Genomic DNA, 45,484 nt, shown 5'->3' on the forward strand with positions numbered 1-45,484 from the left:
ATTGTGCTCTAAATGCTTTTATTTTTGCATTGAATGACTCGGCGGAAGCATTGGTGCTACGATTTTCAAAATAGTTTAAAATAGTCCTGTAGTTTAAATGTGTAAAAAGGGAACAACATAATTTTTTGCCCTTTTGTTACATAGAGAATTATCCCAAAAGAAACTGCTAAACTAATTCAAAGCAAAAGGAGCACTCAGCTGAAATGAAGGGATTTTCACCTTAAAATTGCGGGTAGAAGTAAAATTGACCATATTGTAATGACCGTTCATTGCTCCAAAGGGGGATGTAAGTAAACAGCCGCTTTGGTAAGAATGGCTTTCTCCCGGTCTAAGGATTGGTTTTTCTCCAATAACTCCTTCGCCCTGAACGATTTCCGTTTTATTTAGAGCATCTTTAATCTTCCAAAAGCGCGAAGTTAACTGTACAGAATCGTTGCTTTGGTTTTCGATAGTAATTCGGTAACCAAAGGCGAAACGGATTTTGTACTCCTTAAAGAAAACACCTTCGAAGTCTGTCTCAACCGAAATTTTTATTCCACGTGTTACCTGTTGGGTCATGTTCTAATAGATGGCAAAAGATGCAAACAGCGCAATTCCTGCTGTTAATAAAGCTAAAATAAAGAATATTGTGCTGAGCATTACGAACTTTAGAACCGTTTTAACATGTCCCTGATTGTAAAATTCCCTTAAAGCTTTGTAGAGGTAGAGGACAAAAGCAAAACCGGCTATAGTACTTCCCCAGTCGCCTGTAATAAAATAATCGAAAATAAGCGCCAGGGAGTACAATACAAAGAAAGTAGTTTGCACATGAAAAGCAAAAATGAGATGCTCCATGTAGTTAAACGGCCTCCTTACATAAAGCAGCCATATAAAAAGGGCAAATATCGGCAGGTAAAAGAAAATAATAAATGGCAGCTTGTTCACAAAGTAGTTTACAAAGATTTGTGGGTTTTCCAGAAGTAAATTCCAGTCTACAGCTTTTTTATAAAGCCATTGGTTATATAGTGAATTGGCGTAACTAAGGTTTTCCAGTGCCCTTTCAGAGTTTGCGGTTTTTGTTTCTTTGTAGTATTCCGAGAAGACATCAAATTTTTTGACTACAGAAGTGCTAAAGCTCATAGTGTCCAGGGTTTCCTGAGAAATATAAACCTCTCTGTAAGAAGTTTCTCTTTGCAGGGCTGCGTCCAGGGAATCTGCGCTAAACTGTTCATTTCTTAAGCCGGGGATTCTTCGGAAATTCTCATTCAGCTCATTAAGGCTATCTTGCGGGACGCGGGATAGTTCTTCCTGTAGCATGGACCTGTCATTGCTAAAATCCATGTTCTCCAAAGAGTTGGAAAAACTCATTAGCAGGAAGAAAATAATAGAAGCGCTTAAATAAAACCGGAAAGGATTGGCGTACCGGGCCCTTTTGCCCTGGATATAGTCTTTGGAAATTTTTCCGGGCTGAAAAAGTAAAGCCTTCAGGGTACGCTGGAAGCGTGAATCGTAGGCAAAAATTCCAGAGAAAAATTCAGAAAAGAAATCGTCGAGGTTTAACTTCTTCGTGCTGTTTAATTGTCCGCAGTTTGGGCAATAAACATTACTAAGATCGAGGGGATGGCCGCAGTTAAGACATTCTTCACCGCGATACTTCCGCAGGGAACGATTGTTTTTCATGTGATCTTTTGGAAAAAAATTAGTTGCTGATATTTACAGAATTGGCAGTACCAACTCCTATAATCCTGTCATAACGTGCGCCGGGCATTCTGTAATAAACAATAACCTGGTATTCGTTTTCTGTTTCATCAAAATTTCCGCTGATAAATCCTTCATTTAACAGCCCGTCAGGTTCGAGCAATACGTATTTGTAATTGTAAAACCCCTGCTTGAACAGCCGTACCCCTTCATAAAAACCCGACTCTTCATTAAAGTTAAGCTTTGTGGTTTCATCTAATACGAAATTATTAAATTTTCCGTAGATGTGGATCTCGCCATCATCCAGAGGGGAGTAATTTTTTAGCTGAAAATGGACCCACACATATTCTGCTTCAATATCAGGATTTTGAGCCCTAAAGTCTCTAACCAGGAAGCCTCCGTTTATGTCGGGATTATATGTATAGGGCTCGCCGGCACGGGTAAAATCGGGAAATAAATGATGGTGGTACAGTTTCTGCACTTCCACAAAATTTATGTCTGCAGTGGTTGCCCTTAATTCCTTATTATCAAACTGAATATATTCATTGCCACCCCAGAAAGAAGTGGGTTGGCCGTACCTGTATATAAGCTCATTTCCTATAGTATATTGAGGGCGTATATTCTTGATGGCGGTCTTTAGGTTTTGATTCTGCAAAATGAGCACGTTTACGTTCTGCTCCGGATTTTTTAGCAGCAGCTCGGGAGAATTTATGCTGAAGTTTACAACCTGTTTCTGATCAATAAACTTGAGCTCCCGGGATCTTTTAACCGCGACTGCCACCTGGGCAATAGGCTGGTAGACAATAAATTTTCTGGAGAAAACCAATTCCCTTTCGGCATTATAAATCTTGATCATGTAATTACCGGTAACCTTGAAGTCTCCGGTATCGCTATTTGGGATTTGTAGTTCGTAATGGGAGAAAGGTTGAAGTGTGTTCAGGGAATTCTGATAGTTGAAAATCCTTATGTCGTCAAAACCTTCAATGTATTCAGATTTTGTTAGCTGCGACAGGCTCCAGTCGTAATTATAATGCTCGATGGTGTAGTAATAATCTGCCTCATCCCCAATAATATCGTCAAAACTAAGGTTAAGTTCTTCCCCTAATCTCAAAATGGGGTTACCTGTTTGAAGGCCATTGCTGCCGCTTAATTGTATACTGCGTATATAGTTTGGTGGAAGGATTTCCACTTCTGTCTGGCCGTACATGCAGCTGTTTAATCCTAGAGTAAATAAGAAAATAAAGAGGAATTTCATGCCTTAAATATAACTACAAATAAGCAACTGATGATAAAGAAATTTTGCCGACGCTTTTTTAACAGTTAGTCACGGTAAAATTCTTTTGTTTCTTGGGAAAAATGAGGTTAAAATTCATAAATTTGCCCCACTTTACAAACAGAAATTTTAACATACACCCCATCCTATGTCAAAAGACATTCGAATTAAAAGAGGTTTATCTCTTAATTTAAAAGGAGAGGCGGAAAAGGAACTTTTAGAAGCTCCACGGTCCAGTACCTACGCCATTAAGCCGCCGGATTTTCACACAGTTGTACCGAAAACAGTTGTAAAAGAAGGGGCTAAAGTTCTTGCCGGTGACGAAATTTTCTTCTCAAAATATACAGGCGAAGTACGTTTTACCAGTCCGGTTAGCGGTACCATAAAAGAAATTAAGCGTGGTGCGAAACGAAAGATAATGGAAATTATCATAGAAGCAGATCCTGAAGATTCTTATAGGGAATTTGGTAAAATGGATGCTTCTGCAACAGGTCCAGAGCAGGTTAGAGCGAGGATTCTTGAAAGTGGTTGCGGGGCATTTATTAATCAGAGACCGTACGATATAATTGCCGATCCTAAAGATTCGCCAAAAGCTATTTTTATCTCAGCTGTTTCTACTGCTCCTTTAGCTGCTGATAAGGGCTTTATAATAAAAGATAAAGTTGATGCATTTCAGGAAGGTGTTAATGCGCTCAGGAAGTTAACTGATGGTTTGGTGCATCTTTCTGTAGACGAGAGTTCTGCAGCTTATCTTAAGGATATTAAAGGAGTTGAGTTGCATCATGTAAAAGGTCCTCACCCTGCAGGCAATGTGGGTGTTCAGATCCATAAAATTGATCCTATAAATATAGGGGAGAGGGTATGGGTTGTTGCTCCTGAGGATGTTGCTATAATAGGAAATGTTTTTCTAACCGGAAGGTTTATTGCAGACCGTACTATTGCTGTGACGGGAAGTGAAGCGAAAAACAGAAAATATTTTAAGACAAAGATTGGTGCAAATGTTACTGATTTAATTGGAGAGGTTTCTGAGGATATCAGGATTATCTCGGGATCTGTTCTTACAGGTCAAAAATTGTCAAATCACCAATACGTCGGTTTCTTTGACAATGAGGTGACGCTAATTCCTGAAGGTAATAATTACAGGATGTTTGGGTGGTTGCCTTTTACCTATAATAACATCCATTCCAATTCCCGTACATCCCTTTCCTGGATGAGCAGTAAAAAATTTACGCCTACAACCAACCTGAATGGTGAAGAGCGTGCACTGGTTGTAACCGGTGAAATGGAAAAGGTGCTTCCAATGGATATTTATCCTATGCAATTAGTAAAAGCCTGTTTGGCAGGTGATATTGAAAAAATGGAGAGCCTTGGTATTTATGAGGTCGCTCCTGAAGATTTCGCCCTTGTGGAATATGTGAATACTTCCAAAATTGAAATTCAGGAAGTTATTCGTTTAGGTTTGGATTTAATGATTACTGAAGTAGGATAAAAAGGATTTCAATTATGGAATGGATTAGACAGAGATTAGATAGAATAAAAGAACCATTTGCAAAAGGTCGAAAATACGAGAAGTTCGCTCCTGCAATTAATGCATTGGATACTTTTCTTTTTACGCCCAATCATACAACTCAAAAAGGTGCCCATATAAGGGATGCTGTAGACTTAAAGAGAATAATGATTACGGTGGTGTTAGCGCTTATACCTGCTTTAATATTCGGAATGTGGAATACGGGATATCAGCATTATTATCAACTCGTGGAAGCAGGTGTGATTGCCGATTTTACCTTTTGGGAAGCTTTGGGCCATGGGGCCTTGAAGGTGCTTCCTATGGTAGCTGTATCCTATGGAGTAGGATTGGGAATTGAATTTGCTTTTGCAGTTTTTAGAGGTCACGAAGTTAACGAGGGTTACCTGGTAACAGGCCTTTTAATACCTATGATCATGCCGGTGGATATTCCACTTTGGATGGTTGGACTGTCTGTTGTTTTTGCAGTTTTAATCGGAAAAGAGGCTTTTGGTGGTACCGGGATGAATATTCTTAATCCCGCACTAACAGCCAGAGCGTTTGCTTTCTTTGCCTATCCCACCTATATGTCGGGTAACGAAGTTTGGGTAAGTGAGGCGTATGAAGTAGATGCTATCACTGGCGAAACTATCCTTGGAACTTTAGCAGCGGGAGAAGAAGTGGCTTATGATGCTATGAGTATGTTTACCGGCGTAATTCCTGGATCAATTTCCGAAACTTCTACTTTATGTATTCTTGCCGGAGCCTTACTTCTGGTGCTTACAAAGGTGGGAAGCTGGAGGATAATGCTAAGTGCTTTTATTGGAGCGGCAGTTATGGGGTTAATATTTAATGCTTTACCTGCAATGGGGCTGGAAGGGAACGAGCTTACTAATTTTCCCTGGTACCAACATTTAATAGTGGGTGGCCTTGCCTTTGGAATCGTTTTTATGGCGACAGATCCGGTTTCGGGTGCACAAACCCTTAAAGGAATGTGGATTTACGGGTTCCTTATAGGTTTGCTTTCCATTATGATAAGGATTTTTAACCCTGCTTATCCTGAAGGAGTAATGCTGGGGATTTTGTTGATGAATGTTTTTGCTCCTACGATAGATCATTATGTAATTCAGTCTAACGTGAAGCGACGAAAGAAAAGAATTGAAACTACTAATGGTCAAATTGAAACAGCAGTTTAGTTATGGAAGAAAAATCAGTAAATAAAACGAATAGTAACGGCTATACCTTTCTTTTTGCAATTATCATGGTATTGGTTGTGGCATCCATTCTTGCCTTTACTGCCACTTCGTTACAACCTACGCAGTATGAAAATGTGCGCCAGGAGAAAATGCAAAGTATCCTTAACACCATAGGTGTTGAGACAGACCGTGCAGGAGCCGAAAGTTTGTATAATCAATATATTACAGAAACTGTGGCGCTACGCGCAGACGGTTCTGTAGATGAGGGTTTAGATGCTTTTAACGTAGATCTTGCAAAGGAGATTAAGAGGGTTGATTCAGAACAGATTTTCCCGCTTTATATCGCGAATTATGAAGGTGAAAAATATTACATTGTTCCCTTGAGAGGGAATGGACTATGGAATGCTATTTTCGGGTATATTTCGCTACAGAACGATGTTAATACAATTAAAGGGGCAACTTTTGACCATCTTGGGGAAACGCCTGGACTAGGGGCGCAAATAACTAAAGCCTGGTTTAGGGAAAGCTTTGCAGGTAAGAAAATATTTAACGAAGCTGGAATGTTAGAAGGAGTATCTGTAGTAAAAGGAGGTGCTTCTACAGATCATGAGGTAGACGCTATTTCAGGAGCAACAATTACAGGAGATGGTGTTTCAGACATGATTTCTGAGAGATTAGAACATTATTTGCCGTATTTCGAAGAGCAGAGAGACATTAAAATTACAGAGTAATTATGGCTAAAGACAACAACCTTACTTCCGAAGAAAAGGAAGCAAAAAAGAAAGAAATGATCTTGTTCTTGTCAGATTCTGAGGAGAAAGAAAGTTTCTTGTCTAAACAGAACAGGAAATTATTAACAGATCCTTTGGACGATGATAACCCAATTACCGTACAGGTGCTTGGTATTTGTTCAGCACTGGCAATTACTGTGCAGCTGGAACCAGCGGTGGTAATGGCAATTGCGGTAATGGCGGTGATGGCATTTAGTAACATTATTATCTCTATGCTGCGTAACATGATCCCAAGCCGGATTAGGATTATCGTTCAGCTGGTAGTCGTGGCATCTTTAGTGGCACTTGTAGATCAGGTACTGCGGGCATATGCTTACGATGTGAGCAAGCAGCTTTCTGTATTTATTGGTCTTATTATTACTAACTGTATTGTAATGGGACGGCTTGAGGCTTTTGCTCTTGGGAACGGGGTTTATAAATCTTTTCTTGACGGTATTGGAAATGCGGCAGGATATGGTTTGATCCTTATTATTGTGGCTTTCTTTAGAGAGCTTTTAGGATCAGGAAAGCTTTTTGGATACGAAGTTCTTGGTCACCAGGGTACAAGTGCAGCAGATTCTACAGGACTTTATGCATTGGGTTACGAAAACAACGGTTTGATGTTGCTTTCTCCTATGGCTTTAATTGTTGTGGGGCTAATAATCTGGGTTCAGCGGGCACGTAATCGTAAACTTATAGAAGAGTAAAATCAAGCGCTAGAGCTTAAAGAAAGATATTATGGAATTTGTAAACTTATTTGTACGAAGTATTTTCATAGAAAATATGATTTTTGCCTACTTCCTGGGGATGTGTTCCTATTTAGCAGTGTCAAAAACGGTAAAAACAGCTGTTGGTTTAGGTGCGGCGGTAATATTTGTGTTAACTATTACAGTGCCAATTAACTACTTACTGGACAATTATCTGCTTCAGGCAGGAGCTTTAAGGTGGCTTGGGGACGATTTTATAGATGTAGATCTTAGTTTCCTTAGTTTTATCATGTTTATTGCGGTAATTGCATCTATGGTTCAGTTGGTGGAAATGATCGTTGAAAAATTTGCCCCGGCTTTATATGGTGCCTTAGGTATTTTCCTTCCGTTAATTGCAGTAAACTGTGCAATTCTGGGAGGAGCCCTTTTTATGCAGCAAAAGGAATTTACCATGATTACCGAGGCTTTAACTTACGGTTTTGGAAGTGGAATTGGTTGGTTTCTGGCTATTCTGGCTATCGCTGCCATTCGTGAAAAAATCACATACTCTAACGTACCTGCCCCGCTTAAAGGACTCGGAATTACTTTTATTATTACCGGGTTAATGGCTATAGGCTTTATGAGTTTTATGGGAATTAAATTATAATCACAAAACAAGGACTATGACAGTTGTAATAGCAAGTGTAGTTGTATTTTTAGTATTAATACTCTTATTGGTTTCCATTCTGCTGGGTGCTAAGGCCAAACTGATGCCTTCTGGGCCAGTTAGTATTAACGTAAATAATGAAAAGGATATAGAAGTAGGTTCAGGTGGAACGCTGCTTTCCACGCTGGGCGAAAATAAACTGTTCCTTCCTTCTGCCTGTGGTGGTGGTGGAACCTGTATCCAGTGTAAATGTATAGTAAAAGAAGGTGGTGGAGCTATTCTTCCTACAGAGGAGCCACACTTTACCAGGAAAGAGATTGCCGATGGATGGCGTCTTGGTTGCCAGGTAAAGGTTAAGGAGGATATGAAAATCACTATTCCTGAAGAAGTCTTCGGAATTAAAAAATGGGAAGCTACGGTTGTAAGGAATTATAACGTTGCTTCGTTTATCAAGGAATTTGTTGTGGAGATTCCAGAAGATATGGACTATAAAGCCGGAGGATACATCCAGATTGAAATTCCTAAATGTGAAGTGAAATTTGAGGATATGGACATTACTGCCCATCCCGAAGAACACGATACTCCAGATAAATTTAAAGCGGAATGGGACAAGTTTGGTCTGTGGCCGCTGGTTATGAAAAATTTAGAAACTGTGGAAAGAGCTTATTCTATGGCTTCCTATCCTGCAGAAGGACGTGAAATTATGCTGAATGTTCGTGTGGCCACGCCGCCATGGGACAGGGCAAAAAATGCATGGATGGATGTGAATCCTGGGATTGCATCTTCTTATATCTTTTCAAGGAAAAAAGGTGATAAAGTAACTATTTCAGGTCCTTATGGAGAATTCTTCATAAATGAGAGTGAGTCCGAAATGTTGTATGTAGGTGGTGGAGCTGGAATGGCACCAATGCGTTCTCATTTATATCACTTATTCAGAACACTTCAAACCGGAAGAAAAGTTACTTACTGGTACGGCGGGCGTTCAAAGAGAGAATTGTTCTATGTAGAGCACTTTAGAGCTCTGGAAAGGGATTTTCCAAACTTTAAGTTCTATCTGGCACTTTCTGAACCTATGGAAGAAGATAACTGGAAAGTAAAAGAAAGCCTGGACGATGAGGGAGATGGTTTTGTTGGATTTATACACCAGGTGGTAATAGACAATTATTTAAGTCATCATGAAGAGCCGGAAGAAATCGAGGTTTACTTCTGTGGACCGCCGCTAATGAACAAAGCGGTTCAGAAAATGGCTGAAGATTTTGGAGTTCCGCCAGAGAATATCAGATTTGATGACTTTGGAGGATAATAGATTTAATCCCGCTTCGGCGGGATTTTTTTATCTTTGATTATGGCAGAATTGGATAAACAACAGCTACATAACCTCGCGATGAACATCGTTGGTGATGATCTTGAAGCTAATGGCTACGAATTCCTTGGTGTTAACAGTAAGTTGAAGAGAAATCCCCAGTTTGTTGCTTTAAAGGATAAAAAACTTCATTTTGTTATTGTGCGGGCTATTACTTATCCGGAGAACCCAAAAACTTTTGATAGGGATTTTATGGAATCCATGAAAGAGCATGCCCTTAAATTTAATGCAAGAACTTTTTATGCAGGCGTGGGATTGGCAAATTCAGCAGATTATGAGAAACCTATTACCAGTGAAGAAGATTATGTGATTAATTATAACGGCTGGCAGGAGATTTAGAAGCATGAAGCGATATTTGTTTTTACTTGTAATCTCCATTTTAAGTTGGAGTTGTTCTGAAGACAGTCCTCAAAAGTATTCGGTTTCCGGAGCTGCACTGGGCACCACCTACCATATTTCTTATTTTTCCGAAGCTGAACTTGATGTTGAGACATCTCTCGATTCTATTTTCAGGGTTATCAATAATTCCATGAGTACATATCAGGAAGATTCAGATATTTCCAGGATCAATAGCGGAAATACCGGGATTGTGGTGGACAGTAATTTTGTAGAAGTTTTCAAGTCTTCAGAAGAAATATTTGAAGAAAGTGAAGGTTATTTCGACCCGACAGTCGGGCTGCTGGTGAACGCCTATGGATTTGGCCCGGCAGGTTATACAGAGAACCCTCAGGATCACGAAATAGATTCCCTAATGCAGTACGTTGGGTTTAATAAAATAAAGCTGACATCAGATCGAAGAATTAAAAAAGAACATCCCGAAGTTTATCTGGATTTTAATGCGATTGCCAAAGGCTACGCGATAGATGTTATTGCGCTGTATTTTGATAAAAATAAAGTAGATAATTATCTAATAGAACTGGGTGGGGAACTGGTAGGAGAAGGCAGGAATATTCAAAGCGATAGCCCATGGCGGGTGGCAATAGACGATCCACGACAGGAAGAGGGAGACCGGACTTTTCAGACGGTACTGGCCTTAAAAAACCGTGCTCTGGCAACGTCTGGAAATTACAGGAAGTTTAGGGAAGATATTCTTGCAGGAAAGGCGTATGTGCATACTATTAACCCTCTCACGGGAAAGGCGCAACAGAGTAATTTGCTTAGCGCATCTGTTTTGGCAGAAAATTGCACGCTTGCAGACGGTTACGCCACTGCTTTTATGGCACTTGGATTGGAAAAGTCACAAGAGATGCTGGAAAGGATAGAAGGTGTGGATGTTTATTTTATCTATGCTGAAGGTGAAAATGAAATTACCGTTTACGCCTCTGAAGGTTTTAAAGAAAACCTTCAGGAATAGTTTTATTTGCTGCAAACCGGGATAACCTCTCCCTTAGCAAGTCGATATTTGTCAATTTCAGAGGCTGACAATTCTGAAGTCATATTTACTTCTTCCACTTTAAACCCCATGCTTCTCAATTTGTCAAAATAGTCCCTTCCGTAGATTCTAACATGATCATATTGGCCAAAAATTCGCGCCCGCTCCTTTTTATCGGTAATAGAATCATCTTCAAAGGTCGTTTTTCTGCTTAAATCCTGCGGAATCTGTAAAATAGCTGTCCCTCCGGACTTTAAAACCCTGTAAAGCTCTTTCATTGCCTGTGTATCGTCCGGAATATGTTCTAAAACGTGGTTACAGAGGATAAAATCATAAGCATTATCTTCAAAAGGCAAATTATTGATATCTGCTTTAACATCGGCTAGCGGAGAGTTGAGATCTGTGGTAGTATAGTCGATATTTGCCAATTTCCGGAAGCGGCTGTAAAAAGCCTGTTCAGGCGCAAAATGGAGCACTTTAAGCTTTTCAGTAAAAAAAGACGTTTTACGTTCCAGGTATAACCAGAGAAGACGGTGACGCTCCAAAGAAAGAGTAGAGGGGGAAAGAACATTTTCCCTTTGCTTCCCATACCCATAAGGTAAAAACCTGGAAAAACTCCTGCCGTCTATAGGATCTGTATAGCGATTGCCACGAAGTGCGGTCCTTAAAGCGGGACGTATGAAATAACTGAAACGAATAAGGAGGGGACGCGGAATAGTGTTGAGGAAGAACTTAAAAACTTTTTTCATTCACTCTGAAGTTTAATCTTTTAGCTGAAGCTTACAACCGAAATTTTCGAGGTTCATTGCTAAACTTCTATATCTCCCCAGTTTTCTCCGGACTTAATTCTATACAACTGCATTTCTGAAACTCCAAACTGCTTGGCCAATACCTTGATCCTGGTTTTTCTTTCGGGATCCAGTAATTTTTTCTTAAGAATAACAGCTTGTGCATAGGAAAGCTTAGAATAGGAAACCACTTTGCGCAATTTTCGCTTATGCTTGTTTTCTTTTACTTTCGGGCTGTGGTATTGATGCTGTACCCACTCTTCTTTTGTGGCCCACGCAAGGTTTTCTGCCCGGTTATCATCTTTTTCAAAATTTTTGTGGATCACATATTTATCACCCTCTTTTTTCTTCAGAAAAAGTTCGGCTACAATTCTATGGATGTAATACGTTTTGTGCTTTCCGTTTTTCAGTTTAACGGCAAAGTTAAGGTATCCGCCAACGCGGCCGCCCTTCATCAAATCCCCTTTTGGATTCTTCAAAAAACTTATAATTCTTCCAAAGTTGGAAACCCGGTATATAAACCTGTCCTGCCATTCTTCTTTGTGCAGGCTTTTCCAGCTCTCGTTTCTATAGTCCCTGATCATAGATTTTTGATCTAAATTCGTCTTCTTCGTTACTTTCTATACCCAAAGCATCATAGATGTATTTAAAAGTAGAGAGTAATTCTGGCCTGCCGTCCATAAGGGCAACATCATGTTCAAAATGGGCGCTTGGTTTATCGTCTGCTGTTAAAATAGTCCAGCCGTCAGGCAGTTGTTTGATTCTTTTGGTTCCCAGGTTGATCATAGGTTCTATAGCCACGACCATGCCTTCAACAAATTTCTTTCCTTTGCCGCGTTTGCCGTAATTTGGCATTTCAGGGTCTTCGTGCATTTTTCTACCTAGTCCATGGCCCACTAATTCCCTCACTACGCCATAACCGTGACTTTCCGTATAATTCTGAATAGCAAAAGCAACGTCACCTACGCGGTTACCGATCTTGAACTCACGAATTCCCTCATAAAGGGATTCTTTGGTAATTCGCAGCAGTTCTTTGGTCTCCGGTGCAGCTTCTCCCACCTCAAAAGTATAGGCATGGTCTCCGTAAAATCCGTTTTTTAAAGCTCCGCAATCAATAGAAATAATATCTCCATCCTTAAGCGGGGTATCATTGGGAATTCCATGAACTACCTGTGCATTGGGACTCATGCAGAGGGAATTTGGAAAATCATATAAACCCAAAAAACCGGGCTCGGCTCCATGGTCACGTATAAATTCTTCAGCTATTTTATCTAAGTGTAACGTAGTAACTCCGGGTTTGATCTCGGGAGCAAGTATTCCAAGAGTTTTGGAGACAATAAGGGCGCTTTCCCTCATTAACTCAATCTCTTCTCTTGTTTTAGGTATTATCATAATTTATTTTTCAGCCGGTCAAACAGTCCGGGTTTTTTTCTTCTAACTTTTGTCTTTTGGGTCTTATTGTTGGACAGTTTTTGATAAATTTCTCCCCATCCAATCATACCTCCAATATTGCGATCATCTATATAAATGTCTGCAAGGATTTTTCTGCTAATAACGTTATCAAAATCTTCTTCGGGATAACTTTTGTTTACCGCATAAAATTCAATGCCTTTAGATTTACAAAATGCTACAGCCTCTTCCAGTTTGTCCCCATAACGGTACGTCCATAAAATAATTCTGTGCCCTTCCTCCTGAAATTTCCTGAGGGTTTCAAAAGCAAACAACATAGGCTTTCCTATCTCCGGATACTTATTTTCGACAATAGTGCCATCAAAATCTACCGCAATTGTTAATGATTGTAGCATAAAATCAATAGCTTCTTTTTAATTCAGTTTTTCTGAATTTATTCTGCATAAGAATGGCTGTAGTCCTCTCCACTTACAATTTTTGCAATATCTTCTTCTATACTCTCCTGCGGATACTCTACAAACCTGTTTATTTCTTTGCCGTTTTTATAAAAAATAATTGTCGGCACCCTCCTGGCATCTAAATCTTTTTCAATATTTCCTGGGGCATCTTTATTAGTGTCTACAGCAATAGCGGTTAATTGCTCCGTATCATAATCTGCCTCGTCCAGAATTTTAAAAAACTTCGGCGTTTCCCTTTTACTGTCTACGCACCAGGTTCCCATTACAAGTGTGATCTCATAATCTGAAATATTTTCCTTTATAGTTTGCATTGCCTCGTCGTTTGGATCATAATCTGAATAGCCAGATTCGAACCAGCGCGAAAAAGGTTCTTCCTCAAGTTCCTCTCTCTGGAATTCTCCCAACAACATATCCTTCTGATAAACTCCGGTGGGAGGTTCTCTATGAGGACCTAAAGAGAAAGAGGTTGTATTTTCTGAAGATTTTTCATTTTTAGCAACAGAGTTACTGCTTCCGCAACTGAGAAAAATGGCCAGAAAAAAAATGAGTAATTTCTTCATTGTTAATTTTTTAGATTAGAGAATCCTGCGTCATTAGATCTGGTTTCTCTATTCCCATCAGTTTTAAAATGGTAGGTGCGATATCTCCCAAATTACCACTGTTAATATTTTTAATGTCTTTGTCCAACAGGATTAGCGGCACCGGATTAGTTGTGTGTGCTGTATTTGGGCTGCCATCTGGATTAATCATAGTTTCACTATTACCGTGGTCTGCAATAACGAGCACAGAGTAACCGTTTTCCATAGCTGCTTCAGCTACATCTTTAGCACAGGAATCTACGGTTTCACAAGCTTTAACAGCCGCATCGAAAACGCCTGTATGACCAACCATATCTGGATTCGCGAAATTGAGGCATACAAAATCTGCCGACTCACTTTTTAATTCAGGAATTATTTTATCCCGAATTTCATAGGCGCTCATTTCCGGCTGCAGGTCATAAGTGGCAACTTTAGGAGAGTTGCACATAATCCTGCTTTCTCCTTTAAAAGGTTTTTCACGTCCTCCGGAAAAGAAGAAAGTGACATGAGGATACTTCTCTGTCTCGGCAATTCTAATCTGTCTTTTGCCTGTATATTCTAATACTTCTCCCAAAGTAGTACTGATATTGTCCTTTTTAAATACAACATTAACATTGGTAAAGTTATCGTCGTATTTGGTAAGAGTAACGTAGTACAACGGAAGTTTCTTCATGTTATACTCGGGGAAATCTGCCTGTGTTAATGCCTGGGTAAGCTGTCGCCCTCTGTCTGTCCTGAAGTTAAAGAAAATCACTACTTCCTTTTCCTTAAGAGTGGCTACAGGATTTCCTGCGGCATCTGTCATTACGATAGGTTCTATAAACTCATCGCTAATGTCATTATCATAACTTTGCTGAATAGTTTCAGCGGCATTTGTTGATTTCTGGCCTATGCCTTGAGTAATGAGATCATATGCTTTTTTCACTCTTTCCCACCTGTTATCACGATCCATTGCGAAATACCTTCCAATAACAGAAGCGAGTTTGGCATTGGTTTTTCCTAAGTGGTCTTCCAGTTCCTTAATAAAATCTTTTCCGGAGTGAGGATCTACATCACGGCCATCTGTAAAAGCATGTACATACTTGTCTTTTACTCCAAATTCTTCAGCGGCACTAAGTAGACCTTTTAAGTGGTTAATATGGGAATGTACGCCGCCATCACTTAAAAGACCCATAAAGTGAATAGGCTTCTTGTTTTTAATAGCGTAGGTGAAAGCCTGTTCTAATACAGGTTCCTGTATTAAGGAATTTTTTTCTACAGCCATGTTTATTTTTACCAGGTCCTGGTAAACAATACGGCCTGCACCAAGATTCATATGTCCTACTTCGCTGTTGCCCATCTGTCCTTCCGGAAGCCCCACATTTAACCCGTCTGTCCTGAGCTGGGCACTGGGATAATTTTCCAAAATGGAATCTACAAATGGTGTTTTCGCTTTTGCGATTGCTGATACTTCCGGATCCTGGGTTATACCCCAACCATCCAGAATCATGAGTAAGACCTTTTTATTCATCTTGTGTTTTAAATTTAATTCCAAATATAAAAAACAATATTTTCGCCTGCTAAATAAGGCTTTAAAATGTTTCTTAAATCTCAGATCGTCAGGATCTATAATTAAACTTTATAAAATCCTGCACATCCGGGAGAGAACTTCTGGAAGATCACACCCCTGGTTGAAAAAGCGTTAACTTCTCCGAATTTTCTCTTATACCTGAATTTTAACATTTTCAGTGATTTTTCAGATACTAGAAATTTATGCACAACGTTATAAATTTAATGCCGTGCTTCTTCTAATCGCTTTAATTTTAATTAATTAGAAGCTAAAATGTTAAAGTTTCGTATTGGGGGCTTTTGAGCAGCAAATAACGAGAATATTTTGTATGTTGGCACAGCCTTTGGAATATATTAACAGGAATTTAAATAAAACCTATTTAAAATATGACGTATAGAATTTTGATTGTGATGGCGGTATTAGTTTTTTCATTTGCTTTTAAGAGCACGGAAAAACGAAATGAAAATGAGAAATCGAATGCGATCAGTGAGATTGTGGCTACTGAAGCTTTAACCTTTAAAGAGGAAGTCGCAAATGCTTACGAAGCTTTTTCCAGAAAAAATATAAATCTTCCCACACTAGAGGTTTTTGAAAAAGGAATGAAGGGTTATTATAAACTGGAAAAACAAGGTGAGGTAACCAAGAAAATTCTTACTATAGTAGACTTTAATTTATCTTCCAGCAAGAAGAGAATGTGGATTTTGGATATGGAAAATAAGGAAGTACTATTTCATACCTATACGTCCCATGGTAAAAATACAGGTGGCGAATTCGCAAAAAAATTCTCGAATACTCTAAATTCTCTTCAAAGTTCCCTTGGATTTTACGTGACGGGAGAAACATATTACGGTAGTAACGGACTTTCTCTTTTTATCGACGGAAAGGAGAAAGGATTTAACAGCAACGCCAGGAAACGTTATGTTGTAATTCACGGTGCAGATTATGCCAATCCAGATTTTATAAAAAAATACGGAAGGCTGGGCAGAAGTTATGGATGTCCTGCTGTTCCAAACGCTTTAGCAAAAGAACTTATAAATACCATAAAAGGTGAATCTGTGGTTTATATTCACAAAAATTCTTCAGATTACCTGAAAAAATCTTCTTACCTAAATTATCCAACAGCATAAAGGTAAAGAACAAGAAAAACAGAAATCCCGCTTCTTTGGCGGGATTTTTTGTTTCTGAATGATTCTACTCCTTCAGTAAATTGTAAATCTTTTGATCAGTTCCGTAAATATCCTCAGTAAATCGTGCTTCTCCGTTCTCGCGCCATGAAGTCCAGTACAGGTGGTGAACTTTTACCTGTTGGGTAACTTCAATTTGTGTGGTTTTTCCGGAGGCGATAATCTCATCAATATCTTCAGAAGAATATTGCGACCTGTTTTTTAGGAGATATTTAGAAAGTTCTATAGCGCCCTGTACCCTTACACAGCCGGAACTTTCTGCCCTGGAATTCCTTTCAAACAAAGCTTTGGAAGGAGTATCGTGGAGATAAATCAGGTACTCATTAGGATAAATAATCTTAACCTGTCCTAAAGGATTAGAACTTCCCGCTTTCTGCCTGTAGGTATAATCCATGCCTTCACCAGAACCAAAATTAATGGTAGAAGGATCTACCTCCTGGCCATCATTGTCGTAAATAGTAAGGTTCCTGTTTTTGAGGTAAGAAATATCTCCGGCAGCACCAGGAATAACGTCATTTTTTTTAATTGTAGGAGGGATAGTCCAGGTTGGATTATATACAATGTATTGAATTTCATCAGAAAAAATCGGGGTTTTCCTGGCCTGTGTACCTACCATTACCTTATGCGTTGAAACCGTGTCGCTCTCCCGCACCACAGTGAGCTTGTAGTTAGGAATATTCACGAGGATATAATGATCTCCAAAATTTCGCGGAAACCAGCGCCAACGTTCCATATTTGCCATTATTTGATGATAACGGTCTTCACTGCTTTTATTAAGGCTGGAAATAGTGCCGGGACCAATAACGCCGTCTACATGAATTCCATATTGAAGTTGAAATTCTTTTATAGCTTCCTGTATCTCTTTATTATTTTTGTTTGTTAGAGAGTCGTACTCTATAGAAAAACCGATTTCTTCCAGGCGCTTTGCGATAGCAGGGATTCTTGGATCATTTTCATCCGGTTTTATAGTTTTTCCTGACGCTATTGTTGTGATACTTTTTTCTTCAGAATTCAGTTTCTCGTATTCCGCAAGGGATTTTTTTAAGCCAAGGTAAACCGGGTGATCTGGTTTGATTGAATTTAATGTAGCATCAATATCTTCCTGGTTTATGGCTTCTTCCAGAATTTTCGCCAGGTCAATGTCTTCCTTTGGGAGGTCCCAGATTTCAAAAAGTTCTTTAGGATTCAGCTTTCCGTAATAAAGATCATGTGCAAGCTGAAGGAAATTATCTGTTAATGAAATTTCAAGCCTGGATTTTTCTTCCTGATTCAAATCCTCAAGATTGGATAAAGATTCTTCCAGGTATTGTATATTGTAATCTTCAGGATTTAGTCCGTCTTTATCGATATTTTGAATATTCCGGTATAGACTTTCCCGCAGTCCCGAATTTACCCAAACCGGCTCAAAATCCCGATCCTTATAAAATTCAGCAGCTTCTTTTCTGCGTTGCAGCGACAAATTTTTTGCTGCAGCAGTGTCTGCAAAAAGTTCCGAAATAAATTCAGCATCGGTTAACTTTCCTATTGATTCTGTATTATTGGATGTTTCAATGCCCGGTTCTTCTGCATTGTCTTTGCATGAAATAAAAACAAGCGTGGCGATTAAAAACGTAATTAAAGTATAAACTCTGTTTGTTATCATGGCAATCTGGATTTCAGATTTTTGCGCTAACTTAAGGCAAAAAAGAAAAAAGCCCTATGGTAGGGCTTATGTTTATCTGGTGGCTCTTACATCCTCGTAAGATTTGTGCCTTTCAAACTGAACCTCTGCAAAAGGGCAGAGCGGGTCAATTTTTAAATTGTTTTCCCGGGCATGCTCCACACTTCTTTTTAAAAGTTCTGTAGCCAGTCCCTGACCTTCAAATTTTCGGTCTACTTTAGTGTGGTCTATAAGAATGATGTTGTTATCTTGCCTCTTGTAAGTAAGTTCAGCAATAATACCTTTTTCACCTTCAATATAGAACATTCCCCGCGTATCGCTTTCCTTGTGTTTAATGTCCATTTGCTATTTTTTTAAGATCCCATCTACAATGCCGTAATCTAAAGACTCGTCTGCGTCCATCCAGTAGTCACGGTTAAAATCTTTCATCACCCTGTCGTAATCCTGATCGCAATTTTCTGCTAAAATCCGGGCGCTGAGTTCTTTGGTCTTCAGGATCTCATTTGCCTGAATTTCAATATTTGAAGCCTGGCCACGTGCGCCACCGCTTGGCTGGTGTATCATAACCTTGGCATGAGGTTGGATAAACCTTCTGCCTTTAGTTCCTACAGAAAGCAAAATAGAGCCCATAGAAGCAGCAAGACCGGTGCAAATAGTAGAAACCGGGCTGTTAAGGGATTGTATCGTGTCATAAATAGCAAATCCATCGGTTACATAACCTCCAGGACTATTTATAAAAAATTGTATTTCTTCGTCGCCGTCAAGATCAAGATACATTAACCGGTCAATCACGTGCTTAGCCGTCTTGTCGTTTACCATTCCCCAAAGAAAAACTTTACGTTCTTTAAGGAATTTTGCATCTATTAAATCCTGAATTTTTCCGGTTTTATCTTTCATATTTCTTGTAAAAATTATCTAATCTAGTTATGGCTAAAAATATGATTATTTTAGCAGAAAACTCCGGTATGGAACCTGCATTTAACAAGATTTTAAAAGAAGATATAGAAACAATAATTCCATTTATTCAGAAGTTGTCCAAAGAAGAATTTTCTGATGAAATTTTAAAGAAACGATTTACTGAAATGCTCGAGCAGAATTATGAATGCTTCGGAATTTTTATTGATCAGAAGCTAATTGGTGTTTTTGGGCTTTGGTTTATGACCAGGCATTATGCCGGTAGAAGTTGCGAGCCCGATCATATTTATATTTCTGAAGAAGTTCAGGGAAAAGGAATAGGAAAGAAATTATTTGAATTTATCTATAATTATGCTGAAGAAAAAGGTTGTGAGACTTCAGAATTAAATAGTTACGTTCAGAATTATCGTTCTCATAAATTTTATATGAACGAAGGCTACGTAATAAAGGGATATCATTTTTTAAAAAAGCTTTAATTTTTTTGGAAGTTGAAAGACTTAAACTTTATATTTGCAGTGCTATTGCGGGAGTAGCTCAGTTGGTAGAGCGTCAGCCTTCCAAGCTGAATGTCGCCGGTTCGAACCCGGTCTCCCGCTCAAAACGAACCCCTTCAGAAATGCAGGGGTTTTTTGTTGTCCATTTTCACTCCATCGGTAGAAACTGAAACCGGCTCTTTAGGATGATGACTCAAAAATGGCAATTATCGGTCTTCTGTTTAAAAAGTGACCGGGTGAGAAGCCTGCCCAGAGTAAGCTTTGAAAATGTGAATCGAAGGGAACCCGGTCTCCCGCTCAAAACAAACCCCTTCAGAAATGTTGGAGTTTTTTGTTGTCCCAACTTTTGCTGAAAAACCACCGGGTGAGAAGCCTGTCCTGAGTGAGCTTTGGAAAAGCAAATCGAAGGGAACCGGGTCTCCCGCTCAAAATCAAAACCCCATCAGAAATGAAGGGGTTTTTTGCTCCTTTAAGGTAAAAGTAAACCTGTCAGGTTTTCAAAACCTGACAGGTTTCCCTACTTTGTAAGATTGTGCTTTAAAAACGCCAATTATCAATTTGCATTTTGAATGCAATATCATTTTCTGAGAATAATCTAATCCGTAATTGTAATTTCAAGTTGCTTTTGAGGAGCCACTTGGGTTTTCGAGGAGAGGCCTCGAAAATGGCAATTATCGACTGCTGTTTGAACCACGATGCACTTTAATTGCAATTAAGAATTCTCTTCAGCATATTTTTTAGCAATAGCATCCACGCAGTTAATTCCGTCTATTGCGGCAGAGATTATTCCGCCGGCATAACCGGCTCCTTCCCCGCAGGGATAAAGTCCGCTTACTTCGATATGTTCAAAGGTTTCAGGATGGCGCGGAATGGAAACAGGGGAGGAAGTCCGGCTTTCCGGCGCATGTAAAACCGCTTCATTGGTATAATAACCTTTCAGTTTTTTTCCGAAGAGTACAAATGCTTTTTGCAGGCGGGTGGCAATTAGCGGAGGCAGAATTTTATTCAAATCAACACTCACAATACCGGGTTGATAAGATGTTTTCGGGAAATCTACAGAGACTTTTCCTTCCACAAAATCTATCATTCGCTGCGCAGGAACCTGCTGGGTTTTTTCGGCTGCTTCCCAGCACGCATGCTCTACACTTTTCTGAAAATCCAGCGACACAAAGGGATCATTAGGATCGAAATTTGGCAAATCTTCAGGGGTAACGCTCACCACAATCCCTGAATTGGCGTACGGATTATTACGCTTACTTGGGCTCCATCCGTTAGTAACCACTTCTTCCTGTGCTGTGGCGCAAGGGGCAATAATACCGCCGGGGCACATACAAAAGGAATAAACACCCAGGCCGTCTACCTGCTCCACAAGGCTGTAAGATGCGGGCGGCAGATAAGGATTTTCATCGTCCCCGTGATATTGTATGGTATCAATTAACTTTTGCTGATGCTCCACCCTAACCCCAAGCGCAAATGGTTTTGCCTCAATTTTAATATTTTTTTCGTGTAAAAGGTAAAATATATCCCTGGCAGAATGTCCTGTTGCTAAAATTACTTCCTCAAAAGAAAGCCACTGGTCATCATTAATCTGAATAGCTTCAATTTTGTTGTTTTCCAGTTTTAAATCGGTAAGTTTGGAATTAAAACGGACTTCCCCGCCGGCTTCAATTATCGCTTCCCGCATAGAAGTGATAATCTTCGGAAGTTTATTGGTCCCGATATGTGGATGTGCATCTACGAGAATTTCAGGATCTGCACCAAAATGTACAAACCACTCCAGTGCCTTCAGGACATTACCACGCTTTTTAGAACGTGTGTATAATTTTCCGTCAGAATAGGTTCCGGCGCCGCCTTCTCCAAAACAGTAATTCGATTCGGGATTCACAATTTGCTCTTTGTTTATCTTCGCAAGATCGTGCCTCCGTGCGCGAACATCTTTTCCACGTTCAAAAACTATTGGTTTTAGTCCGGCTTCAACAGCGCGCAACGCAGCGTATAAACCTGCCGGCCCGGCACCAATTATGGCAATTTCCTTAGAATTTAAAACCTGCTGTGGAATAAATGCCGGAATGGTCTTTCGCACCTCATCCTTCTTCCAGAATTCCACCTGAAGATTAATCTTGACCGGCTTTCTTCGGGCATCAATAGATCGTTTCCGAATCCGCCACTCCCGAATATCTTTCTTTTTAATTTTGGCTTTTTCCAACGCCAACGGGAGAATAACAGATTCGTCTTCCTGTTGGTTGGGTAAAACTGAAATTTGTACCAGGCTGCTCATAGGGGTCAAAGATACGTATAAACCCAAATCTTCAAACCTTTATTCCTGCAAAGAGAAGGAAAATAGAAGCCGATAATTGTCAAAATTTGGGATGCATCTTTACATCATAGTAAGCAATTCTTCAACGTATTTTCTTGAATTGGAAAGCCTGGGAATTTTATGCTGGCCGCCTAATTTGTCGTTCTTTTTAAGCCAGTCATAAAAGAGGTCTTTACGTGCCTGGTGAATTTTGAGCATATTAAGCGTCATATTATTAAAGCGTTTGGCCTCATAATCGCTGTTTATTTCCTGTAGCGCCTTGTCTAGCTGAATTTTAAAGTTTTCAAGGTCCCGTGGCGGGGTGAGAAATTCAATAATCCATTCGTGGGAGCCTTTTTCTTTGCCTTCCATAAAAATAGGTGCCACGGTATAGTCCATAATTTCACAATTTGTGACAAGGGAAACTTTTTTTAGGGCTTCTTCGGCATTTTCAATAATAAGCTCTTCTCCAAAAACATTTATATGGTGCTTTGTCCTGCCCGAAACTTTTATTCGATAAGGACTTACTGAAGTAAAACGAACGGTATCGCCTATTTTATAACGCCATAGCCCGGCATTTGTAGTTATAACGACTGCATAATTTTGACCAATTTCGACCTCGCTTAACGGAATCAGCTTTTCTTCTGAAGTATTATAGGTATTCATCGGAATAAATTCGTAGAAAATTCCGTAGTCCAGCATCAGCAACAATTCTTTGGAATCATTTTGATCCTGGCAGGCAAAAAATCCTTCGCTCGCATTGTAAATCTCATAAAACCGGAAGTCTTCTTTAGGCAGGATTTTCTGATATTGCGATGCATAAGGATTAAAGCTCACCCCCCCGTGAAAATAGACCTCCAGGTGCGGCCAGACTTCAAATAAGTTGTTTTTTCCGGTAGTTTCCAGGACATTATTCAGCAAAACCAGCATCCACGAAGGCACTCCGGCAAGGCTGGTAACTCTCTCCTTAATAGTTTCATCTACAATAGCCTGCATTTTCACTTCCCAGTTGTTCATCAAAGAAACTTCATTGCTGGGAGTGCTGCTAAATTCTGCCCAAAAAGGCATATTATCTATTAAAATTGCCGACAAATCTCCATATGCCGTTCCGTTATCCCTGTAGATTTCCTTACTTCCTCCAAGTCTTAAATTTTTGCCGGCAAACATTTGCGACTGCGGATTGTTATTTAAATACATGCACAACATATCCTTGCCCGCCGCATAATGGCAATTTTCAAGGGAATCGTCGCTTACGGGTATAAATTTACTTTTGGCGTTAGTGGTTCCGCTGGATTTTGCAAACCATTTAATAGGAGTGGGCCAGAAAATGTTATTTTCACCACGCCTGCTTCTTTCAATATTGGGTTCATAATCTTCGTATTTCTGAACCGGAACACGATCTGCAAAGTCCTGATAACCTTTTATGGAAGCAAAGTCGTATTTCCTGCCAACTTCAGTGTTTTTTGCTTTTGAGATCAGGTTTTTTAAAAGCTCATGCTGTACCTCGTGAGGGTACTTTATAAATAATTCCATTTGGTGGATCCGTTTTTTAAGGAACCAGGAGGCAACAGAATTTACTAACGGAATTGGCATTATTTATTTTTAACTTTACGCGCTAAGTCTTAAGGGCATAAAATGGTTGGTTGGCTAAAAATAAACTAAACTTTACAGCCTGCAAAAAAAATCGTTTCAACAAAGAATAATACCAAATCTATGAGGTACGAAGGTGTGCTTACCAAAATGAAAACGGAACTTACAGATACCGTTCAATATTACCTGCTTTTCGAATCGGACTTTCTTAACCTTAACCAGGTTCTAAACAAGAAACTTAGTATAAATTTTCTTCAGTTTCAGTGTATTAACTGTGCTAAACAGAAAAAAGTGTTTAGAAGCGGATTTTGCTATGACTGCTGGAGTAGTATTCCGCAGGCAGGAGACTGGATTATGAGGCCAGAATTAAGTAAAGCACATTTGGGGGAGGAAGATAGGGACCTGGAATACGAAAAGCAATCGCAACTCCAGCCTCATGTGGTATATCTTGCCAATTCCAGCAATGTGAAGGTTGGGGTGACGCGCAGGAGCCAGGTGCTTACACGCTGGATCGATCAGGGAGCGCACGAGGCTATAGAAATTGTGGAAGTGCCCAACAGATATCTCGCTGGAATTACCGAAGTAGCTTTAAAGGACCATGTTTCAGACAAAACAAACTGGCGCAAAATGCTCACCAACGATATTCTGGATCTGGATTTAGCTGAAGAAAGAGAAAAACTGAAGGATTTTATTCCTGAAGAAGCCAAACAATATTACCTGGCCAGTAACAAAGAAACCGAAATCGAATTCCCCGTACTGGAATTTCCGAAGAAAGTAAAAACGCTTACTTTAAAGAAAAGTCCGTTTTATGAAGGAATTTTAAAAGGAATAAAAGGACAATACCTTATTTTTGAAGACGGTACAGCTTTTAACGTGCGAGCGCATGAAGGCTATGTGGTAGAGTTGAATGTTTCGTAATTTTTTTAGTGGAGAGTGGAGAGAGAGAGAAAGTTCTTTTTTTAAACTCTTCATTAGCTTCCAAGTTCTGTCTGTAAACGAGCGTATATAAGAGCAATAATTGCCAAATTTTGACTTAGACTTTTTGTAAAAGGAAGCAAGACCTGACAGGTTTTTAAAACCTGTCAGGTCTGATTTATAACCGTACCTGTATTCTTTTAGTTAGGAAACATCATTTAAAATTAAGGATGAAAATTGCCATTTTTTGAATAAGCCGTTTTAGTGGAAAGTGAAGAGAGGAGAGAAAAAAAATCTTTTCACTCTCCTCTCTCCACTTCTTCCACTCTCCACTTCTTTCACCCTTCTAGTTCCCGGTAGTATCCTTCTTTTTCGTCCTGTTGTTTAGAATTCCGCCAAGAATGTTACGCGCTGCTTCCTCTACTTTATTTTCAGTACTTTGCGGCGGAGTCTGTTGCGGAGTTGCGGTGCTGTCTGCGGCGGTAGGATCCTGTGGCGTTGAATTATCTGTAGTTCTTCTGCCTTTTAAAACATCATTTATGGCGTCAATCCCTCTTTGTTGCAGTTTCTCTTTTTGCTGCTGAGCGATCTTTTGCGTTAAATTGGCCACAGCCTGCTGCATGTTCAGGTTGATCTGCGGATTATCGAAAGTTCCGCTCAAATTCACCGGTAGTGCTACCATCATATCCTGAATATTTTCGCCACTTAACTGCCCGATCGCACCTCCAATTTGGCTTCCCAGGTATCTCGCAGGAACATCCAGGTTTACGCTGTAATTCATATCCATATCAAAACCGTGCGAACCTGCAACTTCCACATTTATTCCTTCCACGTCAAAATTAAAGGGGGAAATTTCTACATTTCCGTTATTAAATGTAAGATTGGTTCTAAGATTATCGAGATCAATATCGTTAAGGTCTATAAAACTTAACTCATTATCCAACCTGCTCAGTAATGGCATATTATCCGGATTTATTTCTGCAGTTAATATTTGTGCTAAGGCATTTCCGGCAAGGCTTTGGAGCTGCGGAGTCATATCATTATTTAAATTTCCCTGCAGGTTTAAAGTGGTCTGTAATTTTCCTTCCAGGGCATTTGCAATTGGTGCGAGTGCCTGCAGCATTTCCATACTATTAAAGGACTGGGCGATGTTAAGTGAATTCAGGTTCAGGTCCATCTGGAAAGTAGGCGTGGGATTTTTGGTTGAAACATTCCCGTCCAAAGCAATACTTCCTTCAAAAATAGAACTGGTAACATTCTGCAGTGTAGCAGTTTCATCCCTTAGAATAATTGTTCCTGTAGTGTTTTTTAGCTCGAGGTTATCGTATAGAACCCGATTGGCATTAAAGGCAACCTGCACATCCAGGAAAGAAGGGATTTTTACAGCTTCTTCTCCCGTTGTTTGGGCAGGAGTATCTTCTTCTGAAGTTGCTTCAGCATCTTCTGCAGCGGTTTCTTCAGTTTCAGCAACCATAAAATCGTTCACTGCAAATGTGTTGGAATTCACCTGAAAGTTTCCTTTTAGAGCCTGATCTGTGAAAAGATAACCCATCAAATTCTGAATATTTCCCGAAGCAGTAATATCGGTTTGTCCCGTAGTCATTTTCAATTCCGGCACTGTCACATTTCCCTGGTTAAAGTTGAGGTTTGCGCTGGAAATTTGCACTTCGTTGGGAATTTCAGGAGAGCTGTAGCTAAAATTCCTGATGCTGGCAGTACCCTTACTGTTTACATTTTGATATTGCTCATTTTCAATAGAATTCATATCAAAACTGGTGGTAAGATCAGCGGTTAAGATTCCGTTGAGGTCCAACTCCATGTCCAGCGGATACGCCTGTTCGATATTTGCCAAATTTATGGTGCCGTCTAAATTAAGGTTTACCAGCATGTTTTCCATAAGGTTGCGCACACTTCCGTTGGCGGCAAACCTGTCCTGATCGATTTGGAAGGTGACATTGTCAAAAGTGATATAGGTGTCATCTACAAGTCCGGTTTCATTGATAATCTTTAGATCAATGTTAATATCCTGAACGCTTTTCGGTAAATCTGGATATTTGAAGGATGCATTATTTGAACTTACTTTGATATCCATCTTTGGGATACAGGTTTCGTCAACAACCCCACGGATTATTCCGTTTACCACAAAATCTCCATTAGTTTCAACATTTTCTATGTTCTTTGCGTACTCTTCAGGAATAACAGCAAGAAAATTTTTAAAATCTGAAGATGGCGTTTTAAAACTGAGGTCAATTTCATTGTTGTCTTCATTTACCTGAACGTAACCATCAAAAGTTAGCGGTAACTGGTTGATCATCGCCTCGTTTTCCAGGAAAGTGTACCTCATATTTTCAAGGTCCATCTGTATCACAGCATCCAGGGCCACTTTGTTTCGGTTTAAATAATTAGTGCCGTCAAAATCGAAAGTTACCAGGGCCGTGGTTTCAGTATCCAACTCACTTTCGTCCAAAGAGAAGTCTCCGGTTCCATTGTGATTAAGGTCTTCCAGGTGAAGGGCCATTTTAGAACCTTCATCTAAATATTTTAACCGGGAATTGTTTATTTCGTAATGCTTCAGGTCAAAACTAAAACCGCTCGAAGTAGTAGTGTCTGTAGCGGTAGTAGCCGTGGTATCTTCAATAGCAATATCATAATTGGCATTTCCAAGGGAGTCCACTTTTATGTTTACATAAGCATTATTCAGGCGGAATTCATCTATACTTTTTGGTTCTTCACTGCCCTTAAAGAGTTCTTTTACAGACATTTCCAGTAGCACTTCTTCGCTTAGCGCCAGCGTATCCCCTTGAAAAGGAGCATTATTAAGTACGCTCACATCTTTTAGAACCACAGTGGCCTGCGGGAAACTTCTGAAAAAACTTAGATCAATTTCACTGAATTCAACCTGCGCATTTACATTTTTGTTAATTGTCTTTTTTACAAAATTTTCAATCTGTGTTTCAAAAACAAATGGAGCGGCGATTAAAATAATAACCACCACTAAAATGAAAATTCCGAATATCTTAAGTGCTTTTTTCATAACCTATACTTTTAAATCCTGTCCGGGATCTTTTAATTCTTCGCCTTGCTTCAGACCAAACTTTCTTCTAAGCGTATAGACACCCAGGTACAAAAACGGAGTGTCAATCGCGGCGACTATAACTTTAAAAAGGAATCCGCTAAGCAATAATCCGCCAAACAGGTCCCATTCAATTCTATTGAAACTACAGAGCAAAAATAAGACCGAAAACGTATCTACAAATTGTGACAGGAAAGTGGAGAAATTGTTCCGCAGCCATAAATGTTTTCCTTTAGTTAGTTTTTTCCAGAAATGGAACAATTGTATGTCGATGTATTGGGCGAGGAGATAGGCCAACATAGAAGCAAAAACCGCGATGGTGGTGGCGCCAAAGACAGTTTTAAAAAGTTTGTCGCCAACAGGAGACCATGCTGTGGCAGGAACAGCGTCTGCTAAAAAGACGATAAGCAGCGAGAAAAAGGAAGCGAAAATTCCGGCAGTTACAATTTGGTTGGCTTTGCGTTGTCCATAGATTTCACTAATAATGTCAGTTATAAGAAACGTGACGGGATAAGGTAAAATTCCTACAGAAATTTCAAAAGTGTAGATTCCGAAGAAATCCCAGTAAAAAAATTTTTGAAAAATAAGGTTCGAAACCACCAGGGAAGCGATAAACAAAGCCCCTAAAATAAGATAGATCTTTTGTGCGGAAAGCTGGTCCTTAATATAAAGTTGCGTCACATTATTTTTTTAAAGACTTGAGGCGAAATTAAGGAGATGTGATTTTGTTTTGCTTAATTTGCCGTGAAATTTTTCACCGGGTCTTATTAAATTTTTTCTCAATTGAATTCCCCTAAATTAGTATATATCGCGCTGGGAAGCAACGTTGGCGAGCGTTTTCTCTTTTTACAGGATGCTGTAGATCGTCTTTTTGAAGAAGTAGGGGAGGTCAAAGATGTTTCTAAAGTATATGAAACTCCAGCCTGGGGTTTTAGCGGAAATTCTTTTCTTAATGCCTGTGTTACTGTTGCAACACGTTTTTCTTCGGAAGAAGTGCTGCAAAAATTACTGCAGATAGAAACTGAAGCCGGCCGTAGCAGAACAGACTCTAAGAATTACCAGAATCGTACGCTGGATCTCGATATTTTGCTTTTTGAGGGTGAGGTTGTGGAAACTGAAAAGTTGAAGATTCCGCATCCTGAAATGCAGAACCGTAAGTTTGTACTTCAGCCTTTACAAGACATTGCGGGCAAAGAGGTTCATCCGCTTCTAAAAAAAACAATTTCTGAACTACTTCAGCAAACGAAAGATAAAACTGAAATTAACCGGATTTCTGAAGGATTAAAACTTCCGCAGAAGAATTACAGCTTTAAAAACTACAGGTATATCGCGGTAGAAGGAAATATTGGGGCGGGAAAAACCAGTTTTTCCACAATGATCTCCCAGGATTTTAATGCAAAATTGATTTTGGAACGTTTTAAAGACAATCCGTTTTTGCCGAAGTTTTACGAAGATAAGGAGCGTTATGCTTTTTCGCTGGAAATGTCGTTTTTGGCAGATCGCTACCAGCAACTTGCTGATGATATTTCGCAGTACGACCTTTTTAAAGATTTTGTAATTTCAGACTACGATGTATTTAAATCGCTGATATTTGCCAAAATCACGCTTCAGGAAGATGAATATTCGCTTTACAACAAGCTGTTTCATCTCATGTACAAGGAACTGGTAAAGCCGGAATTATATATTTATCTATATCAGAATACCGACAGGTTGCTCGAAAACATTAAAAAGCGTGGCCGCGATTACGAACAGAATATCCAGCCAGAATATTTACTGGAAATCAATAAATCTTACCTCTCGTTTATTAAATCGCAGACGGGAATGAAGGTGCAGATCATCGATATTTCAGATAAAGATTTTGTGAATAACCGGAAAGATTACCTGACCCTTTTAGATGAAATTGAATTCTCCTAAAGCCCCTAACCCCCAAAGGGGGAATAAAAGATTCTCTCCTGCAAGGTTTTTAAAACCTTGTAGGTTTTAGATACACAAATCATTCTCTAATAGAAGAAATTTTTACAAATAAGTCCCAAAGAACAACCCCTGTACTCACCGCAATATTTAAAGAATGCTTACTGCCCAGCTGCGGAATTTCAATAATCCCGTCGCTTGCAGAAACAACCGACTGCTGTACACCTTTTACTTCATTCCCAAAGACTACGGCAATAGTTTCTTCCTGTTGTGGCTGGAAATCGTTTAGCATTATCGAGCCTTCAGCCTGTTCAACAGAGAAAACTTTTATGTCGTTTTTTTTCAGCTTCTCCACCAGATCCAAAACATCTTCAGCATATTCCCAGGCGACAGTTTCTGTAGCGCCCAGTGCAGTTTTCTGAATATCTTTATGGGGCGGTTGGGCGGTGATTCCGCAGAGATAAATCTTCTGAATCAAAAAAGCATCTGCAGTTCTAAACACAGATCCAATATTGTTAAGGCTGCGTATATTGTCCAGGATGACGATAATTGGCGTTTTGGAGGCCTCTCTAAATTCTTCAACAGATTTGCGATCCAGTTCGCTGTTCTTAAGCTTTCGGTTTTCCATTTTGCGAAAATAAGAATTATTAATTTCAGTATTTTATTTTGAAGCTATCGTCACCAGCGGTAAAAATCATTTTTCCTCCTTAACTTGCGCATAAAAATCAGCTTTTGCCACGAAAGAAGAAATCATTAGAACCTAACCAAATCAACTTTAGGGAAAGTTTTGCTTCGCTGAAATTTGTTCCCAGGTTTTTTAAGGAAATCAGAAAAGTAAACCCCATGCTTTTCTACGTTAACCTGCTGTGCCGCGTAGTTAATGCCTTTTTGCCGGTGCTTATTCTTTATGTCGGGAAACTCATTATAGATGAGGTTGTACTTCAGATTGCTGCGGAAGAAAAAGACCTGGATCGGTTGTGGATCCTGGTAGCCGTGGAATTTGGACTGGCGGTAATTTCAGACTTAATCAGTCGCGGAATAAGTTTGAGCGACGGACTGCTAGGCGATCAATATTCAATAAATACTTCGGTTAAAATCATCAAAAAAACATCAGAATTAAACCTGGACCAGCTCGAAGATTCCGAATTTTACGATAAGCTGGAGCGGGCGAGGCAGCAAACCACCGGCCGTGTTGGCTTGATGTCTAACATTCTCACTCAGGGCGAAGATGTGGTGGTTATCCTGTCTTTGCTTGGCGGAGTGGTCGCCTTTGAGCCGTGGCTGATTATTTTGTTGGTCGTTTCCATAATTCCCACTATTATCAATGAAATCAAGTTTAGCGGCACCAGCTATTCCCTCGCCCTTAGCTGGACTCAGGAACGGCGGGAATTGGATTACCTGCGCTATGCCGGTGCCAGTGATGTGACCGCGAAAGAGGTGAAATTGTTCGGACTCTCAGATTATCTCGCAAACCGGTTTAAGAACTTATCCGATACGTATTATATGCAGAGTAAAAAACTGGCGAAAGAACGTGCCGGCTGGGGTTCTTTTTTTAATGTTATTGGCACTTCGGCCTATTATGGGGCGTATGTTTTTATCATTTTCAGGACGGTGGCAGGTGTCTTTTCGCTTGGGGATCTGGCCTTTCTATCCGGATCGTTTAACAGGTTACGTTCTAAATTGCAGGGATTTTTTACCCGTTTTACGGCAATTACAGAAAGCGCGCTGTATCTTCAGGACTATTTTGATTTTCTCGATCTTACTTATACTGAAAAATCTTCGGAAGGAAAACTGCCTTTGCCGAAGAAAATTGAATCGGGGTTTCAATTTAAAAACGTAGGATTTAAATACCCCAAATCTGAAAAGTGGGTGGTCCAAAACATCAATTTTCAACTGAAGGCTGGGGAAAAACTTGCTTTTGTCGGGGAAAACGGCGCCGGAAAAACCACCCTTATTAAGTTGTTGCTGCGGTTTTATGAACCTACCGAAGGAGAAATCCTGTTGGACGGAATTCCGGTGAAGCAATACAAACAGAGTGATTATCAGCAGTATTTTGGTGTTATTTTCCAGGATTTTGTAAAGTTTGAATTAACGCTGCGGGAAAACATTGCGATGGGTGAAATCCAAGAAATTGGAGATCAATTAAGAATAGACGGAGCTGCGGAAAAAAGTCTCGCGCGCGAAGTAGTTTCAGAATTGCCGCTGGGTTATAATCAGCAGTTAGGGAAAAGGTTTAAGAACGGAAAAGATCTTTCGGGCGGGCAGTGGCAAAAAATAGCCATTGCCAGGGCTTATATGAAAGATGCTGGGGTTTTGATCCTGGATGAGCCTACTTCGGCTTTAGACGCCCGTGCCGAAACGGAAGCTTTCGACAGATTTATTAGATTAACCGAAGGCAAAACCGCGGTAATTATTTCCCACAGGTTCAGTACAGTTAGAATTGCCGATAGGATTATGGTTTTAAAAGATGGCGCCGTGCTGGAAATTGGAACGCACCAGGAACTGATGAAAAATGATAAACTTTATGCCGAATTGTTTAACCTGCAGGCGGCGGGATATCAGTAGGGGTGAGTTAAAGGTTTGAAAGTTTAAAAGTGTAAAGTAAGTGGAGAGTGGAAAGTGAAGAGTTCAAAACTCAAATTTACTCTGCGATAAGCGGCGGGATCTGCGGGAGATTTTTTACAGTCACCTGGAGCGGAGTCGCGAGACACGTTCACATTAACAACAAACACCATATACCCATGAAAAAACATTTTCTCATTTTATTATTAATCGCAGCAACAACTTCAGTAATGGCGCAACATGAAACACTTCCTTTATGGCCTGATGAAATTCCCAATAGTCAGAAATCTGATGAAAAGGAACTTTCAGCAAAAGATGGGATCAACTGGATTACCAAGGTGCAGGAGCCAAACATCGCGGTGTATCTGCCTGCAAAACAATCTGCCACCGGGCAGGCCGTGGTAATTTGTCCCGGCGGCGGATATGCCGGCCTGGCCTACGATTGGGAAGGCACAGATTTTGCAAAATGGTTAAACTCCAAAGGCATTGCAGGGATTGTTTTAAAGTACAGGCTGCCCGGTTCAAAATCGGTTAAAGTGAGTTATGAAGCGCCTTTACAGGATGTGCAGCGGGCAATACGCATGGTACGTGCCCATTCGCAGGACTGGAATATCAATAAAAATAAGGTTGGGGTAATAGGCTTTTCGGCTGGCGGGCATCTGGCTTCCACTTTGGGAACTCATTTTGATCACCAAGATTCTTTCGAGAAAGATTTCGTAGACGCTTTAAGCGCACGGCCAGATTTTATGGCGCTTATTTATCCGGTAATTACGATGGATGAAAAGTTTACCCACCAAGGCTCTAAAAACGCTTTGCTCGGTAACAATCCTTCGAAAGAATTAGTTGAAAATTTCTCGAATGAACTGCAGGTGAAGCAAAACACGCCGCCCACGTTTCTAATTCACGCTACAGATGACGAATCGGTGCCGGTGGAGAACAGCCTTAGGTTTTATGAAGCATTGAAAGCAAAGAAGATTCCGGTGGAAATGCATATTTATCCTGAAGGTGGCCACGGATTTTCGTTTGGCCTCGGAAAAGGCTATTTGTCTTCCTGGACAGACAGACTAGCCGATTGGCTGCACGGTTTAAATGAAGAAAATCCGTAGAATAGGTAAGATGAAGCAAATAAAACATTACGCCCTGGACGGCGGGGAAAATTCAGCGAATCAAAAATGGTTTCAGAAGTTGTTAAGTGGAGATGCCGAAGCAATTCTGCCTAAATTAAATTCCGGGAATGGCGCGGTTTTTTCTGATGCTGTTCTGGATAAATTTATAGAGGAAGATCACAGGCACGGGAGGTCGAAAATTGCCATTTCTGAAGGCCGGTCATTGCGCACGTTTTCCAGTGGAGAAAAACGTAAGGTTTTGCTAAACTTTCTGTTGAAGCAAAATCCGGAATTTCTCATTTTAGATAGTCCGTTTGATAATCTTGATAAGGAGTCGGTTGCAGATTTGAAGTTGAGACTTGAAAAAGTATCAGAAACTGTTCAAATTATACAGATTTTTAAGCGGAAAGAGGATATTCTGCCCTTTATAGATGAAGTTTTGGAAGTAGAAGGCGGAAAAGTGCAAAAAACTATCAAATTAGATCAATTTTTAGCTGAAGAATCTTCCGAAGAAGTGTTTCCGAAGATAAAAAATATCCCCAAAGCCCCTGCGCAATTTGAAGATATCCCGGAGGTGCTGGTAAAGCTGGAGAAAGTTTCGGTGAATTATGAAGAGCATCCAATTTTGGCAAATATCAGCTGGGAGATCAAAAAAGGCCAGTTCTGGAAACTCACCGGGCCGAACGGATCGGGAAAAACGACCATTTTGAGCATGATCTACGGAGACAATCCCAAGGCTTATGGTGAAAACGTGTATTTATTCGGAAATAAAAAGGGCAGCGGGGAAAGTGTATGGGAGATCAAAAAGAAAATCGGCTATTTTTCCCCTGCCTTAACCGAATTATTTCACAGAAGGAACACAGTGCTGGAAATGGTAGTTTCCGGATTAATGGACAGCATCGGCCTTTACCAAAAACCAAATTTTAAGGATTTGGTATTGGCAAAGGAATGGCTAAAAACACTTCAGCTGGAACATCAGGAAAAAAAGGTGTTTGTGGATTTGCCCTTGCTGCAACAACGTATGCTGCTTATTGCCCGGGCCATGATCAAGCACCCGCCATTGCTGATTCTGGATGAACCAACTTCAGCATTGGACGATAAGAGCACGCTTAAAATCACCAATCTTATCAATATTATTTCAGCTGAAACGGAGACCGCAGTAGTTTATGTATCGCATAGAAAGGAAAAGGGCTTAAAACCGGAATTTGAATTTAAGCTGATTCCTTCAGAAAATGGCTCTGTTGGGGAAGTTTCTGTCAGCTCGTAATTCGTAGAAATTCAAAATTTTTCATTTTAAATATTGTGATAAGTGATGTGGATAAAATTAGATAACTTCCAAAGCATTCTTTTCTAATCAATCCTGCGATTCTTTATTTTAGCTGAAATTAAAATTCCCGATTTTGGCAGCCAAAAAAGCACAGCAAGTTACCCCTTTAATGAAGCAGTATAATGCCATAAAGGCAAAATACCCTGATGCTTTATTGTTATTCCGCGTGGGGGATTTTTACGAAACTTTTGGCGAAGACGCGGTAAAAGCTGCACGGATTTTAAATATTGTGCTTACCAACCGTAATAACGGCGGGGAACGAACTGAGCTTGCCGGTTTCCCTCACCATTCCCTCAATAATTACCTGCCAAAACTGGTAAAAGCGGGACAGCGGGTGGCGATTTGCGACCAGCTGGAAGATCCCAAAATGACCAAAAAAATAGTGAAACGCGGAGTGACGGAACTGGTAACTCCCGGGGTTGCGCTAAGCGATGAGGTGCTGAGCAGCAAATCCAATAATTTTCTCTGCGCGATCCACTTCGGAAAAAAAACTATCGGGATTTCTTTTCTGGATGTTTCTACCGGTGAATTTCTTACCGCCCAGGGCACCTCGGAATATATAGATAAACTGCTTCAGAATTTTGGCCCGAGCGAGGTGTTAATTCAGAAGAAATTCAGAAAAGATTTTGCGAAGGAATTTGGCGAAGATTATCATTGTTTCTATATGGAAGACTGGCTTTTTAAGCAGGATTTCGCTACAGAAACACTCAATTCCCATTTTCAGACAAAATCTTTAAAAGGTTTTGGGGTAGAGCATTTGGAAGAAGGCGTGATTTCTGCCGGCGCAATTTTACATTATTTAGCCGAAACCCAGCATCATAAACTTCAGCATATAACTGCCATTAGTCGTATTGCTGAAGAAGAATATGTGTGGATGGACCGGTTTACTATCAGGAACCTGGAGTTATACCATTCCACCGCCATGAACGCGGTAACTTTGCTGGATGTGATCGATAAAACTATTTCTCCGATGGGAGGAAGGCTGCTGAAGCGCTGGCTGGCCTTGCCACTTAAAAATGCCGAGAAGATCAGGAAACGGCATGAAGTGGTGGAATTTCTTATTAAGAATTCTTCGGTTTTAGCTGAAGTTCAGCAGCATATTAAAGAGATTAGTGATCTGGAAAGGCTTATTTCCAAAGTGGCCACAGGGAAAGTATCGCCAAGGGAAGTAAACCAGTTAAAACATTCCCTGGATGCCGTAATTCCGATTAAAAAACTCGCAACCGACTGTGATAATGAGGCGCTAAAAATTATTGGCGATAACCTGCAGAATTGTGATTTACTGCGATCGAAAATTAAAGAAAGCCTTTCGGAAAGCGCGCCGGTAAATGTTCAAAAAGGAAATGTGATTGCTGAAGGTTTTTCCGCAGAACTTGATGAACTGCGAAAATTGGCATTTTCGGGGAAGGATTATTTAAACAATATGCTGGAGCGCGAGACTAAAGCCACGGGCATTACTTCGCTAAAAATTGCCAGCAATAATGTATTTGGCTATTATATTGAAGTGCGTAATTCGCATAAAGATAAAGTTCCGGAATCCTGGGTGCGTAAGCAAACCCTGGTTAATGCCGAAAGATATATCACCGAAGAGCTGAAAGAATACGAGGCTAAAATACTTGGTGCGGAAGAAAAAATCCTTCAGTTAGAGCAGGAGCTTTTTGGAAAACTGGTGTTGTGGATGAGTGAATATATTCAGCCTGTACAACAAAATGCGCAGCTGGTAGCGCACCTGGATTGCTTGTCTTCATTCGCGCAGCAGGCTAAAACCGAGCAATATTGCAGGCCGGTTATTGAAGAGGAATTTGAGCTGGATATTCAGGAAGGTCGGCATCCTGTAATTGAAAAACAGCTGCCAATCGGGGAGAATTATGTCACGAATAATGTGCAGCTGGACAGAGAAAATCAGCAGATTATTATGATCACCGGGCCTAACATGAGTGGTAAATCGGCTATTTTAAGGCAAACTGCACTTATTGTTCTTATGGCGCAAATGGGAAGTTTTGTGCCTGCAAAAGCTGCTAATATCGGACTGGTAGATAAGATTTTTACCAGGGTAGGAGCGAGCGATAATATTTCTATGGGCGAATCTACTTTTATGGTGGAGATGAACGAAACGGCGAATATTCTGAATAATATTTCCAAGCGAAGCCTGGTGCTTCTGGATGAAATTGGCCGCGGAACCAGTACCTATGACGGGATTTCCATTGCCTGGGCCATTAGCGAATATTTGCACGAACATCCTGCCCGGCCAAAGACGCTTTTTGCCACCCATTACCACGAACTGAATGAAATGTGCGATACGTTTACCCGAATCAAAAACTTTAATGTATCGGTAAAGGAGTTAAAAGATAATGTCCTTTTTCTTCGGAAGCTGGTGCCGGGAGGCAGTGAGCACAGTTTTGGGATTCATGTGGCCAAGATGGCCGGAATGCCGCAGCAGGTTCTTCACCGTGCAAACAAAATTCTGAAGAAACTGGAAAAATCACATGCCATGGAAGATTCAGGAGAAATCCTGAAGAAATCTGCGGAAGATGAAATGCAGCTAAGTTTCTTCAACCTGGACGACCCGTTACTGGAAGAGCTGAAGGAGGAACTGTTGCATATTGATATTGATACACTTACCCCTGTGGAAGCTTTGATGAAGCTCGCGGAGATAAAAAGGATGCTGAGTAACAAGCAGAGGGCAAAAGCCTGAACATTTGACAATGATCGATAAACAACAATCTGTTGAGCAGAAGGCGGTTATCTCAGGGTCGATAATTTTTAAAATTTCAGGCTCAATTTTTTTCTTCATTTTTTAAAAAAGTTCTTTGCTATTGTTGTAATTGTATTAAATTTGCATCCGCTTGCTTAAAGCAGCAAAGTTCTTAAAAAACGCGAAAATAGCTCAGTTGGTAGAGCGCCACCTTGCCAAGGTGGAGGTCGCGGGTTCGAATCCCGTTTTTCGCTCTTTATTCACATTTCCACGCTCGGGTGGTGGAATTGGTAGACACGTTGGACTTAAAATCCAATGGACAATGCGTCCGTACGGGTTCAAGTCCCGTCCCGAGTACTTTAAAAACCTGTAAAACTCTTATGGACAAGGCTTTACAGGTTTTTTTGTGTCCTGTTGACAAATATTTGACAAAGGAAATTAAAAACACCTCCTTTTTTCGTGCTTTTGAAGATCGTATGAAAACTGGCTTAAAACCATAGTGTTATTTAGATTCATTATAAATAGTGTGATAGTGTAATTTTAACCTTTGCGCGTAATGATTCCAACAAAGTCTTGCCTTTTTATCGTGCGAAAAACTTAATTTCCGCTCCCGCGCAATGACTGTTAAAAAATCTTGGGTATTCTAAGAATTTACGCGCGTGTTGTGATATGGAAAAAACCTTCATTGCAACTTCCTTTTTTATGGGTCGGAAAACTCTTTGCTGCCTGCGCGCGTATAGACTCAAAAAAACTTCAATGATTTTAGGAGGGTATTCTTTTAAGTCGTTCAATTCGTTAAGTTTTAACCTCAGCGATTCTTTAAGGTTTTTCGACAATTAGTCGACGATTAAATAAAACCCGTTCATTACGTTCTTGCGCGTGAACAGATACCATAGAAGTCTTAAAGACTGTACGTGCGAACAGATACCCATATATTCATGTGCACACGTTGTGACCTCGAAAAAACCTTTGTTCGCGTACGCGTTGTGATTGCCCAAAAACCTTAAATGAAAATTCCATGCGCGAACAGATGGTGCGATATTCCGGTTTTATCCTCTCTTTTTTACCGTGTTAAAAACGATTTCATTTACACGTAATTTTTTTTGTGAAGTTTTCTGGGGTCTATACGGCGCTCGTACTGCTTGGATTTTCAATCTTAGGTATTCTTAGGATTTTTGAATACTAAGTTTTGCTAAGTTTTTAATGTTAGGTATTGTTAGGAAATTCACTTCTTTGAACTTTTAAAACCCTTGGGGTAATCTTGGGGTTTTTTAAACCTTGACAATTCTTGACAATTTAGAAAACCTTTGTATTTTCAATCTGGTTTATTCTCTGAAAATTTGAAATGTCAACTTTTGTCAACAGGTTTTTAGGCTTTCAATCTTATTAATTCTTACTAATTTTCTCATTTCAATCTCAGGTTTTCTCAGGTTTCCCATTCTTACCCTACCAGGAAAAATTAATATTTTCCAATCCGAGTAATTCCGAGTATTTACGCCAATTTTTTACATATTGTTTCGTTGGCCGCTAAAGCATATAAGGACCGTTACAAAACCTTCTTTTAATGTGTCCAATTCGTCCATTTCCTCGCGCGCATAGTGTCCAAAAGGTATCTTTTATAGGGGGCATTTTCCCCTTGTATGTCTTAAAAAAACGTTCTGAAAGAATAGTTTCTATATTTGAGGTTCAACTAAAACCTTAATTATGAAAAAATGCTTATTACTTTTTGCTTCAGTGTTATTTTTTTCTTGCTCCGCTTACGTACCGGTTAACGTTAGTCCGCAGTCTTCGAGTAAGGAATATGAGTTAGAAACAAGTAAAGACGATCTTTATGTTCAAGTGAATAATTGGATGATCGATAGTTTTGAAAATGCAAAATCAGTTATTGATTTTTCAGACAAAGAAGCAGGGATTATAACTGGTAAGTATCTAATTGGCGAAGTTTATTCAGCATCTAATAATTATGGTCTTACTGACGTTTACGCTACAGTTAGAGTTCAAATAAAAGACGATTACGCAAAATTAACCGTTACTCCAGAAAATTACCAATATATCGATAGTGGGGATGTTTCTGAAGATCACAAATTGCCTGTTGAAAAAGTGAATCGACAAGTTAATACCCTTTTAGAAAGTTTCGAGCAATACGTTGCTAAGAACTAATCTAATTTAGAACCGTTATAAATTAGACTCTATTTGGTAATCAATTAACTAATCATATACCGAGTTTTACTAATTTTGTGGTACAAATTGTACAACATAGTGTTATTAAACTATGGTATGATTATAGAGAGTATAATATTAAATCGTAAAATAGTCTATGGCTAAACCTATAAAAGAGACGCCTATATTGCGCGGCAAAGATGCTAGAAATTTCGTTAGCAATAATCGTGCTGTTAAAAAGGTAAGTGAAGAAGAGAAAAGGCAGATAAAGGAGAGTTACAACGCATTGAAAGGTATTTCCAGATTTGCTTTTTGAAGGATTTGAATTAATAAGGCTTGAGCCTGGTACCAATATTAAGCCGTTCGACTGTGAAAATACAGATTTGAACGGCTTTCTTTTTGATGATGCTCAAAAATATACTGAGGAATTATTGGCTACTACTTTTGTTATTCAATCTTCCACAGAAACCGTAGCCTATTTCAATTACCTTAATGATAAAATTTCTCATCATGAAATAGGCAATAAGGAAAAATTTATAAAGCGAATATCTTCTCTTCTTCCTATAGGAAAAGACGGTTTTACTAGTTATCCTGCTGTAAAGATTGGCAGACTTGCTGTTTCTAAACAATACAAAGGAAAAGGGTTTGGTCGTGAAATATTGAATTTCACTAAGCAACTTTTTGTAGATAATAATAGAACAGGATGTAAATTTATTACTGTAGATGCCTACAGAGAGTCCCTCAAATTTTATGAAAAAAATGGCTTCAAATATCTCTCAAGTCGAGATGTAAAATCCGATACTCGGTTAATGTACTTCAACCTTGAAGCAATTAATTGAAGCAGCCTGGCCACCACTAGCGGTTTTTTTGTCTGCCCTCGCAAAAGAACTTTGCGCCTCATCGATTCTTACCCAAATACTCTCAGTAATTTAAACTCAAATTCATTTTTCACCTCAGTTTTGAACATAAAAGCCCGTTCTTCTATTCCGGTGTCCGAGGGAACATATTTAAACATTCCGTAATAATTGTTGATCCTTTTGCCGTTACTCTCTGTGTGACCCTGAATTTTCTCTAAGATTGTTTGATCAAACGGTAATTTTGCTTTTATCCATTCAGGTTCAAATATTGGCCGGTCAAGTTTACCTATCTCGAAATCTGCATTTTCTTTTACCGGGTCTTCGCCTGGTAATTGTGTCATAAGTTCGCTGTTGCCCTCACTAGAGGAAAAACGAACATAATCTTCAGGCATATAGTATAAACCACCATTAAACCACCTGGAATGTCTCAGCAGATTGTTTGCCGGGCTAAGTCTGAGGTTAAAAGCGGTATCTGGAGAATAAACCCCGGTAGGGCGTTGCTCAAAATCATCCTGCCATTTCTTAGGTTCGTAAAACTTGGCGGCCCTGGTTGATCTGCTTATCGATCCGGTTTCCTTTGCATCGATTACAAAATTGTCTTTGTCGTAGGGGCTATCCTCTTCTGCCGATTCTCCATACTGCCGTCTTCGTGCATCTTCTACTCCATAGGAATCAGTGCGGGACGGGCTTAACACTTCAAATTTGTTACCTGGCACTGTAACGGTTACGGGGGTAATCCAATTGCCTTGCGTATTGTATTCATCTAGGCCTAACGGTCTTTCGTAATCGCCTCCTTTTGTGTACCCGGTGGTTATAGATGAATAATAGAATTCGGCTGCTGTTGTTCGTTCTTCTACCTGAATTTCGCCTAAATCTACTGTAACATATCTTTGAAAGAAATAATCTATATTTTCAAGTACCAATTTCTGCTTTGCTCCTTCTGAAATTATGCCATAGGCTACCGGGGTAATGGCGTTCAAAGTTTTGTATAGATCTTCCCAACTCCATGTAATAGGCCATTCAATTACTTTTCCCTGTTCGTCGGTTTTTGCTAAATTTCTGAGCCATCCCCCGGGCATTGTAATAAGATCTTTCCACTTCCCGGAAGAAAGAATACTACTTTCAAAACATGGTTTTCCTGTGTATATTTCACTTAGTCTTTGTCCGGCTTCAAACAAAGTAATTGCTTTTGCTTTTGTACGTTGGTAAAAGGAATCTACTGCCACGGTCACTTTTGCGTTATAGTCTGAGTAGTGAACATCCGCCCATCCGTCAAATCTTATCGGAAATCCTCCCCCAAATTGCCCCACCATAAGAAGTCCTAGTGCAAAACTTTCATTTATCTTAGGTTCAAACTCTAAAGGTGTTGTTGTGCTGTAACTTATTAATTGTTCGTTATCATCGTCTATCCTTCTAGGATCTCCTATGTCTTTTAGAATGGTTCTGCCTCCTTCCTGCAATCTAAGGTTGTCCCCGTTATCGTCGCATATGTACCTATCTAAAACTAATTTTAGGTTGAGGTCGTTTATTCTGTTTCCTGTCACATCGAGTTTAAAACTTGTATTTATAGAAAACCTTGTGCGCCCCATATCTCGCTCAGCCTTATAATAAAACATATTGGCCATGCTTGGGTCGTTCCATCGGTCATCTAGTTCATACGTAGGAAAAGGAGGTTGAATATTTTCGGGGTCTGCATTCGCTATTACATTTAGCGGTAAAGGATGAAAGGAGGTTCTATCTTCGTCTATAGAATTCCACTTTCCACTATGGGCTGTAAATTCCTGTACGTTTTCATTTCTCAATTTGCTCAGCAAGTAAATTTCCCTTCCCTGAATACTTACCTTATCTGTATTTAATTTGGGGATAGAATTTCCTTTAATATCAGTAGTCCGGTTAAGTTCAAATTTCTCCCTGATGTTTGATACGAGTAATTCTCTTAAACCTCCTTCCATAACATCGCATTCGAAATACCCGTCTTTGATTTTTCTAGTGGATAATTCAAGATAACCGGCAAAGGATAAATTCCATTCGTCTGTCTGTGGATGCTTAACAAGTTTAGTAAGTTTAACATTGGCCTGGACCTTATCAATTTTAAAGGCTCTTTCCAGATATTCTTTTGCTGCTCCGGTAAATCTTAAATTATTGGTTAGGTTAACGAATATTCCGTATGTTTTTTCACTTCGACCAATTAATAATTTTGTGTCGTCCCATCCCATAGGGTCCTGATCAAGTTCTAATTTTCCAAATTTGGAGTTAAGGATAAATCTGATTCTGTTGTCAAACATCGTTTTTTGTTTTAATTATTAAAAAGTTGCCAGGTTAAACAGAGTCGTTTGCGATCTGCTGTAAATTCTTTGTTGCTGTAGTTTAAGATTGTTGTGTTTGTTTCTGATGTTATGGGCAATTTCCTTTATCTGAGTTTGGTGATCTTTATTGCTCCAGTTCCGGGAAAGGAACTTTCTTTTCACTTCATCAAAGATTTTAATATCGGTTTTGAAATAGTATTTCAGGCCGGTATGACTTAGGAGAATACTGCCTTTTTTCTGCATTGAAATGTTTATTCCGGTAACCACACAAAAACGCCTGTTTTCGTCCTTTTTCTCAGAAGCCCCAACACCCGTTTTTAACCGTATATGTAAAGGGTTAATTTCGGGTGTTGAGGTATTTAAAAAGTCGGCCTTTTCTTTTATCAATTTTGCTATCTGATCTTTGATGTTTTCCGGTTGTGCTTTGGCAATCTTGTTTAAATTGTTCCGGTGGTACTTTAAACCGTCATAGGTTAGATTTTCCCAGAAATTGGGGTTACTGTACCTGTTTTCGTACTTCGTGCCTTTCAGGGCTTTAAAATCGTAAAATATGACCTGTTGCCATTGTTTTAAAAGTATGGGTGTAAAGTTCTGTAATCCGAAATTCAGTAAATCTTCTAAAGTGTAAATGCCTTTACTGTTCAGGTCATGCATCTTTGTATATTTCATTTCGATTCTCATAACCTCATCTTCAATTTTAAAACCTCTGTTTTTATAGTGGGTTTTCTTATCGTAGATCTTTAAAATATGCCTTTGATGTTGCGCCTGGATATAGTTTCCTTCATCTCTGGTTAAGACCCATTTAAGCCGGTCAGTTTTATGTAGTAAGCATTGTTTTAAGATGCTTTTAGTCTTGGCCGGTGGATTGATGTTAACGCCTATTTCTAACTGCTTTAGAACGCAGTTTTCAGGACGTACCCTAAAATTCTTTTTCAGGTTTTCCAGTACATCTTGTATTTCGTTAATCCCGAAGTCATTAAAATTATGAGCGCCTTTGTTCCAGTATTTATGTAAACTCCCTTCAACTGTTATGCGTTGCTCCGGGTTCGCGGTTGTGGATGCATAAATTTTAAATTCCATTCCCCTGAAATATGCGTTTAAGTATGCTCCTAATTCTCCCGTTTTGGTATTGACTTTGTTATGAAATTCCAAATAGGGGCTGCGCTCCAGATAATGCGGCGTAACTCCTTTGAGTTCATATTTAACAAAGTCAATCAATTATAATTTATATCTTTGGGGTGGGTATGCGTTGCCGTATTCCCGAACATTTGAACAATTAGAGGGGGTTGAACGCCCCTCTTTTTTTGTTTTATATCTTCTAAGAATTAACTAACGGTTTGCTCTATTAATTTGTTTAAATCCCGGGTGTAATAGTTCTTGAAGTAGTAGAGGGTAATACAACTTTTGTTCTCTGTGAATTGTGCCAGGATGAGGTTCTTTTTTTTCTGGCTGTCGCCAATATAGATACCCGGTACAGTCGTTTTAAAAAGTCCTGTTATCGGTCTGCTCCATTTCTTACCCTGTCTAATCTTTAGCCAATAATCGGGCATTGACTTTGCGTAATTGCGGTCCTTCTGAACGTTTATTGTTTCAGATAGTAGGGAAGTGCCGTTAATGACCTCAGCAAGTTCATAATGCTTTACGCTTCTGTATTTGCCGGGATTTATTTCTTTGTAACTATGTATAATCGGTGTCGGGTGCGCTGCCATTGCTGAAAGTTTTAAAGTTCAACAATAGCCTGTTCCACTTCAGACCGTTTGTAGTAAACGCGGTTGCCTAAGGCGTGCTTTTTGAGTTTACCGGCTTTTGTCCATTTAAAAAGGGTGGATAGATCAATTTTAAGCATTTTCGCGACCTCAGCGCGGCTTAAATATTCCTCTGGCTCTTTGGGTTGAAACTCTTTTTGAAGTGCAGTTAAAAGCGAAGTCTTTAATTGATCTACTAAATCCTGTGTGAAGTTTTCGGGGTCTTGAATAATTTGTACTTGTTGCATAACTTTAATTTTTATGTTATGCTTCAAAATTCCCTCTATTTACCTCTTTTCAAAGGTTACTAACGTAGTACTAACGTCTATTTTCTTTCGTAATGTAGTTGGTTAATGAGGTTTTTAAATCGTTTATAAATATAGTTTCGTTATCGTTGTTTCTATTCTTAATGTCCTGAATAATTTTATCAGGATATTTTATTTCCACGTCAAAGAACTGAGAAATGTTTTGAATTACTTCTTTCTGAGTACCACTAACAGAACCGTTTTCAATAAGGGCTTTAATTAATTCTATTAACTGTGTTTGAGTTCCTTCCCACTTTATTTTGCTTTTTCCCTTGTTAGGGTTTTTATGGTTTTCAAGAATCTTTAGATCCTCAAATTCTTCTAATTCTTTTTTGAAATATTGGATGCGGTATTCATTTAAATTATTTTCTTCAAATAATTGTTTGCCTTGTAAAGAGTGAATAATACTTTTTAAGGATTTTAGAATTTTTTCCTCCTGATTGTTAGCCATTAAATCTTCTACCCATAATCTGTCTCTGTATCTTTGCAAGCCTTTTAAATCCTTGGATGCTAAAATATTAGAATAATGGACTCTAAATTTATCCAGTATATGAAATTCATGATCTGTTTCATGAACAAATTTTTCCCATAAATTCGCTTTATCAATATCATTTTCAGCATCTTCTACCACCATATCAATATAATAATTGATTCCTTCTAAAATTTCATAACTGTAATATTCATGGGATTCCTTTTCCTTCTGGAAAAAATTTTTGATCAGAGAAATATTAGTTGTGGGGACGTTAGTAGATAAATCGTATTCGCTGTGTAGATAATACACCATAGAATGAAGACTCCCTCCTGGCGTAATATTTTCACGAATTTCGGATTTTAGAGCATTTATGCGGTTAGTCAGGTACATTTGAAAGGGTTTTATGCGTTGCCATTACTAATATACTAAAAACCCCTTGCCGGGTTTGCAAAGGGTTTATGCTTTATAATTTTGGTTTGAATACCGGTACTTCAATTTTTATATTCCGCTCTTGGGCTAATTTGAAGAGCCGCTCCTTTTCTGCTCTGCTTTTCTTTAAATCACTTTCTATCATCGCCTCAGTAACTTTTCCTGATTCAATAATTTCCTTATGAAGTTGT

Annotated in this window: 42 protein-coding genes, 3 tRNA genes and 1 pseudogene; 23 read left to right on the forward strand and 23 right to left on the reverse strand. The window is 39.5% G+C overall.

The features are described from left to right. The 4 genes and pseudogenes from RM529_RS06125 to RM529_RS06140 all read right to left on the reverse strand — a co-directional run. Window positions 1-85: pseudogene (locus RM529_RS06125) on the reverse strand (transposase); the annotation flags it as partial. An 86-nt stretch (window positions 86-171) separates the two neighbouring features. After that, entirely contained in the window at window positions 172-558 is a 387-nt protein-coding gene (gene apaG / locus RM529_RS06130) for a Co2+/Mg2+ efflux protein ApaG (RefSeq protein WP_311483872.1), read from the reverse strand. Window positions 559-561: 3 nt separating this feature from the next. After that, entirely contained in the window at window positions 562-1,659 is a 1,098-nt protein-coding gene (locus RM529_RS06135) for a DUF3667 domain-containing protein (RefSeq protein WP_311483873.1), read from the reverse strand. A 19-nt stretch (window positions 1,660-1,678) separates the two neighbouring features. Then, on the reverse strand, window positions 1,679-2,932 hold the full coding sequence (locus tag RM529_RS06140; protein WP_489752729.1) for a type IX secretion system plug protein: 1,254 nt from the start codon (window positions 2,930-2,932) through the stop codon (window positions 1,679-1,681). Window positions 2,933-3,098: 166 nt separating this feature from the next. Between RM529_RS06140 and RM529_RS06145 the strand changes: the two genes are divergently transcribed. Genes RM529_RS06145 through RM529_RS06180 form a run of 8 tightly spaced genes read left to right on the forward strand, consistent with a single transcriptional unit; the run spans window position 3,099 to window position 10,490 of the window. Next, window positions 3,099-4,439, forward strand: a complete 1,341-nt coding sequence (locus RM529_RS06145) for a Na(+)-translocating NADH-quinone reductase subunit A (RefSeq protein ID WP_311483875.1) — start codon at window positions 3,099-3,101, stop codon at window positions 4,437-4,439. 14 nt (window positions 4,440-4,453) lie between these two features. Continuing rightward, window positions 4,454-5,650 (forward strand): NADH:ubiquinone reductase (Na(+)-transporting) subunit B, encoded by a 1,197-nt coding sequence (locus RM529_RS06150; protein ID WP_311483876.1) that lies wholly within the window; start codon window positions 4,454-4,456, stop codon window positions 5,648-5,650. A 2-nt stretch (window positions 5,651-5,652) separates the two neighbouring features. Next, the gene (gene nqrC, locus RM529_RS06155) at window positions 5,653-6,381 is read left to right on the forward strand and encodes an NADH:ubiquinone reductase (Na(+)-transporting) subunit C (protein ID WP_311483877.1); all 729 of its coding nucleotides are present in this window, start codon (window positions 5,653-5,655) and stop codon (window positions 6,379-6,381) included. A gap of 2 nt (window positions 6,382-6,383) precedes the next feature. After that, window positions 6,384-7,127 carry an NADH:ubiquinone reductase (Na(+)-transporting) subunit D gene (locus RM529_RS06160; protein ID WP_311483878.1) on the forward strand — a complete coding sequence of 248 codons (744 nt, stop codon included), beginning with the start codon at window positions 6,384-6,386 and terminating at the stop codon, window positions 7,125-7,127. Between the two features lie 31 nt (window positions 7,128-7,158). Then, window positions 7,159-7,773 carry an NADH:ubiquinone reductase (Na(+)-transporting) subunit E gene (gene nqrE, locus RM529_RS06165; protein WP_311483879.1) on the forward strand — a complete coding sequence of 205 codons (615 nt, stop codon included), beginning with the start codon at window positions 7,159-7,161 and terminating at the stop codon, window positions 7,771-7,773. A 16-nt stretch (window positions 7,774-7,789) separates the two neighbouring features. Next, window positions 7,790-9,076 (forward strand): NADH:ubiquinone reductase (Na(+)-transporting) subunit F, encoded by a 1,287-nt coding sequence (gene nqrF / locus RM529_RS06170; RefSeq protein ID WP_311483880.1) that lies wholly within the window; start codon window positions 7,790-7,792, stop codon window positions 9,074-9,076. Window positions 9,077-9,118: 42 nt separating this feature from the next. After that, a complete protein-coding gene (locus RM529_RS06175; protein WP_311483881.1) occupies window positions 9,119-9,475 on the forward strand; it encodes a DUF8840 domain-containing protein in 357 nt (118 codons plus the stop codon). A 4-nt stretch (window positions 9,476-9,479) separates the two neighbouring features. Then, entirely contained in the window at window positions 9,480-10,490 is a 1,011-nt protein-coding gene (locus RM529_RS06180) for an FAD:protein FMN transferase (protein WP_311483882.1), read from the forward strand. A gap of 2 nt (window positions 10,491-10,492) precedes the next feature. Here the strand turns inward: RM529_RS06180 and RM529_RS06185 are convergent, their stop codons facing one another. Genes RM529_RS06185 through gpmI form a run of 6 tightly spaced genes read right to left on the reverse strand, consistent with a single transcriptional unit; the run spans window position 10,493 to window position 15,252 of the window. After that, window positions 10,493-11,257, reverse strand: coding sequence for a class I SAM-dependent methyltransferase (locus RM529_RS06185; RefSeq protein ID WP_311483883.1), 765 nt, complete (start codon window positions 11,255-11,257; stop codon window positions 10,493-10,495). A 59-nt stretch (window positions 11,258-11,316) separates the two neighbouring features. Then, complete coding sequence (locus RM529_RS06190; RefSeq protein WP_311483884.1) at window positions 11,317-11,880, reverse strand: HNH endonuclease signature motif containing protein; 564 nt, start codon at window positions 11,878-11,880, stop codon at window positions 11,317-11,319. After that, complete coding sequence (gene map / locus RM529_RS06195; RefSeq protein WP_311483885.1) at window positions 11,864-12,688, reverse strand: type I methionyl aminopeptidase; 825 nt, start codon at window positions 12,686-12,688, stop codon at window positions 11,864-11,866. The genes RM529_RS06190 and map overlap by 17 nt, the downstream gene beginning before the upstream one ends. Beyond that, the gene (locus tag RM529_RS06200; RefSeq protein ID WP_311483886.1) at window positions 12,685-13,101 is read right to left on the reverse strand and encodes a BT0820 family HAD-type phosphatase; all 417 of its coding nucleotides are present in this window, start codon (window positions 13,099-13,101) and stop codon (window positions 12,685-12,687) included. Before RM529_RS06200 ends, map begins: the two co-directional genes overlap by 4 nt. 38 nt (window positions 13,102-13,139) lie before the next feature. Continuing rightward, a complete protein-coding gene (locus tag RM529_RS06205; protein ID WP_311483887.1) occupies window positions 13,140-13,724 on the reverse strand; it encodes a thioredoxin family protein in 585 nt (194 codons plus the stop codon). A gap of 10 nt (window positions 13,725-13,734) precedes the next feature. Further along, window positions 13,735-15,252 carry a 2,3-bisphosphoglycerate-independent phosphoglycerate mutase gene (gene gpmI / locus RM529_RS06210; RefSeq protein WP_311483888.1) on the reverse strand — a complete coding sequence of 506 codons (1,518 nt, stop codon included), beginning with the start codon at window positions 15,250-15,252 and terminating at the stop codon, window positions 13,735-13,737. A gap of 425 nt (window positions 15,253-15,677) precedes the next feature. Here gpmI and RM529_RS06215 point away from each other — a divergent pair, with 425 nt between their 5' ends. After that, the gene (locus RM529_RS06215; RefSeq protein WP_311483889.1) at window positions 15,678-16,418 is read left to right on the forward strand and encodes a murein L,D-transpeptidase catalytic domain family protein; all 741 of its coding nucleotides are present in this window, start codon (window positions 15,678-15,680) and stop codon (window positions 16,416-16,418) included. 64 nt (window positions 16,419-16,482) lie between these two features. Here the strand turns inward: RM529_RS06215 and RM529_RS06220 are convergent, their stop codons facing one another. From RM529_RS06220 to RM529_RS06230, 3 genes are all read right to left on the reverse strand, one after another. Continuing rightward, on the reverse strand, window positions 16,483-18,117 hold the full coding sequence (locus RM529_RS06220; RefSeq protein WP_311483890.1) for a L,D-transpeptidase family protein: 1,635 nt from the start codon (window positions 18,115-18,117) through the stop codon (window positions 16,483-16,485). 72 nt (window positions 18,118-18,189) lie between these two features. Next, window positions 18,190-18,477: a GNAT family N-acetyltransferase gene (locus RM529_RS06225; protein WP_311483891.1), complete on the reverse strand. Its 288-nt coding sequence runs from the start codon at window positions 18,475-18,477 to the stop codon at window positions 18,190-18,192. Between the two features lie 3 nt (window positions 18,478-18,480). Continuing rightward, window positions 18,481-19,032, reverse strand: a complete 552-nt coding sequence (locus tag RM529_RS06230) for a ClpP family protease (RefSeq protein ID WP_311483892.1) — start codon at window positions 19,030-19,032, stop codon at window positions 18,481-18,483. A gap of 29 nt (window positions 19,033-19,061) precedes the next feature. On the opposite strand from RM529_RS06230, the gene RM529_RS06235 reads away from it, so the two are divergent. The 3 genes from RM529_RS06235 (at window position 19,062) to RM529_RS06245 (ending at window position 20,072) form a co-directional block, all read left to right on the forward strand. After that, window positions 19,062-19,526, forward strand: a complete 465-nt coding sequence (locus RM529_RS06235) for a GNAT family N-acetyltransferase (protein ID WP_311483893.1) — start codon at window positions 19,062-19,064, stop codon at window positions 19,524-19,526. 47 nt (window positions 19,527-19,573) lie between these two features. Beyond that, window positions 19,574-19,646, forward strand: a tRNA-Gly gene (locus RM529_RS06240). Between the two features lie 216 nt (window positions 19,647-19,862). After that, window positions 19,863-20,072: a hypothetical protein gene (locus RM529_RS06245; RefSeq protein ID WP_311483894.1), complete on the forward strand. Its 210-nt coding sequence runs from the start codon at window positions 19,863-19,865 to the stop codon at window positions 20,070-20,072. A 184-nt stretch (window positions 20,073-20,256) separates the two neighbouring features. On the opposite strand, the gene RM529_RS06250 is transcribed toward RM529_RS06245, so the two are convergent. Both RM529_RS06250 and RM529_RS06255 read right to left on the reverse strand, forming a co-directional pair. Then, on the reverse strand, window positions 20,257-21,822 hold the full coding sequence (locus RM529_RS06250; RefSeq protein WP_311483895.1) for an NAD(P)/FAD-dependent oxidoreductase: 1,566 nt from the start codon (window positions 21,820-21,822) through the stop codon (window positions 20,257-20,259). A 99-nt stretch (window positions 21,823-21,921) separates the two neighbouring features. After that, on the reverse strand, window positions 21,922-23,433 hold the full coding sequence (locus RM529_RS06255; RefSeq protein ID WP_311483896.1) for a GH3 auxin-responsive promoter family protein: 1,512 nt from the start codon (window positions 23,431-23,433) through the stop codon (window positions 21,922-21,924). A 120-nt stretch (window positions 23,434-23,553) separates the two neighbouring features. Here RM529_RS06255 and RM529_RS06260 point away from each other — a divergent pair, with 120 nt between their 5' ends. Beyond that, the gene (locus RM529_RS06260) at window positions 23,554-24,348 is read left to right on the forward strand and encodes a DUF2797 domain-containing protein (protein ID WP_311483897.1); all 795 of its coding nucleotides are present in this window, start codon (window positions 23,554-23,556) and stop codon (window positions 24,346-24,348) included. 343 nt (window positions 24,349-24,691) lie between these two features. Here RM529_RS06260 and RM529_RS06265 read toward each other — a convergent pair whose 3' ends face one another. Beyond that, on the reverse strand, window positions 24,692-27,379 hold the full coding sequence (locus RM529_RS06265; protein ID WP_311483898.1) for an AsmA family protein: 2,688 nt from the start codon (window positions 27,377-27,379) through the stop codon (window positions 24,692-24,694). A gap of 3 nt (window positions 27,380-27,382) precedes the next feature. Continuing rightward, on the reverse strand, window positions 27,383-28,099 hold the full coding sequence (locus tag RM529_RS06270) for a queuosine precursor transporter (RefSeq protein ID WP_311483899.1): 717 nt from the start codon (window positions 28,097-28,099) through the stop codon (window positions 27,383-27,385). 102 nt (window positions 28,100-28,201) lie between these two features. Between RM529_RS06270 and folK the strand changes: the two genes are divergently transcribed. Beyond that, complete coding sequence (gene folK, locus RM529_RS06275; protein ID WP_311483900.1) at window positions 28,202-29,332, forward strand: 2-amino-4-hydroxy-6-hydroxymethyldihydropteridine diphosphokinase; 1,131 nt, start codon at window positions 28,202-28,204, stop codon at window positions 29,330-29,332. A gap of 79 nt (window positions 29,333-29,411) precedes the next feature. Here the strand turns inward: folK and RM529_RS06280 are convergent, their stop codons facing one another. Beyond that, on the reverse strand, window positions 29,412-29,957 hold the full coding sequence (locus RM529_RS06280) for an RNA methyltransferase (RefSeq protein WP_311483901.1): 546 nt from the start codon (window positions 29,955-29,957) through the stop codon (window positions 29,412-29,414). Window positions 29,958-30,061: 104 nt separating this feature from the next. Between RM529_RS06280 and RM529_RS06285 the strand changes: the two genes are divergently transcribed. The 9 genes from RM529_RS06285 (at window position 30,062) to RM529_RS06325 (ending at window position 40,018) form a co-directional block, all read left to right on the forward strand. Further along, window positions 30,062-31,894, forward strand: coding sequence for an ABC transporter ATP-binding protein (locus RM529_RS06285; protein ID WP_311483902.1), 1,833 nt, complete (start codon window positions 30,062-30,064; stop codon window positions 31,892-31,894). Window positions 31,895-32,070: 176 nt separating this feature from the next. Further along, entirely contained in the window at window positions 32,071-32,997 is a 927-nt protein-coding gene (locus RM529_RS06290; RefSeq protein WP_311483903.1) for an alpha/beta hydrolase, read from the forward strand. Between the two features lie 10 nt (window positions 32,998-33,007). Beyond that, window positions 33,008-34,264 carry an ATP-binding cassette domain-containing protein gene (locus RM529_RS06295; protein ID WP_311483904.1) on the forward strand — a complete coding sequence of 419 codons (1,257 nt, stop codon included), beginning with the start codon at window positions 33,008-33,010 and terminating at the stop codon, window positions 34,262-34,264. A 169-nt stretch (window positions 34,265-34,433) separates the two neighbouring features. Further along, entirely contained in the window at window positions 34,434-37,019 is a 2,586-nt protein-coding gene (mutS, locus tag RM529_RS06300) for a DNA mismatch repair protein MutS (protein WP_311483914.1), read from the forward strand. 181 nt (window positions 37,020-37,200) lie between these two features. Next, window positions 37,201-37,273: transfer RNA gene (locus RM529_RS06305), tRNA-Gly, on the forward strand. An 18-nt stretch (window positions 37,274-37,291) separates the two neighbouring features. Next, window positions 37,292-37,376, forward strand: a tRNA-Leu gene (locus tag RM529_RS06310). A gap of 1,347 nt (window positions 37,377-38,723) precedes the next feature. Next, on the forward strand, window positions 38,724-39,179 hold the full coding sequence (locus tag RM529_RS06315; RefSeq protein ID WP_311483905.1) for a DUF4468 domain-containing protein: 456 nt from the start codon (window positions 38,724-38,726) through the stop codon (window positions 39,177-39,179). A gap of 157 nt (window positions 39,180-39,336) precedes the next feature. Then, window positions 39,337-39,495, forward strand: a complete 159-nt coding sequence (locus RM529_RS06320; protein ID WP_311483906.1) for a hypothetical protein — start codon at window positions 39,337-39,339, stop codon at window positions 39,493-39,495. Window positions 39,496-39,562: 67 nt separating this feature from the next. Further along, on the forward strand, window positions 39,563-40,018 hold the full coding sequence (locus RM529_RS06325; protein WP_311483907.1) for a GNAT family N-acetyltransferase: 456 nt from the start codon (window positions 39,563-39,565) through the stop codon (window positions 40,016-40,018). A gap of 68 nt (window positions 40,019-40,086) precedes the next feature. Here the strand turns inward: RM529_RS06325 and RM529_RS06330 are convergent, their stop codons facing one another. The 5 genes from RM529_RS06330 to RM529_RS06350 form a co-directional block, all read right to left on the reverse strand. Next, on the reverse strand, window positions 40,087-42,321 hold the full coding sequence (locus RM529_RS06330; protein ID WP_311483908.1) for a hypothetical protein: 2,235 nt from the start codon (window positions 42,319-42,321) through the stop codon (window positions 40,087-40,089). 18 nt (window positions 42,322-42,339) lie between these two features. Further along, window positions 42,340-43,560, reverse strand: coding sequence for a hypothetical protein (locus RM529_RS06335; protein ID WP_311483909.1), 1,221 nt, complete (start codon window positions 43,558-43,560; stop codon window positions 42,340-42,342). A 107-nt stretch (window positions 43,561-43,667) separates the two neighbouring features. After that, window positions 43,668-44,051, reverse strand: coding sequence for a hypothetical protein (locus RM529_RS06340; RefSeq protein WP_311483910.1), 384 nt, complete (start codon window positions 44,049-44,051; stop codon window positions 43,668-43,670). A gap of 11 nt (window positions 44,052-44,062) precedes the next feature. Continuing rightward, window positions 44,063-44,335 carry a helix-turn-helix domain-containing protein gene (locus RM529_RS06345; RefSeq protein WP_311483911.1) on the reverse strand — a complete coding sequence of 91 codons (273 nt, stop codon included), beginning with the start codon at window positions 44,333-44,335 and terminating at the stop codon, window positions 44,063-44,065. A gap of 70 nt (window positions 44,336-44,405) precedes the next feature. Further along, a complete protein-coding gene (locus RM529_RS06350; protein ID WP_311483912.1) occupies window positions 44,406-45,254 on the reverse strand; it encodes an RteC domain-containing protein in 849 nt (282 codons plus the stop codon). Window positions 45,255-45,484: the final 230 nt, after the last annotated feature.

This window comes from Autumnicola edwardsiae (assembly GCF_031846505.1).
Taxonomy (GTDB): domain Bacteria; phylum Bacteroidota; class Bacteroidia; order Flavobacteriales; family Flavobacteriaceae; genus Autumnicola; species Autumnicola edwardsiae.

What these genes read in the sequence shown, in the direction of transcription:
- RM529_RS06260 (WP_311483897.1), top strand. Translation starts at nt 23,554, where the DNA reads ATGAGGTACGAAGGTGTGCTTACCAAAATGAAAACGGAACTTACAGAT.
- map (WP_311483885.1), bottom strand. Translation starts at nt 12,688, where the DNA reads ATGATAATACCTAAAACAAGAGAAGAGATTGAGTTAATGAGGGAAAGC.
- nqrF (WP_311483880.1), top strand. Translation starts at nt 7,790, where the DNA reads ATGACAGTTGTAATAGCAAGTGTAGTTGTATTTTTAGTATTAATACTC.
- RM529_RS06220 (WP_311483890.1), bottom strand. Translation starts at nt 18,117, where the DNA reads ATGATAACAAACAGAGTTTATACTTTAATTACGTTTTTAATCGCCACG.
- RM529_RS06255 (WP_311483896.1), bottom strand. Translation starts at nt 23,433, where the DNA reads ATGCCAATTCCGTTAGTAAATTCTGTTGCCTCCTGGTTCCTTAAAAAA.
- RM529_RS06265 (WP_311483898.1), bottom strand. Translation starts at nt 27,379, where the DNA reads ATGAAAAAAGCACTTAAGATATTCGGAATTTTCATTTTAGTGGTGGTT.
- RM529_RS06350 (WP_311483912.1), bottom strand. Translation starts at nt 45,254, where the DNA reads ATGTACCTGACTAACCGCATAAATGCTCTAAAATCCGAAATTCGTGAA.
- RM529_RS06330 (WP_311483908.1), bottom strand. Translation starts at nt 42,321, where the DNA reads ATGTTTGACAACAGAATCAGATTTATCCTTAACTCCAAATTTGGAAAA.
- RM529_RS06205 (WP_311483887.1), bottom strand. Translation starts at nt 13,724, where the DNA reads ATGAAGAAATTACTCATTTTTTTTCTGGCCATTTTTCTCAGTTGCGGA.
- RM529_RS06290 (WP_311483903.1), top strand. Translation starts at nt 32,071, where the DNA reads ATGAAAAAACATTTTCTCATTTTATTATTAATCGCAGCAACAACTTCA.
- RM529_RS06160 (WP_311483878.1), top strand. Translation starts at nt 6,384, where the DNA reads ATGGCTAAAGACAACAACCTTACTTCCGAAGAAAAGGAAGCAAAAAAG.
- RM529_RS06190 (WP_311483884.1), bottom strand. Translation starts at nt 11,880, where the DNA reads ATGATCAGGGACTATAGAAACGAGAGCTGGAAAAGCCTGCACAAAGAA.
- gpmI (WP_311483888.1), bottom strand. Translation starts at nt 15,252, where the DNA reads ATGAATAAAAAGGTCTTACTCATGATTCTGGATGGTTGGGGTATAACC.
- RM529_RS06200 (WP_311483886.1), bottom strand. Translation starts at nt 13,101, where the DNA reads ATGCTACAATCATTAACAATTGCGGTAGATTTTGATGGCACTATTGTC.
- RM529_RS06175 (WP_311483881.1), top strand. Translation starts at nt 9,119, where the DNA reads ATGGCAGAATTGGATAAACAACAGCTACATAACCTCGCGATGAACATC.
- RM529_RS06180 (WP_311483882.1), top strand. Translation starts at nt 9,480, where the DNA reads ATGAAGCGATATTTGTTTTTACTTGTAATCTCCATTTTAAGTTGGAGT.
- RM529_RS06215 (WP_311483889.1), top strand. Translation starts at nt 15,678, where the DNA reads ATGACGTATAGAATTTTGATTGTGATGGCGGTATTAGTTTTTTCATTT.
- RM529_RS06320 (WP_311483906.1), top strand. Translation starts at nt 39,337, where the DNA reads ATGGCTAAACCTATAAAAGAGACGCCTATATTGCGCGGCAAAGATGCT.
- RM529_RS06280 (WP_311483901.1), bottom strand. Translation starts at nt 29,957, where the DNA reads ATGGAAAACCGAAAGCTTAAGAACAGCGAACTGGATCGCAAATCTGTT.
- RM529_RS06345 (WP_311483911.1), bottom strand. Translation starts at nt 44,335, where the DNA reads ATGCAACAAGTACAAATTATTCAAGACCCCGAAAACTTCACACAGGAT.
- mutS (WP_311483914.1), top strand. Translation starts at nt 34,434, where the DNA reads ATGAAGCAGTATAATGCCATAAAGGCAAAATACCCTGATGCTTTATTG.
- RM529_RS06245 (WP_311483894.1), top strand. Translation starts at nt 19,863, where the DNA reads ATGTTGGAGTTTTTTGTTGTCCCAACTTTTGCTGAAAAACCACCGGGT.
- RM529_RS06140 (WP_489752729.1), bottom strand. Translation starts at nt 2,932, where the DNA reads ATGAAATTCCTCTTTATTTTCTTATTTACTCTAGGATTAAACAGCTGC.
- RM529_RS06230 (WP_311483892.1), bottom strand. Translation starts at nt 19,032, where the DNA reads ATGAAAGATAAAACCGGAAAAATTCAGGATTTAATAGATGCAAAATTC.
- nqrE (WP_311483879.1), top strand. Translation starts at nt 7,159, where the DNA reads ATGGAATTTGTAAACTTATTTGTACGAAGTATTTTCATAGAAAATATG.
- apaG (WP_311483872.1), bottom strand. Translation starts at nt 558, where the DNA reads ATGACCCAACAGGTAACACGTGGAATAAAAATTTCGGTTGAGACAGAC.
- nqrC (WP_311483877.1), top strand. Translation starts at nt 5,653, where the DNA reads ATGGAAGAAAAATCAGTAAATAAAACGAATAGTAACGGCTATACCTTT.
- RM529_RS06295 (WP_311483904.1), top strand. Translation starts at nt 33,008, where the DNA reads ATGAAGCAAATAAAACATTACGCCCTGGACGGCGGGGAAAATTCAGCG.
- RM529_RS06315 (WP_311483905.1), top strand. Translation starts at nt 38,724, where the DNA reads ATGAAAAAATGCTTATTACTTTTTGCTTCAGTGTTATTTTTTTCTTGC.
- RM529_RS06185 (WP_311483883.1), bottom strand. Translation starts at nt 11,257, where the DNA reads ATGAAAAAAGTTTTTAAGTTCTTCCTCAACACTATTCCGCGTCCCCTC.
- RM529_RS06145 (WP_311483875.1), top strand. Translation starts at nt 3,099, where the DNA reads ATGTCAAAAGACATTCGAATTAAAAGAGGTTTATCTCTTAATTTAAAA.
- RM529_RS06225 (WP_311483891.1), bottom strand. Translation starts at nt 18,477, where the DNA reads ATGGACATTAAACACAAGGAAAGCGATACGCGGGGAATGTTCTATATT.
- RM529_RS06150 (WP_311483876.1), top strand. Translation starts at nt 4,454, where the DNA reads ATGGAATGGATTAGACAGAGATTAGATAGAATAAAAGAACCATTTGCA.
- RM529_RS06340 (WP_311483910.1), bottom strand. Translation starts at nt 44,051, where the DNA reads ATGGCAGCGCACCCGACACCGATTATACATAGTTACAAAGAAATAAAT.
- RM529_RS06250 (WP_311483895.1), bottom strand. Translation starts at nt 21,822, where the DNA reads ATGAGCAGCCTGGTACAAATTTCAGTTTTACCCAACCAACAGGAAGAC.
- RM529_RS06135 (WP_311483873.1), bottom strand. Translation starts at nt 1,659, where the DNA reads ATGAAAAACAATCGTTCCCTGCGGAAGTATCGCGGTGAAGAATGTCTT.
- RM529_RS06235 (WP_311483893.1), top strand. Translation starts at nt 19,062, where the DNA reads ATGGCTAAAAATATGATTATTTTAGCAGAAAACTCCGGTATGGAACCT.